Below are 56,454 nucleotides of genomic sequence, written 5' to 3' on the forward strand. Positions count from 1 at the left end.
GTCGCCCAGGTGATCTTCATCACCCAGGATGTCCGACAGCACGACAAAGTCGTTGCCTTCCTTCACCAGGCCCATGGCGATACCCGCCACCGGAGCCTTGAGCGGAATGCCCGCGTCCATCATGGCCAGCGAGGAACCGCACACCGAAGCCATCGACGAGGAACCGTTGGACTCGGTGATTTCAGAGACCACGCGCACCACGTACGGGAATTCTTCGATGGACGGCTTCACCGCCTGCACACCGCGCTTGGCGAGGCGACCGTGACCGATTTCACGACGCTTCGGCGCGCCGAAGCGGCCGCACTCGCCCACCGAGAACGGCGGGAAGTTGTAATGGAACAGGAAGGCATCCTTCGACTCGCCTTCCGGCGCGTCGATGATCTGCGCATCACGGGTGGTGCCCAGCGTGGTCACGACCAGTGCCTGCGTTTCACCGCGGGTGAACAGCGCCGAACCATGGGTACGCGGCAGCACGCCGACGCGGACCGTGATCGGGCGGATGTCGTCAAGGTTACGGCCGTCGATGCGGATCTTGGTCTTGAGGACGCCGTCGCGCATGGTGTGGTACTCGAGCTCGGCGAATTCCTTCGACAGCTCGGCCTTGTCCCAGCCCTTGGCTTCCGCGTCAGCGGCGAGCGAGGCGAGCACGTCGGCCTTGATCGCGGCGATGGCGTCACGACGCTGCAGCTTGTCGCGCACCTGGAAGGCTTCTTCCAGCTTGTTGCCGACGGCGCCCTTGAGGGCGGCGACCAGCGACTCGTTGCGGGCCGGGGCTTCCCAGGCCATGGACGGCTTGGCAGCCTCGGTGGCCAGCTCAGCGATCGCACGGATGGCGACCTGCATCTGCTGGTGACCGAACACCACCGCACCGAGCATGACGTCTTCGGACAGCAGCTGGGCTTCGGATTCCACCATCAGCACGGCGTTGGAGGTACCGGCCACGACCAGATCCAGCTGCGAGGTCTTGAGCTCGCTAGCGGTCGGGTTGAGCAGGTACTTGCCATCGACGTAACCGACGCGCGCTGCGCCGATCGGACCCTTGAACGGGATGCCAGCCAGCGACAGGGCAGCCGAAGCGCCCAGCATGGCCGGGATGTCGCCGTCGATCTCCGGGTTCAGCGAGACGACCTGTGCGATGACCTGCACTTCGTTCTTGAACTCTTCCGGGAACAGCGGACGCACCGGACGATCGATCAGACGCGAGGTGAGCGTCTCCTTCTCGGTCGGGCGGCCTTCGCGCTTGAAGAAGCCGCCCGGAATGCGACCGGCGGAGTAGAACTTCTCGACGTAATCGACGGTGAGCGGGAAGAAATCCTGCCCATCCTTCGCCTTGGCAGCGGCCACCACGGAGACCAGCACAACGGTGCCACCCATGCTGACCATCACGGCACCAGAAGCCTGGCGGGCGATTTCGCCCGTCTCCAGTGTGACTTCGTGATTACCGAACTGGAATGACTTGGTTACTTTCGCCACGTTATTTAGTCCTTGCAGGATTAGCGACGGAGGCCCAGGCGCTCGATCAGGGACTGGTAGCGAGCCAGATCACGGTCCTTCAGGTAGCTCAGCAGGCGCTTGCGCTGGTTGACCAGCTTCAGCAGGCCGCGGCGCGAGTGATGGTCCTGCTTGTGGGCCTTGAAATGGTCGGTCAGGTGGTCAATGCGGGCCGACAGCAGGGCGACCTGCACTTCCGGCGAACCGGTATCGTTCGGCACGCGGCCAAAGTCAGCGATGATCTTGCCGGTCTGTTCTGCGGTAAGGGACATGGGTATCTCTTCCTAAAAAAGCGGGTGCGATGCTTGCGCAACGTCACTTAAATGACGTTGCGCAAGCATCGCCTAGTTGAATGAAAAGTCTGGAACAAGCTCCGTATTGTAACTAGCGGAGCCCAATGACAACAAGAGCGTCATAAAGCGGATTCATCTGTCATGACACTCGGCAGATTGAAGCCGCGCGCGATACGCAGCTTTCCGTCCACTGCCTCGCCCAGGGCAAGCAGGCGCCCGTCCTGGGCAAACACCGCAAGCCGGCCAGTCATTTCCGGGTCCAGCGGAATCTGCTGCCCCTGCTGCACGGCGCGGCTGCGCTCGGCATCCAGGTGCATGGCCGGCAGGTCGGCCAGACCCGCCGATACCGGGAGCAGATGGGGCAGCAAGGCCTCGTCCCCCTGCTCAGCAGCGGCGCGCAACGTCTCCAGGGTCACCATGACCGGCTCCCTGAACGGCTCGACCCATACGCGGCGCAACGCCGTCAGATGGGCACCGCACCCCAGGTCCTCGCCCAGGTCCACGGCCAGGCTACGGATATAGGTGCCCGAACCGCACTCCACGTACAGCTCAAGTCGGTCATCGGTGCGGGACAGCACCTCCAGTCGGTGAATCTCGACCATGCGCGCAGGCACGTCGACCACCTCACCCCGGCGGGCCTTGAGATAAAGCCGCTCGCCGTCCTGTTTGATGGCGGAATGGGCCGGAGGCACCTGGGTAATCTGCCCACGCAAGCGGGCCAAGCCGGCCTCGATACGCTCATCGCTGAGCGCAGGCACCGGCCGCTCCTGCACCACCTCGCCTTCCAGGTCGGCGGTGCTGGTGGTCACGCCCAGGCGGCATTCGGCCACGTAGGCCTTGCGCGAGCCCAGCAACATGCCGGCAATCTTGGTGGCCTCGCCAAAACACAGCGGCAGCAGGCCACTGGCGAGGGGGTCGAGCGCGCCGGTATGACCGCCCTTCTCAGCCCAGAACAGCTTGCGGGCGACCTGCAGCGCCTGGTTGGAACTCAGACCCAACGGCTTGTCCAATAGCAGGATACCGTGCAGGTCACGGAAACGACGCGCCTTCATCAGTCCTCGTTTTGGTCCTCGGCAGCCGCCGGCGTGCGGAGGCTGTCCTGGCTCAGCAAGTGTTCGATACGTTCGCCCTTGTCCACGGAATCGTCGTACTTGAACCGCAGTTCGGGCACGCGGCGCAGGCGCATGCTGCGCGACAGCGTGCGGCGGAACTCCACCGCCAGCTCCTTCAAGGCCTTCATGGCCTCGGCGGAACGCTCCGGCTGCAGCGCCGTAACCCACACCGTCGCCCAGTCGAGATCACGGGTGACCTCCACGTCCGACACGCTCACCGAAGGCAGGCCATGATCGCGCACGGCGGCATGGACAAGCAGACCCAATTCGCGGCGCAGTTCGGCGCCGACGCGGTCGGTACGCTTGAAATCGCGGGAAGGCATAACGCACTCCTTTCAACCTGGGGCCGCGCCGGCATGGCCGACCCTGAAAACAAAGCGAGCGATGTGGATACCCACACCGCCCGCTGGAAACACACCACTGAGGGCGCCAGGCCCGCTCAGCGCAGGCCGGTAACCGTTACAGCGTGCGGGCTACCTCGATACGCTCAAAGCATTCGATCTGGTCGCCAACCTTCACATCGTTGTACTGCTTCACGGCGATACCGCATTCCATGCCGTTGCGTACTTCGTCGACCAGCTCCTTGAAGCGACGCAGCGACTCCAGTTCACCCTGGAAGATCACCGTGTTGTCACGCAGCACGCGGATCGGCTTGCTGCGCTTGACCGTACCTTCGATGATCATACAGCCGGCCACCGCACCGAACTTGGAGCTGCGGAACACCTCGCGCACCTGCGCCACGCCGATGATCTCTTCGCGCACTTCCTTGCCGAGGAGACCCGAAGCGGCCTGCTTCACCTGATCGATCACGTCATAGATGATCGAGAAGTAACGCACGTCCAGACCGGAGGTATCGATCACCTTGCGGGCCGAAGCGTCGGCACGGACATTGAAGCCGATGACCAGCGCCTTGGAGGCTGCCGCCAGGGTGGCGTCGGACTCGGTGATACCGCCGACACCGGCCGCAATCACGTTGACCTTTACGTTCTCGTTGCCGATCTGGCTGAGCGACTCGCGCAGCGCCTGCACCGAACCCTGCACGTCGGCCTTGACCAGGATGTTGAGCGTCTGCTGCTCGGCACCCTGACCCATCTGGGCCATGATGTCCTCAAGGCGGTTGGCCTTGCTGACCATGCGCGTCTCGCGACGCTTGAGCTGACGCTCGGCCGCCACTTCACGGGCAAGGCGCTCATCGGCCACCACCACGAAGTCATCGCCCGATTCCGGCACGCCGGACAGACCCAGCACCTGCACCGGAATCGACGGACCGGCTTCCTGCACGGTTTTGCCGTTCTCGTCGATCAGCGCGCGCATGCGGCCGTACTCAATGCCGCAGACCACGAAGTCGCCGCGCTTGAGTGTGCCCTGCTGCACCAGCACGGTAGCCACCGGGCCGCGACCGCGATCCAGACTGGACTCGATCACCACACCGGACGCCGGGCCATCCTCGACCGCCGTCAGCTCCATCACTTCGGCCTGAACCAGGATGGCGTCGAGCAGATCGTCGATGCCCATGCCGGTCTTGGCCGAGATCGGCACGAACGGCGTGTCGCCACCCCACTCTTCCGGAATCACTTCCAGATTGCCGAGGCCCTGCTTGACGTGGTCCGGATTGGCGTCGGACTTGTCCATCTTGTTGAGCGCCACGATCAGCGGCACCTTGGCGGCGCGCGCATGCTGCACGGCTTCGGCCGTCTGCGGCATCACGCCGTCGTCGGCAGCCACCACCAGCACCACGATGTCCGTCGACTGCGCACCGCGTGCGCGCATCGATGTGAACGCTGCGTGGCCCGGCGTATCAAGGAACGTGATGACGCCCTTGGGCGTTTCCACGTGATACGCACCGATGTGCTGGGTAATACCGCCCGCCTCACCCGAAGCCACCTTGGTGCGACGGATGTAGTCGAGCGTGGAGGTCTTACCGTGGTCGACGTGGCCCATGATGGTGACCACTGGCGGACGCGGCTTCTTCTCGCCGTCCAGCTCCGCACTCTGCGTGTGGGCTGCCAGCGTGGCTTCGGCATTGTTTTCGTTCGCCGCGACCGGGGTGTGACCGAGCTCTTCCACCACCAGCACGGCGGTGTCGTGATCGATGGTCTGGTTGATGGTGGCCATCACGCCCATCTTGAAGAGGGCCTTGACCACCTCCGAACCCTTGACCGCCATTTTCTGGGCCAGGTCGGCAACGATGTTGCTGTCGCCCACCACCACCTCGCGCACGACCGGAGCGGTCGGGCGGGAGAAGCCGTGGGGGCCACCGGCACCGGCGGGGGCGCTACTACGCTGCACATCCCGGCTCGGGCCACGACCGGGCTTGCCGCGCTTGTTGGAGCGGCGTGCGCGATCCGCATCGCTCAGGTGCAGCTCGCCACCGGCGAAACGCTTGCCACCGACCACATCGTCGCGCTCACGACCATGACGAGGCTTGGCACGGTTATCGGCGGTGGTCGTCGCAGCACCTGCGGCGCCAGCGGCACCCGGGGCCGCAGGAGCGGGCGCAGCGGGGGCCGGCGCCGGCGCGGGAGCCGGCGGCGCAACCACCACCACTTTCTTCTCGCGGCGACGCGGCTCATGAATACGCGGCACGATCATGCCCAGCGAGCTGTGATCGATGCGCTGCACCACCTGCTCGGCGGGCGCAGCCTTCTCAACCGGCTCGACGCTCACGGGCTCGGCAACCTGACGCTCCGGCTGCGCTTCAGCGGCGGCAACCTGGCGCTCATGCTGTTCTTGGGCACGCGCAGCGGCGGCCTCAGCCTCCGCCTGCAGGCGATGCTGCTCTTCTTCAGCCTCGCGCTGGCGCTGAGCTTCCTCGGCGCGAGCCTGGGCTTCTTCCTGGCGGCGATGCTCAGCGGCAAGACGCTCGCTCTCTTCGTGCTCGCGCTCCTGCTGGGACTCCTGCAGGCGGCGCACGGCCTCTTCGCGCTCGGCATCACCGCCAGCTTCTTCGGCGATAACGCTACGCTTGACGTAGGTGCGCTTGGCGCGCACTTCAACGTTGACCGTCTTGGCGCCGGCGGCCGCGCCGCGGCCACCCGGAGTGGACAGCTTCAGCTCGCCGCGCGTGCTGCGCTTGAGGGTGATCTGGCGCGGAGAATCGGCCTCGCCCTCGGCAGGCGCGTCCTTTCCATGGCTGCGCCGCAAAAAGCCCAGCAGCTTCATCTTTTCCGTGCTGCTGATGATCTGCTCAGGGTCCGAGAAGGACATGCCTGCCTGACCCAGCTGCGTCAGCAGCTTGTCGACGGGCACCTTCATGCTCTGTGCCAATTGTTTGATCGTTTCACCGGACATCGTGTTCTTTCTCCGCCGTTCCCGCGCTTATCGTCCGTGCGCCTTTGCCGCACGGCCACCGCCATCCCTGGTGGAGAGTCCTCACAAGGACTCCCCTCGGCGCGCCCATCCAGGGCGCTGCCGCCCGCGGTTAGCCACCCTTCTCCAAGCGCGCGATCATCGGCGCACGCGCAGCCATGATCAGCGCCGCAGCGCGATCTTCATCCATGCCATCAATCTCAATCAGGTCGTCGACCGCGAGGTCGGCCAGGTCGTCCACCGAGACAATTTCACGGGAAGCCAGCGCGAAAGCGGTAGCTTCGTCCATGCCCGGCAGATGCAGCAACTCTTCCGACGGCTGATGCTCGTCGATGCTTTCTTCCACAGCCAACGCCTCGGTCAGCAGCGCGTCGCGGGCACGGGCACGCAGCTCTTCGACGATGTCTTCGTCGAAGCCTTCCACGGCCAGCAGCTCGGCGCTAGGCACATAGGCGATTTCTTCCACGCTGGAGAAGCCTTCCTGCACGAGGATGTTGGCGATCTCCTGGTCCACTTCCAGCTTGTCCATGAACAGCTGGCGCGCGGTTTCCTGCTCGGCCTCGCTCTTGGCGGCCACCTGGTCCTGCGTCATCACATTGAGCTGCCAGCCGGTCAACTTGCTGGCGAGGCGCACGTTCTGGCCACCGCGACCGATGGCCTGGGACAGCTTGTCCTCCGCCACGGCGATGTCCATGGAGTGCTTTTCCTCGTCCATGATGATGGACTGCACTTCCGCCGGAGCCATCGCATTGATGACGTACTGCGCCTGGTTTTCATGCCACAGGATGATGTCGACACGCTCACCGTTGAGCTCATTGGACACCGCCTGCACGCGCGAACCGCGCATGCCGATACAGGCACCGATAGGATCGGTACGCGAATCGTGGGCCACCACGGCGATCTTGGCGCGGTCGCCCGGATCACGGGCGCAGCCCTTGATCTCGACCAGCCCCTGGCCTACTTCCGGCACTTCGAGCTTGAACAGCTCGATCATGAATTCCGGCGCGGCGCGCGAAACGAACAGCTGCGGACCGCGCGCTTCGGAGCGCACTTCGTAGAGATAGCCGCGCACGCGGTCGCCGACGCGAGCCGACTCGCGCGGAATCGTCTTGTCGCGCGGGATGAAGGCCTCGGCGTTGCTGCCCAGATCCAAATAAACATTGCCGCGCTCGACGCGCTTGACGATGCCGGTGACCAGCTCGCCCACGCGCTCGCGGAAGGCATCCACCACCTGCATGCGCTCGGCTTCGCGTACGCGCTGCACGATCACCTGCTTGGCAGCCTGCGCCGCGATACGGCCGAATTCGGCGTTTTCGATCTGCTGCTCGATGTACTCGCCGACTTCGGCGCCTTCGCGCTCGTCCACGGCGTCCATCAGGCGAACCTGGTGGTACGGCGACTCCATCTCGCCGTCGTCGGCGATGATTTCCCAGCGACGGAAGGTCTCGTAGTCGCCGCTGTGACGGTCGATCACCACGCGGATATCCGGGTCTTCGTCCGGATAGCGCTTCTTGGCCGCGGATGCGAGTGCCGCTTCCATTGCCTGGAAAATCACTTCGCGCGGCACGCCCTTTTCGTTGGCAACCGCATCAACCACCAGCAAAAGTTCTTTGCTCATTGCAGCAACTCCGTAGACGCCGTCAGCGCCCGATCGGTTTCGATTGATTTACTTCGAGGACTTCTTGCCCGGAGCCTTGCCCGGCGCTTTACCCGGCTTGGGCTGCGGCACGTAACCGAGCGCCACCCAGTCAGGCACCACGCGCGCGCTTTCCACCGCATCGTGGTCGAACTCGAAGGTCTTCCCCTCGGCTTCCAGCGAGATCCGCTCACCAGCCACCGAGATAACTTTGCCGCGCAAGCGGCGACGTCCTTCCAGGGGCGCCTTCAGCAGAATCTTTACTTCCGTCCCCGCCACCTTGGCGAACTGGGCGGCCGTGAACAACGGGCGATCGATGCCCGGGGAGGAAACTTCCAACACGTAGTGACCCGGGACCGGATCTTCCACGTCCAGCATGGCCGACAGCTCGCGGCTTGCCGCTTCGCAGTCTTCGAGGTTGACCTCGCGGCCTTCAGTGTCCAAATAGACCCGCAGGGTACTCTGCCCCTGCGATGGGGAGAACTCCACACCGATGCATTCCAGGCCCAAATCGGCCAAAACCTCGGTGAAACGTTGAGCCAGTGCCTGCGTATCCATCATTCGCCTACCGTTACCAGTCGCCAGAAACAAAAAATGGGCTCAAGCGGCCCATTCCCTTCTCTCGCCGATGTCCCGACTCTTGCAGATTCTTTCCGGGGCACCTTAGCGCAGCCAATACCGAAGCGGCATACAACGCATGTGCGACGCATCCTTGCGCCCAACAAAAAAGCCTCACGAGGAGGCTTTCTTGTTCTAAGAAAGATCTGGTAGCGGGGGTAGGATTCGAACCTACGACCTTCGGGTTATGAGCCCGACGAGCTGCCAGACTGCTCCACCCCGCATCAGAGTTCAGAAATATTAGCGAGATGGCCGACTTCTTGCAAGCCTTTTCGCTAATTAATTTCACAAATCTTTCCAACACCCCGTGGCACGCCTGCGCTGCCACGGATTAGATCAACCCACGAATACGCGCTGGCACCAACCGAACAGCGGACCCCAGCTCAGGCCCAGCACCAGCAACGCCAATACATTGAGCGAGAGCACAAGGCGTACCGAGACATCGCTCTGCAAGCGGATTTCCGTACCCTCTACCGGCTTGTCGAAGTACATCACCTTGACCACGCGCAGGTAGTAGTACAGACCGATGATGGCGAATACGGCACCGACGATGGCCAGCCACATGAAGCCCGCATGCACCGCGGCCTGCAGCACCAGCAGCTTGGCGAAGAACCCGAACAGCGGCGGCACGCCGGCCAACGAGAACATCACCAGCATCATCAGGAAGGCCGCCCACGGCGAACGCTGATTCAGACCCTTGAGATCATCAATCTCTTCGCACTCGAAACCCGCACGAGCCAGCGCCAGGATGATGCCAAAGGCCGCCGTACCCATCAGCGCGTAGCTGATGGCGTAGAACAGCGCCGCGGCGTAACCCTCCGGGCCGGCGTTGACCAGACCCAGCAACAGGTAGCCCATGTGCGAAATGGTGGAATACGCCAGCAGACGCTTGAGGTTCGTCTGCACGATGGCCACCAGGTTGCCGATCGCCAGCGACAGCACCGCCAGGCAGGCCAGCATCAGCTGCCAGTGCTGGGAAAGCTCACCCAGACCGGAATCCAGCAGGCGGTAGGCCATACCGAAGGCAGCCAGCTTCGGGGCGGAGCCGATGAAGATCGTCACCGCCGTCGGCGAACCCTGGTACACGTCAGGGATCCACATGTGAAACGGTGCCGCGCCCAGCTTGAAGCCGATGCCCACGATCATGAAGATCAGGCCAAACACCAGCAGGTGGGGCATGGTCGTCTGCAGCGCCGCGCCGTGCAGCTGGGCCAGGCTCAGCGTGCCGGTGGCACCGTAGACCATCGACATGCCGTACAGCAGCATGCCCGAGGCCAGCGCGCCCAGCACGAAGTACTTGATGGCCGCCTCGGAGGACAGACGCGAGTCACGATTGAGCGCCACCAGCGCGTACGAGGACAGCGTCAACAGTTCCAGGCCCAGGTACACCGTAATCAGGTTGCCGGCCGAGACCAGCACCATGATGCCGATCACCGCAAAGATGGTGAGCGTGTAGAACTCGCCCAGGAACAGTTTGCGATCGATCAGGTACGGCTTGGCGTAGACGAATACCAAGGCGGTGCTCACCAGGGCGAAGACCTTGAGGATCTCGGCCACGCCATCGCGCACGAACATGCCATTGAAGGCAGTGACCGCCTGGCTCGGCTGGCCTTCCACCACGAGGTAGACGCCCACCAGCAGAACGGCAATGGAGAGCCAGTGCAGCAACGGACGCTGTTCCGCCTTCATGAAGGCGTCCAGCAGTAGCAGCAAACACGCCGCCACCACCAGATACAACTCCGGCAACAGGATCAGAATGTCATTGAGATTCGGCATGATCAGTCCTGCTTAGATCTTGTGATTGCCAAGCTGCGTCACCAGCTGCGTCACCGAAGCATCCATCAGATGGATCAGCGGCTGCGGCCAGATGCCCAGGACCAGCACGGCGGCGGCAAAGGCGCTCAACACGAACACCTCGCGGCCATTGATGTCCTTCATTTCAGCAACGTGCGGGTTGGTGATATCACCCCACAGCACGCGCTTGACCATGTACAGCGTGTAGGCCGCGCCAATGATCAAGGTGAAGGCGGCGAAGAACGCAATCCACGGGTTGGCCTGGAAGCTGGCCAGCACCACCTGGAACTCGCCCACGAAACCGCTGGTACCCGGCAGGCCGCTGTTGGCCATGGCGAACAGCACGTAGAAGAAGCCGAACCACGGCATCACGTTGATGACGCCACCGTAGTCCTTGATCTGTCGGGTATGCATGCGGTCGTACAGCACGCCGATGCACGAGAACATCGCACCCGAGACGAAGCCGTGCGAAATCATCTGCACCATCGCACCCTGCATGCCCAGCTTGGCGGCATCCAGGTTGTTGGCGCCGCGCACCAGCATGAAGGCGATGAAGATACCCAGGGTGACGAAGCCCATGTGCGCCACGGACGAATACGCCACCAGCTTCTTCATGTCCTCCTGCACCAGCGCGATGTAGCCGATGTAGACCACCGCCAACAGGCTGAGGCCGATGACGAGCCACGCATAAGCCTCGGACGCGTCAGGGACAATCGGCAGCGAGAAGCGCAGGAAGCCGTAACCACCGATCTTCAGCATTACCGCGGCCAGCACCACCGAGCCACCGGTCGGCGCCTCCACGTGGGCATCCGGCAACCAGGTGTGCACCGGCACCATCGGCACTTTGACTGCAAAGGCGATCAGGAAGGCGAAGAACAGCCAGCTCTGCTCCTTCATCGACAGCGGCAGTGCCGCCAGCGTAGCCAGGTCGAACGAACCGGCCTTCAGGTACAGGTAAATCAGGCCCACCAACATGAAGATGGACCCGAAGAACGTGTAGATGAAGAACTTCATCGTGGCATATACGCGACGCGGACCACCCCAGACACCGATGAGAATGAACATCGGGATCAGCATGGCCTCGAAGAACACGTAGAACAGCAACGCGTCAGTGGCGCAGAAGACGCCGATCATCAGGCCCTCGAGCACCAGCATGGCAGCCATGTACTGATGCGGGTTGGTCTGGATCACCTCCCATGCGCCGACGATCACGAGGATGCCGACGAAGGTGGTGAGCAGGATCAGCGCGACGGAGATGCCGTCGACCGCGAGACCGTAATGGACGCCGAGCGAGGCGATCCATACGTGGCTTTCCGCCAACTGCTTGGCGCCATCGGCCGCGTTGAACTGCGGCAGCAGACAGATGCTGAGTACGAAGGTAGCGATGGCGACCAGCAGCGCGATCCAACGTGCACTGTTAGGACGGCCGGAGCCGGCGAGCAGCACCGGGATGGCGCCCACGATGGGCAACCAGATCAGCAGGCTGAGCAAATGATTGAACATGGAGCAGGTTCCCTTATTGCCCGACCAGCCAATACCCGCCAAGCAGCAGGATCAGGCCGAGAATCATCGCGAAGGCGTAGTGATAGAGATAACCGGATTGCAAGCGACGCACGCCGCCTGCAATGCGATCCACCAGACCTGCCGAACCGTTGACCATCACACCGTCGATCACGGCTGCATCGCCGCCCTTCCACAGCGCACGGCCAAGGGCCATACCGCCGCGGGCGAACACGATGTAATACACCGCATCGAACCAGTACTTATGGTTGAGCACGTTGTAGATCGGCTTGAGTGCATTCTTGATGCGGTCGGCCAGGCTCGGGTTGAACAGGTAGATATAGGTAGTGATGGCGAACGCCGCCAGCACCAGGAAGAACGGCAGCTGCGTGAAGCCGTGCAGGGCCATCGCCACGGAACCGTGGAAGTCCTTGCTCAGCTCACCCAGCACATTGTTCGCCTCGGTCACGTGGATGGCGCCGCCAAACCAATCGCCGAACAGCATCGGACCAATCGCCACGAAGCCCACGATCAACGACGGGATCGCCAGCAGGATCAGCGGCAGAGTCACCACCCACGGCGACTCATGCGGGGCCTCATGCATGATGCCCGGCTCGTGATGGCCGTGATCGTCCTTGTGCTCATGGTGACCATGACCATGGTCGTGGACCACCGTGAAGCGTTCCTTGCCATGGAAGGTCAAGTACATCTGGCGGAAGGTGTACAGCGCGGTGACGAACGCACCGGCCAGCACGCAGAAGTAGGCATAGCCCGAACCCCAGCGATGCGACTCACCCACGGCCTCGATGATGGCGTCCTTGGAATAGAAGCCCGCGAAGAACGGCACACCGCACAGCGCCAGCGAACCGATCCACATCGTGATCCAGGTGATCGGCATGTACTTGCGCAGGCCGCCCATGTAGCGCATGTCCTGCTCGTGGTGCATGGCGATGATCACCGAGCCCGCACCCAGGAACAGCAGCGCCTTGAAGAACGCATGAGTCATCAGGTGGAACACGGCACCGGCATACGCCGACACGCCCAGCGCCACCGTCATGTAGCCCAGCTGCGACAGCGTGGAGTACGCGACGACCCGCTTGATGTCGTTCTGCACGATGCCGATCAGACCCGTGAACAGCGCGCCGGTGGCGCCAATCACCATGACGAAGCTCAGTGCCGTCTCCGACAGTTCGAAGATCGGCGACATGCGCGCGACCATGAAGATGCCGGCGGTCACCATCGTTGCCGCATGGATCAGCGCGGAGATCGGGGTGGGACCTTCCATCGAGTCCGGCAGCCACACGTGCAGCGGCACCTGGGCCGACTTACCCATCGCGCCGATGAACAGCAGGATGCAGATGACGGTAGCAGCGTCCCAGTGGACGTTCTGGGTGATCTGCAGGGTCTTGCCAACCAGGGTCGGCGCAGCGCCGAACGCGGTGGCGTAGTCGAGCGTGCCCAGGAAGTACAGCACGCCAGCAATACCCAGCAGGAAGCCGAAGTCACCCACACGGTTGACCAGGAACGCCTTGAGGTTGGCGAAGATCGCCGTGGGGCGCTTGTACCAGAAGCCGATCAACAGGTAGGACACCAGGCCCACCGCCTCCCAGCCGAAGAACAGCTGCATGAAGTTGTTGCTCATCACGAGCATCAACATGGAGAAGGTGAACAGCGAGATGTAGCTGAAGAAACGCTGGTAGCCCGGATCTTCGTGCATGTAGCCGATGGTGTAGATGTGCACCAGCAGCGACACGAAGGTCACCACCACCATCATCATGGCGGTGAGGCGGTCGATCAGGAAACCGACGTGGGCGTTGTAGTTACCGATTTCGAACCACGTATAGATGTTGTGGTTGTAGACCAGGGCGCCACCTGCGGTGAGCTGATACAGCACATAGAACGACAGGCCACAGGACACCGCCACGCCAAGGATGGTCGCGGTATGCGAGCCGGCGCGGCCGATGAAGCTGCCCAGGAAACCCGCCAGCAAACAGCCGACGAGCGGTGCCAGGGCGATGGTCAGCAAAATGGAGGTAGACAGTTCCATCGACTCAGCCCTTCATACTGTCGATTTCGGCGATATTGATGGTGCTGCGGTTACGGAACAGCAGAACCAGAATCGCCAGGCCGATGGCGGTTTCCGCCGCGGCCACGGTGAGAATGAAGAACACGAACACCTGCCCTGCCACGTCTCCCATGAAACGGGAGAACGCGACAAAGTTGATGTTCACGGCGAGCAACATCAGCTCGATCGACATCAACAGCACGATCACGTTCTTGCGGTTGATAAAGAGGCTGGCCAGGGCGATGCAGAACAGCACCGCGCCAAGCACGATAAAGTGCGAAAGCGTGATCATGGGGTGGTCTCCTTGCCCGGTGCCGACAGGGGCGCAGCGGGAACTTCCGCGGCCATCTTCACCACGCGGACACGGTCACGTGCATTGACGCGAACCTGCTGCGCGGCCTGCTGGTGACGCACGCCGGTGCGCTGGCGCAGGGTCAACACCACCGCTGCCACCACACCCACGGTGAGGATCAACGCGGCGATTTCGAACGGCAGCAGGAACTGCGTATACAGCGCATGGCCCAGCCACTCGGTATTGGACATGCCCGCGGCGGCAGCCGGGTCGGCACCCATCACGGCCTGGTGCATGGAGCGCACGCCGATCAGCGCGAGCATTTCGCCCAGCATGACCAACGCCACGACGATGCCCACCGGCAGGTACTTGATGAAACCCTCGCGGACGTTCTCCTGCTTGATGTCAAGCATCATCACCACGAATAGGAACAGCACCATCACCGCGCCCACATACACCACGATAAGGGCAATGGCGAGGAACTCCGCCTCGGCCAGCAGCCAGATGCAGGCCGTGCTGAAAAAGGTGAGCACCAGCGACAGCACGGCATGCACCGTGTTGCGCAAGGTGATGACGCCCAGGGCAGCAGCGACCGTCACCGCGGCAAAGGCGTAGAAGCAAACAAGTTGGAACACAGACGTATCAATCATCGGGTGTGTCCTCAGCGATACGCGGCGTCTTGAGCGCGGGCAGCCGCGATCTCGGCTTCGAAGCGGTCGCCGATGGCGAGCAGCTGCGGCTTGGTCACCACGTTCTCGCCACGCTGCTCGAAGTGGTACTCATGGATATGGGTTTCGACGATCGAGTCGACCGGGCAGCTCTCCTCGCAGAACCCGCAGAAGATGCACTTGAACAGGTCAATGTCGTAGCGCGTGGTACGGCGCTGGCCGTCGCTTTCACGAGGCGCCGAGTCGATAGTGATGGCAAGCGCCGGACACACCGCCTCGCACAGCTTGCACGCGATGCAACGCTCTTCGCCGTTGGGATAACGACGCAGGGCATGCAGGCCGCGGAAGCGGTTGGACTTGGGGATGTGCTCCATCGGGTAGCGCATCGTGTACTTCGGGCTGAACATGTAGCGCATGGTCAGACCCAAGCCCTTGAACAGCTCGATGAGCAACAGGCTCTTGAAATAATGAGTAACGCGGGACATGGTTTTCTTTAGCCTCCCGTGCCGACGGTGACCCAGCCGAAATACTTCATGCAGCCGGCGACGAGGACCCAGACGATGGTGATGGGAATGAACACCTTCCAGCCCAGACGCATGATCTGGTCATAGCGGTAACGCGGGAAACTGGCGCGGAACCACAGGAAGAGGAATGCGAACACGAAGACCTTGGCGAACAGCCACAGCACGCTGGCCTGGCCGAGGAAGCCCCACGACGGCGGCAGCGGCGACAACCAGCCGCCCATGAACAGGATCGAGGCGAGGAAGCTCACCAGGATCATGTTGGCGTATTCGGCCAGGAAGAACAGCGCGAAGGCCGAGCCGGAGTACTCCACGTGGAAGCCGGCGACGATTTCCGACTCACCTTCCGCCACGTCGAACGGTGCGCGGTTGGTTTCGGCCACGCCCGAGATGAAGTAGATGATGAATACCGGCAACAGCGGCCACATGAACCAGTCGAAGATGCCCTTGGCGCCGCCCTGGGCATGCACGATGTCGATGAGGTTGAGCGAGCCGGCAAGCACCAGCACGCACACCAGGCACAGGCCCATGGCCAATTCGTAGGAGATCACCTGCGCGGCCGAACGCATGGCGCCCAGCAACGCGTAACGCGAGTTGGAGGCCCAGCCAGCGAGGATGATGCCGTACACGCCCAGCGAGGTCATCGCCAGCAAGTAAAGCACGCCGGCATTGACGTTGGCCAACACCAGCTTGTCGCTGAAGGGAACCACCGCCCACGCGGCCAGGGCCGGTATCAGCGCGATCAGCGGGGCCAGGTAGTACAGCACCTTGTTCGCGCTGGTGGGAAGGATCACTTCCTTCAGCAGCAGCTTGGTGACGTCCGCAAAGGCCTGCAGCAGGCCAAAGGGACCCACCTTGTTGGGCCCCATGCGCACGTGCATCCAGCCGAGGACCTTGCGCTCCCACCACACATACAGCGCCACCGTGATCACCAGCGGCAGGACGATGGCGAGGATGTACAGGATCGGCAGCAGGACCTGATTGAAAAGCTGTTCGCCCATGTGCTTACGCCTTGCTCAGGGTGAGGACTGCGCCGTAGGGCGGCAGCGTTACGGTGTCGTCGTGTGCGGCTTCGATCCAGGCGGCGCCATCGGGCACGCTGACGTCGATGACCAACGGCAGCACGATGTTGGCGACGCGCACGGCGGCACCTTCGCCCAGGCCCTGGCGCTGAGCTTCTTCCGCGTTCACGCGCACTGCAGGCGCGCGGTTCAGCGGATGCTTGCTCAGTGCCGTGGCACGACGAAGCACTGCGTCGGTGCGATAGATCGGCCAGGTTGCCAGACGGGTGATACCGCCCGCTGCCGGACGCGAGGCCAGACCGGCACGCGCGGCCGAAGCGCGCTCGTTGATGCCTTCGCGCAGGCCAGCCAGGTCATCGAACTCGAAGCCGGCGAGTTTGAGCATGCCGCCCAGAGCACGCAGCACCTTCCAGCCCGAACGCGCATCGCCTGGCGCTTTGGCACCGGCAGCCACGCTCTGCGCCAGGCCGTCGACATTGATCAGCGTGCCCTCCGTTTCCGGCAGCAACGCGATCGGCAGGATCACATCGGCCACGTCGCGCAGCAGCGGTGTGGCGAACGCAGTGAACACGACCACGCGATCAGCGCCGTGCAGCGCCTTGATCAGCGCAGCGCCGTCGGCAACGTCCTGCGGCTCCACGCCGTACAGCACGTAAGCCTTGCGCGGCTGAGCCAGCATGCCCTGCGCGTCAAGGCCACCGTTACCCGGCAGCACGCCCACGCGGGCCAGGCCCACGGCGTTCGCGCCAACCGGAAGCTCGTTATAGCCAGCACCGGTGGCTTCCGCGATGAAGCGGGCTACGGCACGCAGCCACGACGCCTGCGGATGGGTCACGGCCGCTTCGCCCAGGATCACGACCGCGTTGCCGCTCTTGAGATCGGCAATGGCGTCCTTGTCACCTTGGTCGGCAGCAGCGGCGTTAATCGCTTCGGCCAGCGCGGCCGGTGCCAGCGCACCCGCTTCCACGGCGGCCTTGGCCAGCGCCAGCAACGCATCGGCCAGGACCTGCGGCGCCACGATGGCTTCGCCAGCCAGCTTGTAGTTGAAGTTGAAGCTCGCCGGATTGACGGCGTAGACCTTGGCGCCCTTCTTCACCGCCTGATGGATGCGGTGATTGACCAGCGGCATCTCGTGGCGCAGATCCGAGCCGACCAGCAGCGCGGCCTTGACCTTGTCCAGCTCCGCCACCGGCTTGCCGAAGGCCTGAGCCACCGCGCCGTCCGCAAAGTCGAGCTGACGCAGGCGGTGATCCACATGCGCACTGCCCAGCCCGCGAGCGAGGCGGACCAGCAGGTCGCCTTCCTCGTTGGTGGTCGCCGGATGCACCAATACGCCCAACTCGCTGCCCGCGACCTGCTTGAGCGACTCGGCGGCCACGCCGAGCGCGTCTTCCCAGGTGGTCGCCTGCCACTGGCCGTTGCGCTTGACCTGCGGTGCGCTCACGCGATCGGCAGCGTACAGGCCCTGGTGGCTGTAGCGGTCGCGGTCGGACAACCAGCATTCGTTGATCGACTCGTTGTCGCGCGGCACCGTGCGCAGCACTTCGCCGCGGCGCGCATGCAGCCACAGATTGGAGCCGAGCGCATCGTGATACGCGATGGATGGCTTCGCCACCAGCTCCCAGGCACGCGCCTGGAACTGGAACGGCTTGTTGGTGAGCGCGCCCACCGGGCAAACGTCGATGATGTTGCCCGACAGTTCGGTCTCGATGGTCTTGCCGATGTAGGTGCCGATCTGGAGGTTGTCACCACGGCTCATGCCGCCCAGCTCGTAGGTGCCGGCGATTTCGCTGGTGAAGCGCACGCAACGCGTGCACTGGATGCAGCGGGTCATCTCGGTGGCAACCAGCGGACCGATGTTTTCGTCGGCCACCACGCGCTTGCGCTCGGTATAGCGCGACACGCTGCGACCGTAGCCCAGGGCCACGTCCTGCAACTCGCACTCGCCGCCCTGATCGCAGATCGGGCAGTCCAGCGGATGGTTGATCAGCAGGAACTCCATCACGTCTTTCTGGAACTTCAGCGCGACGTCGGAGCGCGTGGTCACCTTCATGCCTTCGGCCACCGGGGTGGCGCAGGCCGGCTGGGGCTTGGGCATGGGCTTGCCGCCCATTTCCACTTCCACCAGGCACATGCGGCAGTTGGCGGCGATCGGGAGCTTGCGGTGATAGCAGAAACGCGGGATCGACACGCCAATGGCGTCGGCCGCTTCGATGATCATGGCGCCCTTGCGGATCTGCGTAGGCTTGCCGTCGATCTCGATGTTCAGCAGATCAAGGTTGGGGGTGACGGGCTGCGCACTCATGCGGCGGCTCCAAGCTTGTCGTCGACGATGGAGCGACCGTTGACGATGTAGTACTCAAATTCATCCCAGAACTGGCGCAGGAAGCCCTGCACCGGCCACGCGGCGGCTTCGCCGAACGCGCAGATGGTGTGGCCTTCGATCTGGCCGGCAATGGCCTTGAGGCGGTGCAGGTCGTCCATCGTGCCCTGCCCGGCCACGATGCGATCCAGCACGCGGTGCATCCAGCCGGTGCCTTCGCGGCACGGCGTGCACTGGCCGCAGCTTTCCTTATGGAAGAACTGCGAGATGCGGCGGGTGAAGCGGACCGTGCAGACGGTATCGTCGAGCACCACGATGGCGCCCGAACCCAGACCGGTCTTGAGATCGCGCAGGGTGTCGTAGTCGAACGGCAGGCCCTTGAGCTGCTCGGCACGCAGCACCGGCATGGACACGCCACCCGGAATCGCGCCCTTCAGCGTACGACCCGGACGCAGGCCGCCGGCCATTTCCAGCAGTTCGTCGAAGGTGGTGCCCAGCGGCACTTCGAAATTGCCGCCCTTCTGCACGCAACCGGAGACCGAGAAGATCTTCGGGCCACCGTTCTTGGTCTTGCTCTGTGCCAGGAACCAGTCCGCGCCCTTGCGCAGGATGGCCGGCACCGACGCATAGGTTTCGGTGTTGTTGATGGTGCTGGGCTTGCCGTACAGGCCAAAGTTGGCCGGGAACGGCGGCTTGAAGCGCGGCTGGCCCTTCTTGCCCTCCAGCGATTCCATCAATGCGGTCTCTTCGCCGCAGATGTAGGCACCGGCGCCCAGGGCGCCATAGATGTCCACATCGATACCGGTGCCCTGGATGTTCTTGCCCAGCAGGCCGGCCGCGTAGGCTTCCTTCAGCGCCTCTTCGAAGTGCTCGAACGGCTCGTGATGGAATTCGCCACGCAGGTAGTTGTAGGCCACGGTGGAACCGGTGCAATAGCACGCGATCGCCATGCCCTCGATAACCGCATGCGGGTTAAAGCGCAGGATGTCGCGGTCCTTGCAGGTGCCAGGCTCCGATTCGTCCGAATTGCAGAGGATGTACTTCTGCATGGTGCCCTTGGGCATGAAGGACCACTTCAAGCCGGTCGGGAAGCCCGCGCCGCCCCGGCCGCGCAGGTTGCTCTTCTTGATCTCTTCGATCAGAGCGGTCGGATCGGGCTTCTCGGCGAGGATCTTCTTCCACGCTTCATAGCCACCCACCTGGGTGTAGCTGTCCATCGCCCACGGCTTGTCGAAATGCAGCGTGGTGTAGACGACCTGATGTTCTTTGGGTGCGGGTCCGTAAGCCATTGCGCCCTGCCCTTACTTGAGACCGTCGAGAATCTCGTCGATCTTCTGGATCGAGAGACGCTCGTGGTAGTGACCATTGACGGTCATCGCCGGCGCGGATGCGCAAGCGGCGATGCATTCTTCTTCGCGCTTCAGATACACGCGACCATCCGGCGTGCTTTCGCCGAGCTTGATGCCCAGCTTCTGCTCGCAATGCCTGACCAGATCGTCGGCGCCGTTGAGCCAGCACGAGACGTTCGTGCAGATGGCGACGTTGTTGCGGCCGACAGGCTTGGTTTCCAGCATCGAGTAGAAGCTGGCCACTTCGTATGCCCACACGGCGGGCAGCTCCAGATACTTGGCGACAGCGGTGATCAGCTCGTCGGTCAGGTAACCCTGGTTCTGCTCCTGCGCGGCGAACAGCGCCTGGATCAATGCCGAACGCTTGCGGTCGGGCGGGAACCGCGCCACCCACTCTTCAATGTGGTGACGGGTGTGCTCGTTCAGTACGACAAGCGGGTCGACGTTCTTGACCTGCTCGTAATTTCCGGTGGCTTTCATCAGTAATGCTCCCGTGCGCTCAGCGATCGACTTCGCCGAACACGAGGTCGTAGGTACCGATCATCGCCACCACGTCGGCCAGCATGTGGCCGCGCACGATGGCGTCCATCGACGACAGATGGGCAAAACCCGGTGCGCGCAGGTGCGCGCGGAACGGCTTGTTGGCGCCATCGGAGACCAGGTAGCAGCCGAACTCGCCCTTCGGCGCTTCCACGGCGGCATAGGTTTCGCCGGCCGGTACGCCATAGCCCTCGGTGAAGAGCTTGAAGTGGTGAATCAGCGCTTCCATGTCCTCCTTCATGTTTTCACGATGAGGCGGAGCGACCTTGTAGTTCTGCACGATGACCGGACCGGGGTTGGCCTTCAGCCACTTCACGCACTGCTGGATAATGCGGTTGGACTGGCGCATTTCTTCCACGCGCACCAGGTAGCGGTCGTAGCAATCGCCACCCACGCCCACCGGGATGTCAAAATCCACCTCGGCGTACTTGGCATAAGGCTGCTTCTTGCGCAGATCCCATTCGATGCCCGAACCGCGCAGCATCACGCCGGTCATGCCCCAGGCCTGCGCCTTCTCCGGCGGAATCACGCCGATGCCGACCGTACGCTGCTTCCAGATACGGTTATTGGTCAGCAGCTCTTCGTACTCGTCCACCTTGGTCGGGAAGTCGTTGGTGAACGCTTCGAGGTAGTCGAGCATGGAGCCTTCGCGCCAGCTATTGAGGCGCTTGAGGTCCTTGCCCTTGTGCCAGGGCGACTCGCGATACTGCGACATGTGGTTCGGCAGATCGCGGTAGACGCCGCCCGGACGGTAGTAGGTCGCGTGCATGCGCGCGCCCGATACCGCCTCGTAGACGTCCATCAGTTCCTCGCGCTCACGGAACGCGTACAGGAACACCGCCATCGCGCCCAGGTCGAGCGCGTTGGAGCCGATCCACATCAAATGGTTCAGGATGCGGGTGATCTCGTCGAACATGGTGCGGATGTACTGCGCACGTTCCGGCACTTCGATACCCAGCAGGGTTTCGATGGCGCGCACATAAGCGTGCTCGTTGCACATCATCGACACGTAGTCCAGTCGATCCATGTAGCCGATCGACTGGTTGAAAGGCTTGGACTCGGCCAGCTTCTCGGTGCCGCGATGAAGCAGACCGATGTGCGGATCGGCACGAACGACGGTTTCGCCGTCCATCTCCAGCACCAGGCGCAGCACGCCGTGCGCAGCGGGATGCTGCGGGCCGAAGTTCATGGTGTAGTTGCGGATCTCTTGCATGATCAGTTGTTCCGCCAGTTATCGGCCGCTTCGGCCTTGGCCTGCAGCAGGTCGGCATCGTCACGGATGACGCGCGGCACCAGCACGCGCGGCTCGATCGACACGGGTTCGTACACCACGCGCTTCTGCTCGGGGTCGTAGCGCACTTCAACGTTGCCGATGAGCGGAAAATCCTTGCGGAACGGGTGGCCCACGAAACCGTAGTCGGTGAGGATGCGGCGCAAGTCTGGGTGGCCGTCGTAGACGATGCCGTACAGGTCGAACGACTCGCGCTCGAACCAGTTCACGCCCGGCCAAATGCCGGTGAGCGAAGGCACCATCGGCAACGTGTCGTCTTCGCAGAACACACGCAGGCGCAGTCGCTGGTTGTTTTCCAGCGACAGCAGGTGCACCACGGAGGCAAAACGACGCGGCGACGACACGGCATGCGGACGATCAGCCCACGTGAAGCGCCCCATGGCCTCGCCTTCCACGCCACGCGAGAAGCCGGTGCCGGACACGGTTTCCGTGTCCCACTCGGTCTGGCCGTAGCCCAGGTAGTCGATGCCGCAGACGTCGATCGGCACACCGAAACGGAACGGTGCCTCGTCACGCAGCGCCGTGGCCACCGCGAGCAGGTCGGCGGCGGCCAGTTCGGCGGTAACTTCGTTGCGAACGATACTGATCGTCAGCGTGTCGCCGAATCGCGCGGAGAGGCGCTCGGCCAGCGAGTTCGTGGGTGTATCAGTCATGGCTCAGCTGCGCCTTAGTCAGGAACGCGCAATGGTGTTGGTGCGACGGATCTTCTTCTGCAACTGCAAAATGCCGTGGATCAGCGCTTCGGCCGTCGGCGGGCAGCCGGGCACGTAGATGTCCACCGGCACGATGCGGTCGCAGCCGCGCACCACCGAGTACGAATAGTGGTAGTAGCCGCCACCGTTGGCGCAGCTACCCATGGAGATGACCCACTTGGGATCCGGCATCTGGTCGTAGACCTTGCGCAGCGCCGGGGCCATCTTATTGACCAGGGTGCCGGCCACGATCATTACGTCGGACTGGCGCGGACTCGGGCGGAACACCACGCCGTAGCGATCCAGGTCCAGGCGCGCGGCGCCCGCATGCATCATTTCCACGGCGCAGCAGGCCAGGCCGAAGGTCATCGGCCACATCGAGCCGGTACGCGCCCAGTTCATCAGCGCATCGACGCTGGTGGTGGCGAAGCCGCGCTGGATGACGGGGTTGTCCTCGGCCGGACGCAGGATGTCGTCCACCAAGTTCAACGGTTGCGGGTTGTGCATCACCCGGTCGAGGGACGAGATCACTCCCATTCCAGTGCTCCCTTCTTCCACACGTAAGCAAAACCGATGACCAGCAGCAGCAGGAACAGCGCCATTTCGATCAGCGCGATCAGGCCGATCTTCTGGAACACCACCGCCCATGGGAACAGGAAGGCAATTTCCAGGTCAAAGATGATGAAGATGATCGCCAGCAGGTAGTAGCGAACGTCAAAGCGCATGCGCGCGTCTTCGAACGCTTCGAAGCCGCACTCGTAAGGCGAGAGCTTCTCCGACTCGGGGCGACGGGGGCCAGCTAGCAGGCCTATGGCTAGCAGCACCACGCCAAGGCCAGCGGCAACGCCGATGAACAAAAGAATGGGCCAGTATTCGGCAAGCACGATGGAACGTACCTCCGCGCCTTCATCGGCGCATCAGTGACCGTTGGGGTGAACGGTCCGGAACTGGATTCAGCAGGCCGGTCAAGGCCATGGGCTTTACGCCACGATCGCCGCGTTTGGGGCTACGAACGTCCGACTTTCCACGATCAGGGTCGGGAATCGCGACATTGTATCAGCGCGCTTAACAACAACAAGCCTTGACGGGTATTTGGAAGGCAATTTGCAGGCGATCACGTACGCCTCACGGCGATACTGCCCAGGCAATTACTACCAAGGTCTTACATGGTGTGCGTCGGACGCTCTGACGCCGTCATTCCGGCCAGTAGATTCTCGATGCGGGTGCGGGCCTGCTCGCCGTCGGCGGAGTCATTGAATTGCACGCCGATGCCGGCCGTGCGATTGCCCTGCGCACCCAGCGGGGTCACCCAGACCACTTTGCCGGCCACCGAGAGGCGTTCGCCCTCGTCGGTGAGGTTGATCAGCAGCACCACTTCATCCCCCAAGGCATAGCGCTGGGCCGTGGGCGCGAACAGGCCGCCGCTCTTCAGATAAGGCATGTAGGCATTGTAAAGCGCCGCTGTGTCCTTGATCTTCAAAGAAATGATGCCCTGGCGGGCGGCAATGGCCGGATTCATGAATGCTCCTGCGAGTCGCTTAGGGCGACTCCCCTCCCGGCATCGTAGCGAGCGCCCGGGGCGAGCCACAAGCGATGCGTCGAAAGAATGTGACAGCGAACGCCGGTTAGACCTCGCTCCAGCCCCAGCGATCGTAGATCCACGGAGACGGCAGGTTCATGTGGAGTTTGACGAAGCGGGGGCCCGCGCCCCCCTGTGCCTGCGCATGGAGCACGTATCGCCCCTCCCCGTCACGCTCCAGGGGCGCCTGGCGCCAGGGCCAGCGGCGCACGCCCTGGCTATCGACCAACATCAGATGCAGCCCCGGAATCAATACTGCCGATGGCTGCCACGGCAACACCAGGGGGCCCGACGCACCTTGCGAGCGAACCCATTGGTAGCGCTCGGCACGATCGGCAAGCCGGCGCATACGCTTGCCGCTGAGCGCCATCTGGCTGCCATGGCATGCCAAAGCGGCCATTTTCAGGGCATGCAGCTCCACCGAGGAGTCCAGCTTGACCCTGGACAGGGCATGCCTCTCTTGGCCATGCACCAGGTAGGCCAGCAACTCCGGCTCGCCACCCGACCAGCGAGACAGCGCCAATCGGGTCAGCACATGAGCCGCACTATGATCGGGGTGGCAATCCCCCAGGGCGGGGAGCGCCACCAGACTAGGCCGGCAAGCATCCACCACATCCCCCAGCGCTGCGACGCTTGCCCCCCAGGCATCGCGCAAGCGGCTGGTGACCCCCATGTCTGGCCAGTCGAGCACGCGCAGCGCGTCAGGGCCAACCCCGAGCCGCTGCAGGGCGTTACTCACTTCGCTACGTCGGCGCCTCCCCCAACGACGACGCTCCTCGGGGCCAATCCGCAGCCGGCGCTCCACCCAGCGCTGGGGCCAGGGGTTGTTGTCGCCGTTGGTGAGCAACGCAATGCACACCTCGCCACCGGACTGCTTCACCTGCTGAATCAGCTCGCCGGTGGCGATGGATTCATCGTCTGGATGCGGTGCCACCACCAGCAATCGGGTGCTGGCGTTCAAGCTCAACGCCATATCAGCGCCAATCCACGAGTGCGGGAGGTACCGGGCGCCACCCCCGATCGAAGGCCTGCGTCCACACCAGGGCGACCGGAATGCCCCCCTCCACCTTCCAATGGTGGGTGCCGCGCGTAACCACCCAATGATCGGCGACCGGCGCCCCGTCCAGGCTGGCGCGCAGGCGCTGATTGCCATCGGTCAACACGTAGTCACCCGGTACCGCCACATCGATCACCTGATCCGCCTCATGAGTGGGAAGCATACGCCCCGCCACGCCCACGCCGCCGCCCGCCGGCAAAAAATTGAGCATCACAAAACGCGCGCTGGCGTGAGGAAAGCGTCGCAGCATCACCACCATCGTATGGCTATTGATCATGTCGTCGATGATCGTATCGGTCATCTGGCCCTTGCGCAGGCGATGCATCGCCAGGCTTTCGAGCACCGGATAATAAGGACGCGCACGGAAGATCGAGTCGCCCTTGGCATCCATCACGGTGTCGGTCTTGTCGGTATAGCGCAACACCACGTCCAACTCGGCTCGCTGCTTGGCCAGGGCATCCTCCCACGGCGGCGCATAGCAGACGATCGTGAACAGCTCGGCGCTGAGCACCACCATCAGCACACCCGCCCGCAGGCGTGGACGCAGGTTCAACCAGGGGCGCTGGGAGAACCAGCCACCGCCCGCCATCACCAGCGTGGGCAGTACCGGCAGGAAATCCTGTTTGGTGATCAGCGGCCAGACGAACCAGATGAGGAACAGGAACAGACCACCCTGCAACACCAGGAACATGGTCCAATCGAATTCGCGCAACGCCCGTCGGCGCGTTTCCGCTACGGTGGCGACCAGCAACAGCGCCGAGAGGATGACGAACCACAGCGCTTGCTGCACCACATGCCGCTTGCCCTGCCCGCCCATGTTGTAGCCCGCCAGGCCATACCAGGCATCGGTCAGTACGCCATGGGCCGCCAGCCAGGCCAGGAAGATGCCCGGTATCACCAGCACGCCGAGCCCACCTGCCAACCAACAGCGCGCGCCGCCACGCGGTGCATCCACGGGACGCAGCAGCCGAATCACCAGCGCAGCGATCACCGTGGTGGCCAATAGCACCAGGGTCTTTTGCGACACCGCCAAGGCGGCACCAAACAGCAAGCCCGCAAGGAAATACCGCCAGATGCGTGGAGGCGCACCGACCACAAAGGCCAGCCCGGCAAGCCACAAGGCCATCCACATGTCATCGGTGCGAAACTGACCACTAACCAGGAAGAAACGCGGGAACAACCCGGCCACCAACATCACCACTACCGCAACGCGCCAGCCGTAAAGGCGACGCGCCATCCAACCCGTCGCGCCCAGCGCCAGCAGATACCAGAACTGCATGGCCATACGCAGCCAGGTCAATACATCGGCACGGCCATCCAGCCACTTCAGCAAAGGCGCGTGCAGCCAGCCGAACAGCGGGCCGTGGTTGTCGAACACATCACGGTAGGGGAGCAACCCTTGGGTCCATGCCCAGGCCACGTGCGCGTGCTGCGATTCGTCGGAGTTGAGCGTGTACGCGTTCAACCAGGCCAGCCGCAGGACCAGCAGGAGCAAGAACGATATCCACGGCCAGATGGGGAGGCGATTTTGGTGCGGGGACTTCATCCCGCCAGCGTAGAAAAAAGGCCTGTCAGCCGGCTTTCCAGGCGCCAGGGGAAAGCCCCGTGAAGCTGTCAGCTCAACGCCAACTGGCCAGTAGCTCGAGCAGCAACAAGTCGCCGCGCAACGGCCCACGCAAGGATTCGCGCGTACGATTGGCGTGCATGTACCAGCGGTCCAGCGCCTCGGCGTCGAGCTGACTGGCGAGCACGCCCTGCCCGCCACTCGCACGCGACTTGGCTTCGTCGGCCACAGCCTGCGACGCAAACCACAAGCGCTGCTCGGGCTCGTCGTCCAGCCAGCGCTTGGTCACTTCCATCATCTCACCCCGACCGGCCGCCAGCGCCGCGAGGTCCTTGCGAACTTCCTGACGCCGAGCCAACGCGCCCTGCTCGCCCCAGGCACGCGCAAGACCGGGGTTGCCTCCCGCCGCATCGAGCGCGCCGGAGGCATCCTTCACACCATGTTGCGTCAGCCACGCCAGCGCCACGTCGCGCGGCGGCAGATGGAACTCGATGCGCTGGCAGCGGCTGCGAATGGTCTGCGGCAGGCGCCAGGGCGCATCGGCCACCAGCAATAGCAAGGTCTGCGGCGAGGGCTCTTCCAAAGTCTTGAGTAACGCATTGGCCGCAGCGGCGTTCATGGCATCCGCCGGATCGATGCAGACGATTTGCCACCCACCGAACTGGCTGGCCATGGCCAGGCGCGCCGACAGATCGCGAATCTGGTCAACCACGATTTCACTGCGCTGCACGCCATCCTTGCGCAAACCAAAACTGAGCACGGCAAAGTCCGGGTGGGTCCCCGCCGCAAAAAGCAGGCAGCTGCGACAATGCCCGCAGGGCTCGCCATCGCGTGCCTGCTGACACAGCAGCCCTTGGGCAAAGCGGCGCATGAACTCTCGCTTGCCCAGTCCCCCGGGCCCGCACAACAGCAGCGCGTGCGGCATGGCATCACGCGTGCGACGCGCCTGCAGCCGAGACCAATGCTCATCGTGCCAGGGCATCAAACTCACGCAACGGCTCCAAACAAGTGTTCGGTGGCAGCGGTGGCGGCAGCCAACACCTGTTCCGGTGTAAGGCTGGCGTCGATCAAACGAAAACGCTTGGGCTCGGCCGCGGCGCGCGCCCGATAGGTGGAACGCACCCGCTCAAAGAACGCGTCTTCCTCCACCTCGATGCGATCGGCCTCGCCGCGACCCGCGGCGCGCGCGCGCCCCGTCGCCACCGGCAGATCCAACAGAAGAGTGAGATCAGGCACCAGCCCTTCCGTGGCCCAACGCTCCAGCGTGACGATGCGTTCGGCCGGCACGCCACGCCCGCCACCTTGATAGGCATAACTGGCATCGGTGAAGCGATCGCACAACACCCACTGGCCGGCCGCCAATGCCGGCTCGATGCACTCGCGCACCAACTGCGCGCGCGAGGCGAACATCAGCAGCAATTCCGCCTCCGCGCACATGTCGCGATGCTGCGGATTCAACACGATGGCACGCACGGCCTCACCCAGCGCCGTACCGCCCGGCTCCCGGGTCTGCACCAGCGAGACGCCACGGGAAACCAGGTGCCGCTGCAAGCCGGCGAGCAGCGTGCTCTTGCCGGCGCCTTCGCCGCCCTCGAGCGAAATGAATTTGCCTCGTGATGTCATGGACAGCGCTTCAACTGGTAACAGGCGACATTGCGGTTATGTTCGTCCAGCGTACTGGAGAACACGTGGGTACCATCGCCTTTGGCTACAAAATACAGCTCGGAACCCGCAGCCGGGTGCAGTGCCGCCTCGATGGCTGGCTTGCCAGGCATCGCGATCGGGGTGGGCGGCAGGCCCTGGCGGGTATAGGTGTTATAGGGCGTATCGGTGGTGAGATCCGATTTATGGATATTGCCGGCATAGGACTCGCCCATGCCGTAGATCACCGTGGGGTCGGTCTGCAGCAACATGCGCGTTTGCAGACGGCGCACGAAGACGCCGGCAATGCGCGGGCGTTCGTCCGCCCGTCCGGTTTCCTTTTCCACGATCGAGGCAAGAATCAGTGCATCGTAGGGTGTGGCCAACGGGAGATCCTTATCCCGCTGCGCCCACAACGTATCCAGCATCCTGGTCATCGCGGCATGCGCGCGGCGCAGGATGTCCAGATCGCTATCACCCTTCACATAGGCATAGGTCTCGGGCAGAAAGCGCCCTTCCGGCATTTCGCCGGACGCGCCGATTTTGGCCATCAACCCAGCGTCGTCCAACCCGGCGGCGTCCTGGCGCAAGCGATCCGCCTTGGCCAAGGCCTGTCGCAACTCGCGGAAGTTCCAGCCGTCGACAATGGTGAAGTTACGCTGCAGCACCTTGCCTGCCGCCATATTGAGCAGCAAGTCGCGCGGCGTCATGCCTGACGGCAAAGCGTATTCACCGGCGTGGAGACGGCCAGCCACGCGCAACTGCTCCGCCAGCACGCGCCAATAGAGCGGCCCGGTGCTGGTGACGTGCTGCTCGCGCAACTGGGCCACCACATCGCGCAGACTGTTGCCACGCGCCACGTCGATGCTCGGCGTCTGCACGGAAACCGTCAGCGGCGTGCGCACGAAGCGCTGGTAATCCATCCAGCCGTACACCAGGCTGGCCGCTACTGCCAACAACACCAGCACGATCAGGCCACGCCACCACGCGCGCCCCCGCAATTTCAATCGCTTCATGCCTGCTCCAAGGGGAAACCCAACCCGCGCCAGTACAACTGCAAAGCGCGTGTGACCGGCCCGGGAACATACACCGTATCGCCCACGGCCTGAACCGGCAGAATGCCCCGGACGCTGGAGCTGAGGAATACCTCGCTGGCTCGCGCCAGGTCGTGACGGGTCATCCGCCTCACTAACGTGGCCGGCCGTGCAGCCAAGATCTCCGCGCGCGCCACACCGGCTACACCGGAGACGTCCAGCAATGGCGTGGTCAGAACATTATCGACCACGGCAAACACATTGGTCATGGTGCCGGAGATCAGCTGGCCTTCCGTATCGCACAGCAAGCCCTCGCCGATGGCCGGATCGCTCCATTCGGCACGTGCCAGCACCTGCTCCAGCCGATTGAGGTGCTTCATGCCGGCCAGCAACGGTTGCACCGCAAGTGCGGTGTCACACCAACGCAGGCGCAAACCATCCACATAGCTCGCGCCCTTCATCGACGGCGCGTCGAACGCGGCGACGACACGCGTGGACTGAGGTGACGGCGGCGGCGCATAACCCCGCTCGCCCAGGCCGCGCGTTACGGTAATGCGCACGACCGCATGGGCGAGTCCGGCGGTGATCGCCTGCGCTTCGGCCAACAGCAATGCCGGCTCGCTAGAGGGCAAGCCCAGGCGCCGACAGCCCAGGGACAGTCGCTGCATATGACGCGACCATAAGGGCGCGTGGCCACCAACGAAGCGAATCGTCTCAAACAGGCCGTCCCCATAGGACAGCCCCCGATCGAACGCCGATACCTCGACAGCCGGCACCCCATTCACCAGCACGCGCGCGGGCTCACCCATCAGCCCTGTGCTCCTAGCGCACGCAGCAAGCCACGCGCCTTGGCCCGGGTTTCATCCAGCTCTTTCTCCGCCACCGAGTCGGCCACGATACCCGCGCCCGCGCGCAGACTGATCTCGCCATTGGCCATGGTGAACGTACGAATGAGGATGTTGAGATCCAGGTCGCCGTTGCGATCGAGATAACCAAGCGCGCCGGTATACGCACCACGCGGCGCCTGTTCGAGGGCGGCAATGATTTCCATGCAACGCACCTTGGGACAGCCTGTGATGGTGCCACCCGGGAACGTCGCAGCAATCACCTGGCCCGGCGTCACCCCCGAACGCAAACGACCGCGCACGTTGGAAACGATGTGGTGCACATGCGTATAGCTCTCGACCACCATCAGCTCATTGACCTCGACCGTACCCGGAACGCACACGCGTCCCAGATCGTTACGCTCCAGATCGATCAGCATCACATGCTCGGCACGCTCCTTGGGGTGCGTGCTCAACTCGCGAATGCGCGCCACGTCATCGTCGCCAGCGGTACGCGGACGCGTACCCGCGATGGGGCGGGTCTGCGCCAACCCATCGCGCACCTCGACCAGGCGCTCGGGCGAGGAGCTGACCACGGACCACTCCGACTGCTGCAACAAGCCCGCGAACGGTGCCGGATTCGCCTGCCGCAACGCGCTGTACAGCGTCGCTGGCTCCGGCAAGCGCGCATAGTGCGCGCGCCAGGCACGGGAAAGATTGACCTGGAAAATGTCGCCTGCGTGCAGATGGTCGTGGATGCGCGTCACGCCATCAAGGAACAGCGCAGGCTCGTCCTCATCCCAGCGATCTGGCGGCGCCAGCGCTGGCACTTCAACGACGGCGCGCAGGTCTGCCTCCATCGCATCGAGCAATGTTTCGTGCCCCGGCTCGGCCACCAGCACGGTGCAACCGCGCTGGTGGTCCACCACCACCGCGGCAGGGCAACGCAGGGCCAGCGCAACCGGCAACGGCGCGGGTGGAAGCAGGCGCAAGCGAGGTTCAATTTCGCCCACCAATTCGTAGGTGAGCAGCAGCAGCCAGCCCCCATGGAACGGCAGATCGTCGTCGCTGCGCGGCACCCGCTCGGCGCGCCAGGCAACGTCGAGTGCGTCCAGAAAGCGCCCCACCTGCTCGCGTCCTTGCGCGTCGACCAGGCGACCATCCGATGCGAGCGTGAGGCTGCCTTGCGGAAACGCAAAGAGAATGTCGTAACGCGCCTGCGGCGTTCCGTGGGTCACGCTTTGCAGCAGGCCAGGATAGCGCCCTGGAAATGCAGCGGCCGGCGCGAGTAGATCGCGCCGGCCGTGCAGGGTACGACGATGCAGCTTGCTCACGCCGCTCAAACGCGACGGAAGGCCAGCGTGCCGTTGGTGCCGCCAAAGCCAAACGAGTTGGAGATGGCCACGTCGATCTTGGCTTCGCGCGCGGTGTGCGGCACGAAATCGAGGTCGCAGCCTTCGCCCGGCTCGTCCAGATTGATGGTCGGCGGCAGCACCTGGTCGCGCAGCGCCAGGATGGTGAAGATCGCCTCCACGCCACCGGCCGCGCCCAGCAGATGACCCGTCACCGACTTGGTCGAGCTCATCGCCAGCTTGTAGGCGTGATCGCCGAACACGCGCTTGGCGGCCAGCACTTCACCCAGGTCGCCCAACGGCGTGGAAGTGCCGTGCGCATTGACGTACTGCACGTCGGACGGGTTGATGCCGCCGTCCTTAAGCGCGCTCTCCATGCAACGTGCCGCACCTTCACCGCCCTCACTGGGCGCGGTGATGTGGAAGGCGTCGCCGCTCATGCCAAAGCCCACCAGTTCGGCGTAGATCTTGGCGCCGCGCGCCTTGGCGTGCTCGTACTCTTCCAGCACCAGCACACCGGCGCCGTCGGACAGCACGAAACCGTCGCGGTCCTTGTCCCACGGGCGACTGGCCTTGCCGGGCTCGTCATTGCGGGTAGACATGGCCTTGGCCGAGCAGAAGCCCGCCATGGCGGTACCCGTGGTGGCGAACTCGGCGCCGCCGGCAATCATCACGTCGGCATCGCCGTACTGGATCATGCGCGCGGCCAGGCCGATGTTGTGCGTGCCGGTGGTGCAGGCCGTGACACAGGCGATGTTCGGGCCCTTCAGGCCGTACATGATCGACAGGTGGCCGGACACCATGTTGATGATCGAGCTGGGCACGAAGAACGGCGACACGCGACGCGGGCCCTTCTCGTGCAGTTCGATCGATGTGTGCTCGATGGTATGCAGGCCGCCGATACCGGCAGCCACCGCTACGCCAATGCGCGTGGCATTGGCTTCCGTCACTTCCAGGCCGGAATCGCGCAGGGCTTGCGTGCCCGCGGCGATGCCGTAATGGATGAACGGATCCATCTTCTTGATCTCTTTCGGGGCAATCCACTGCGCCGCGTCAAAATCGCGAACCTGACCTGCGATGCGCGTTGCATAGGCGGTGGCGTCGAAATGAGTAACCGCACCGATGCCGCTAACGCCCTTGAGAATGTTGTCCCAGGCGATGGCGACCTCGTTGCCGACCGGCGAAATAATGCCGAGGCCGGTTACAACCACACGTCGTTTGCTCATGCTGATCTTCCCTCGTGTTTCCGTGGCGCTGCCGGATGCGGCAACGGTTTCGCGTTATCGCGGCCACGTGATCCGGGCCGCACGGCGCGGGATGCCGCACCATACGGGATCGGACGTTGCAAAATGCAGAAACGAAAACTGCGCCAATGTGGCGCAGCTTCCGGTATCGCTGGCGGGCAGATGCTTGTTGCCAGGCGCCTGCCGCGACGGAGCGATCACTCCTTGGTGTGGGCCTTGATGTAATCGACAGCCTGCTGCACCGTGGTGATCTTCTCGGCTTCCTCGTCCGGAATCTCGGTCTCGAACTCTTCCTCGAGGGCCATGACCAGCTCGACGGTGTCCAGCGAATCCGCGCCCAGATCGTCCACGAACGAAGCGTTCGCCGTGACTTCATCCTCCTTCACGCCCAGCTGCTCGATGACGATTTTCTTGACGCGCTCTTCGATGGTGCTCATGTTGCCAATACCTCCCAAGGAGTAGTTACCTGTCGACGGCTGGCCCGGGGGCCAACCATTGGCGGCGGATTGTAGTGGCTAAGCCCAGGGGCCGCCATGGTCCGCCGACCGTAGTGAAACGCAGGCCACGGGACCGGCGCGAAAGAAGCAATTGTCGCCTAAAACGAGGTCGCTGGCGACAATTCCTTGTTAAGCCGGCCCGTGCCGGCTTGCCGGGACGCCTCAGCCAGGCTGGAGGCGACTCGACCGTTTCAAACAATTCAGTGCGTGGCGGCGCTTAGCGCCACCTCTTCACGCCTTAGGGCATGTACATGCCGCCATTCACGTGCAGGGTTTCGCCCGTGATATATGCCGCCGCCGGCGAGGCCAGGAAGCCCACGGCCTTGGCGATGTCGCTCGCCTCACCAAGGCGACCCAGTGCAATCTGACCCAGGAGGGCCTGCTTGGCATCCTCCGGCAGCGAGCGCGTCATGTCGGTGTCGATGAAGCCCGGGGCCACCACGTTCACGGTAATGCCGCGCGAGCCGATCTCTCGCGCCAGTGACTTGGAGAACGCGATGATGCCGGCCTTGGCTGCCGCGTAGTTGGACTGGCCCGAATTGCCGGTGAGACCGATCACCGAGGCGATGGAAATGATGCGGCCTTTGCGCGCCTTCATCATGCCGCGCATGACCGCCTTGGAGGTGCGGTAGACCGAGGTCAGGTTGGTATCGAGAATAGCCTGCCAGTCATCCTCCGGCATGCGCATCAGCAGTTGGTCGCGGGTAATGCCCGCGTTGTTGACCAGGATGGAGACTGCGCCGAATTCCTTGGTGATATCGCCGATCAGCGCATCGACCGCCGCACTGTCGGTCACGTTGAGCATGCGGCCATGGCCGCCATGCGGCGCCAGGCGCTCGCCGATCGCGGCCGCGCCGCTCTCGCTGGTGGCGGTACCGATCACCGTGGCGCCCTGCGCGGCCAGCTCGTCGGCAATGGCCGCGCCGATGCCGCGACTGGCGCCGGTGACGAGGGCGATTTCACCTTGCAGTGTCTTGCTCATCTGTCATTTCCCTTTGGATGGCTAAACGTCGATCCGTCCAGCCGCATGGAGTCAGTATCGGTCGCGCTCAAACCCACTCGGCGCGCGTGGCATCCAGTTCGGCCGGCGCGCCGATGGCGCGCGCCTCGACGCTTTTGTCGATTCGCTTGATCAGGCCGGCCAACACCTTTCCCGGACCGGCTTCCGCGATGTGCGTGGCGCCGTTGGCCACCAGCGCCTGCACGCACTCGGTCCAGCGCACGGGCAAGTAAAGCTGGCGCTGCAGCGCGCCACGAATCTCTTCCAGCGTCTGATAGCTGCGCGCCTCGGCGTTCTGCACCACCGGAATGCTCGGCAACGTCCAGGCGATCGACGCCATGCGTTCGCCCAGGCGATCGGCGGCATCGCGCATCAATGCACAGTGCGAGGGCACGGAAACGGCCAGCTTGATCGCCTTTTTCACGCCCTGCTCGGCCAGCTTGGCCAGCGCGCGGTCCACCGCCTCGGCGTTACCGGCAATTACCAACTGGCCCGGCGAATTGAAGTTGGCCGGCGACACCACCTGACCCTGCGCCACTTCCTCGCATACCGCGGCGATCTGCGCATCGTCGCCACCAAGGATGGCCGCCATGGCGCCCACGCCCGGGGGCACCGCCGCCTGCATCAGCCGACCGCGCTCAGCCACCAGCGCCGCCGCATCGTGCAGCGACATGGCACCCGCACACACCAGCGCGCTGTATTCACCCAGGCTGTGACCGGAAAACTGCGCCGGCTGCGCACCACCCAGCTTCTGCCACACGCGCCACACAGCCACACTCGCGGCCAGCAACGCCGGCTGGGTATTCTCGGTGCGGTTGAGGTCTTCTTCGGGCCCATGCTGGCTCAGCGCCCACAAATCGACACCGGCCCCCTGCGAGGCCTCATCGAAGGTGGCCTTCACTTCCGGATGGGCAGCGGCCAAATCAGCCAGCATGCCTACCGATTGCGAGCCTTGGCCCGGAAATACGAAAGCGAGCGTAGCGACAGTCTGGGTCATGGAGGGTGGTTGTTCCGAAACGAAAAACGGAATGGTGCCAGCATTGCACGCCATACGCAGCTGTATTCGAGGTAGCAGGCCCGTCCCGCATGCTTTTTTGGGGGCTGACTGCGGTCAACCGGCCTTCCCCGACGCGCGAAGCGGCGGGCACAAACAACAATGCCGCCCATAAGGCGGCATTGCGAAACAACCGATAACCCGATGGATCAGTAGCGCAGCAGCGCCGAGGCCCAGGTGAAACCGCCGCCGAAGGCTTCCAGCAGCAGATTCTGGCCGCGCTGCACCTTGCCCGAGCGCACGGCGTAGTCCAGCGCCAGCGGCACCGAGCCCGACGACGTGTTGGCGTGCTCGTGCACCGTCACGATCACCTGCTCCATCGGCATGCTCAGGCGCTTTGCCGTCGCCTCGATAATGCGCAGGTTGGCCTGGTGCGGGATCAGCCAGTCGATCTGCGAGGCCTCCATACCGGCCGCCTGCAGGGTCTCGTCCACCAGCGAATCCAGCGTCTTCACCGCGACCTTGAACACTTCACGGCCGGACATGTTGATGCGCACACCGTGGTTCGGCTCATCCGTGAAACCCGCCGACACGCCCACCGGGTTGTACAGCAGATGCTTGAAGCCGCCGTCGGCGTGCAACAGCGTGGCGTAGATGCCCGGCTCTTCGGAGGCCTCCAGCACCACCGCACCCGCGCCGTCGCCGAACAGCACGCAAGTCTCGCGCTCCTTCCAGTCGATCATGCGAGTCAGCGTTTCCGCGCCGATCACCAGCACCTTCTTGGACTGGCCGCTGCGAATGAACTTGTCGGCAATACCCAGCGCGTAGACAAAGCCCGAGCAGGCGGCATTGACGTCGAATGCGGCGCAACCGTTGGCGCCCAGGCGATGCTGCACCAGGCAGGCGGTCGACGGGAAAATGATGTCGGGCGTGGTGGTGCCCAGCACGATCAGGTCAAGCTCGGAAGCCTTGACGCCTGCTGCCTCCAGCGCGCGCTGCGCGGCCTCGGTAGCAAGATCGCCAGTGGTCTGGCCATCCGCAGCGATATGTCGCTTCTGGATGCCGGTGCGGGTACGAATCCATTCGTCACTGGTCTCGACGATCTTCTCGAGATCGGCGTTGGTCACCACGCGCTCGGGCAGCGCGCTGCCAGTGCCGGTGATGCGGGCGTAGATCTGGGCCATTAACTTTCCATGCAGCGGATTGGTACAAGCAGGCTGCGCACAGGGCTGCAACCGGCATCCCATCCGTCAACGTTACGTGGGTGATCGCATAAACGCAAAGCGGCGCGAAATCGCGCCGCCATGCGGAACCGTATCCCTTGCGGGACCGATCAATCCTCTTCGACCACCGCCGTGCTGGTGGCGATGACCTTCTTGCCGCGGTAGTAGCCATCCTTGGTGACGTGGTGGCGCAGATGCACTTCGCCACTGGTCGGATCGGTGGACAGCTGCACGGTTTTGAGCGCGTCGTGCGAACGACGCATGCCGCGGGTGGACGGGGTCTTGCGGCTCTTGGCAACGGCCATGGCGAGTCTCCAGCTAAATCAACGTTTCTTGAGTTCGCGCAAAACCGCGAACGGGTTATCGGAACGCCCCTCGCCCGAGGTTTCCTCTGGGTCGGGGCCTACTACTTCTTCTGCTGGCGTGCTGTCCGGATTTACCGGAACCAGCGGCAGCGCCAACAACAATTCGTCTTCGATCACATCTACCAGGTTCAACTTGCCGTCGTCAGCGATGAGCAACGGCTCGCAACCTGGCGGCAACGCCGCTTCCTCGCGCTCGGAGCGGATCAGCCCAAGCCGGCTATCCACCGTCACCGGCAGCACAAACGGCTCCAAGGTGCGCTGGCAAGTCAGCATGAGCGGAGCCTGGACGCGGACGTCGAGATACGACGTACCGAACTCGTCGCGGCCAAAATCCAACTCGTAATGCGCCGTTCCTTCCGTACTGGCCAGGGCGTCACCCAACCGCTGCATGGCGGCTACGGGTAGTACCCCTTGGAACGAACGCCGCGCCGAGACCAGGCGCCAAGCGTCCACGGACTCTGGCAGTGTCACGGACATAGACGCGAAATCTTAGAATTACAACCGTTTGAAGTCAACGGGTAAATCTCCCGTAAACCGTATAAAGGGGCGATTTTGCCTGAACGCCACCGGTACGGCAGACTGCGTGCCTCTCCGCTGCCGGGCCTGACGCTCCCGTGACCTCCTACCTGACGCTTGGCCTGACCGCCCTGCTGGTGCTGGTGGCGGCACTGGCTGGGTTCGCCCTTGCCCACCGCCGCCGGGTCAACCGCCGGACGCGCAGCATACATGAGTTGCTGGAGTTGGCGGACCGCCTGGAAGCCGATCTCAAGACCTGCCGAACCGGGCTGCAACAAGCCCATGCCGTCATGTCACTCAATCCCGACCAGCCGGCCCATGGTGAACAAGAGGCGCGACAAGCCATTGATGCCGGCCTGCGCTCGCTGCTGCAGCAACGTATATGGATCCGGGACCAAGCCCCACGTGCCAGCCAGCAACAACTGGATGTGGCGGTGAACTCCATGAACGACACACGCGCCCGCCTGCACCCCTTGCTGACCGCGCTCGACCGCGCCCAGCACGACCTGGACAGCGCCATGCGCGAACATCTACGACGAGAACACGACGCATGACCTTGCCTACCCTGGTGCTCGGCTCCACCTCGCGCTACCGCGCGGAGCTGCTGCGACGCCTTTGCCCGCGCTTCGAGCAACGCGCCCCCGGTACGGACGAGGCCGCGCAGCCAGGCGAAACGCCCCGCAACCGCGCCCTGCGGCTGGCCATCGCCAAGGCACACGCTGCCGCTGAGGGCGTGGGCAACGCCTTGGTGATCGGGTCGGACCAGGTCGCCGAACTGGCCGGTCATGTCCTGGATAAACCGGGCACCGCCGAGCGCGCCCACGCGCAGCTCACCGCCAGCTCCGGCCATGAGGTGCAATTCCACACCGCCCTGTGCCTGCACGACACCCGCACCGGGCAGGATCACGTGCACGTCGATCACACGCGGGTGTTCTTTCGCAACCTCGACGCCGATGAGATCACCCGCTACATCGAGCGGGAAAAGCCCCTCGATTGCGCCGGCAGCTTCAAGTGCGAGGGGCTGGGCATCAGCTTGTTCGAACGCATCGAGAACGAAGACCCCAGCGCGCTCATCGGCCTGCCCCTGATTGCACTGGCCCGACTGCTGCGCGAAGCAGGCATCACCCTGCCCTGAGTGCTATCAGTCGCCCGCGTCGGCAGCTTGGTGTGCACGCTGCCACACCAGGCAGCGATCATCCGCGCTCGCCGCCAACGATGATGACGCAGGAACGCGCCCCGCATAGAAGGCCACGCGCCGCCGCCCTTCGAACAGATCCAGCCGCTGCAGCGGCTGCGGCTGCTCGATACGCCCGCACAGGGTTCGCAGCCACTCGGGCCGCTCACGCACCCGCAGGGCGGTTTCATCGACCGCCAGCAGCATCGCCTGCCCCGCGTGCGCGCGGCGCAGCGCCGCTTCATCGCGCTGCCAGATAGCCAGTTGCGGCGCGCGCCCGTGCTTCACGTTGAGCGGACTGCTCAACACATACACCGGCACGCGGCCGTCAAGCTGGAAATCGATCTCCGCCGCCAACATGAAGTTGTCGGCGACCAGCACGCGCGGCACCGGATCCAGCAACGCGCCAGCCGCCGCACCACTTTCGCGCCAGCCGACAAAGCGCGCCGGAAACGCCTTCACGCCAGCCAAGGCTTGCGCGCCGGCGGGGCTGGCCGCCATGCCCAGATAGAGCAGGCCAGCCAGTTGCCCAAGTGCAGCCAGCCCAAACGCGAGCCGCAGCACCCTCTTGCTCCAGGCACCAGGCGAGCGAAGCAACACCGGTAGCGCGGCCAGCAACGGCAGGTAGCCCGGCAACGGCCAATGCGCGCGAAAACGCAGATCGTCGGCGAACAGGCCCAGCGCGAAATACAAAACGATGAAGCTCAGCGAGACCACCGCCAACACGTCCCACGGCGCCCCCTCGTGTCGACGAAGCTGCCAGCACCGCCACGCCGCCCAGAGCAGCAGCGCATACATCAGCGGCGTGCAGGCCAAGGCCTGCTCCAGTGGCTGCACCAGGGCATCGACATGGAACTGCCACGGGTTGCGCTCGACCAACTGAAATGCCACACCCGCGCCACGTTGTTGCCAGTTGGAAACGATTAACGGAATGAGACCAAGCGCTGCCACCGCCATCGCCAGCCAGAAACCGCCGCGCCGCCATTGCCGGCGCCCGCGCGGAGTAAGCACGAACAGCAATAGGCCCGCGAGCATCGGCATCGCCGCGCGATAATGGGTAAGCCAGCACAGGTCGAGCGCGACACCGAGCATCAGCCAATCGCGCCAGCGATTGCCATTCATCGCGCGCACCAGCGCGTAGAGGGCCAACATGATCGCCACGGTGAGCGGCGCATCCGGCAATGCAAGCACCCCCAACGTGCCTGCCAGGGGCAAAGCCAGGCACAACAAACCGGCCTGCCAGCCGGCCCGCTCGTCGAATATCTCGCGGGCCAGGGCGCGCACGAGCCAGGGCAAACTGCTGCCGATCAGCAGAAAGGGCCAACGCATGCCCAGCAGTCCATGCCCGGCCACCCACTCCCCCAGATGAATCAGCCATGCGGTAAGCGGGGGAAGATCGCTGTAGCCCCAGGCAAGGTGCCGGCTCTCCTGCCAGTAAAACGCTTCGTCACCGAACGGCGACAAGGTGGCGGCAAGGATCGCCTTGGCCAGCACAAGCAACACGAAGCCCGTCACAAAGGCGGCTCGCCAGCGCGCAAAGCCCACGGCTACACTCCCCTCGTCATGCACGGGCTCGCGCCCGCCCAGCCCCTTCCATTGCCGCAAACCCATGTCCGCCATTACTCCGCTGCACGATGAAACGCTGCGCGCACGCCTGGAGGCCGCCATGGCCCAGGTCAACCGCGTGCTGTTGGGCAAGCCTCGCCAGGTGAAGCTCGCCTTCACCTGCCTGATCGCCGGAGGGCATCTGCTGCTCGAGGATGTGCCCGGGGTGGGCAAGACCACGTTGGCGCATGCGCTTGCCGCCAGCTTCGCGCTGGAATTCCAGCGCGTACAGTTCACCAGCGACCTGCTGCCGTCGGACATTATCGGCGTGAGCGTGTACGAGCGCGAGACCGGACAGTTCCGCTTTCACGGCGGCCCCATCTTTACCGGTCTGCTGCTGGCCGACGAGATCAACCGCGCCACGCCCAAAACGCAAAGCGCGCTGCTCGAGGCCATGGCCGAGGGCCAGGTCACGGTCGATGGCCAAACTCACCTGCTGCCGCAGCCGTTCTTTGTGGTCGCAACGCAAAATCCGCTCGATCTGGCCGGCACGTTCCCGCTGCCCGACTCGCAGCTCGACCGCTTCATGCTGCGCGTATCGCTGGATTATCCCGATGCCGCCGCCGAGCGCGCACTGCTGACGGGCAGCGATCGCCGCGACCTGCTGGCGCAACTGAGCCCTCAGCTGGATGCAGCCAGCCTCGCTGAGCTGTCGCGCCAGGCCCAGGCGATTACGGCCAGCAACGCGCTGCTCGACTATCTGCAGGCCCTGCTGGCCGCCAGTCGACGCCATGCGGACGTTCGCGTGGGGCTGTCACCCCGCGCCGGCCTGGCCCTGCTGGGCGCGGCCCGCGCATGGGCGTTTATCAGCGGCCGCCAACACGTGCTGCCGGAAGATATCCAGGCCCTGTTCGTGCCGCTTGCCGCGCATCGCCTGGTACCGACCCGGGGCGCCAGTGGCGACAGCCTTGCGCGCAGCCTGCTCGCCGACGTCGCGGTGGGCTGATGCCGCCAGCCGTTCGTCGCGTCCAGGATTGGGCCGAGCGGCGATTGCCCGCCCTAACCCGCTACAAGCGCCCGGAAAGCCTGCCCATCGCGCTGCATCGGCGGCGCATCTACATCGTACCCACCGGCTTCGGCGTGGCGTTCACGCTGTTGCTGCTGGTCATGCTGGTCGGCTCGCTCAACTACGCCAATAACGCTGCCCTGTTGCTCACCTGCTTGCTGGGTTCGGCCTGTACGGCGAGCATGTTGATCGCCTTTCGCAGCCTGAACGGGTTGCGCCTGAATGCGATCCGCCAGACCCACGCCATCGCCGGCGAGGCACTGGCCTTTCAGCTCGTATTCGAAGGCGGCGGCCACGACCATCCCTCCATGCATGCCGAGCTCGATGGCGACGCCGCGGTGTTTACCGCGGCCGGCCAAGGCGAAACCCGCGTTACCCTGCACATGCCCACTACGCGTCGTGGCTGGCAGCCGCTGCCGCGCATCAAGCTATGGAGCAATTGGCCACTGGGCCTGTTCCATGCCTGGAGCTGGATCCATCCGGATCACGCCGTGCTGGTGTGGCCTCGCCCGGAAAACAGCGGGCCGCCACCAGCGTTGCCCGGTGAGCAAGACCGGCGCCATCGCCTGCACCAGGGCGAGGACATCGCCGCCCTGCGCGACTATCGCGCAGGCGACCCGCAACGACACATCGCCTGGAAAAGCAGCGCGCGCCATCACCACCTGCTGGTGAAGGATTTCGAACAACCCGAATCGCAAGAGGAATGGCGCCTGGACTGGCGTCAGCTGACCACGCTCGACCCAGAGGCGCGCATTGCCCGGCTGGCCCGCTGGCTAAGCGAGGCGCAAGCCGTCGGCCGACCCACCAGCTTGTGGCTTCCCTCCGAGGAAATCGGCCTGGGCCATGGCCCGGTTCACTATGCGCACTGCATGAGCGCATTGGCGCGGCTGCCGTGATGCGCTTGGCGATGTTCCGTCGCAAACCGCCCCAGCCGCTGAGCCGGCGAGCCTTCGACTTGCTATGCCTCACCGTGGGCGTGGTGCTGGCGGTACATGCGCCGCATCTACCGCTGTGGCTCAGTGCGGCACTCGCGCTGACGCTGGGGCTGCGCTGGCGACAACACCGTCGCCAGGGTGGTCGCGCACCGTTCTATCTCAAGTTGCCGCTGGTGGCGTTGCTGTCCGGCGCAGTGATCTTCTATTACGGCAGCTTATTCGGCCGCGAGCCGGGCGCCGCGCTGGCCGTGGGCCTGCTCGTGCTCAAACTACTGGAAACCGATACGCCGCGCGATGCCCGCGTGGGCGCTGCTTTCGCCTGCTTCGCCCTCATGGCGGCACTGCTGTTTGATCAAGGCCTGGTGGCCACGGTGCTGGTGGCGCTGGGTTTGCTGCCCGCACTGGCAACATTGCGCGCACTGGAGCCGGCGGCTCCGACCGCTACCCTGCCGCGCGAATTGCTGCCCGCCCTCAAGCTGCTCGCAGCCGCGCTACCGCTGGCGCTGCTCGCCTTCGTATTGGTACCCCGGCTGAGCTCTCCGCTGTGGGGTACCGGCGATGCAGCACAGGCGCGAACCGGTCTCAGCGAAGACATGTCGCCAGGCCAATTCTCCGAGCTTCTCACCGATGATCGCCCCGCCATGCGGGTCAGTTTCGACGGACCGCCACCCGCCGCGGGCAAGCGCTACTTCCGCGCGTACGTGATGTCCAACTACGACGGGCGCCGCTGGACACGGTTCGATTCCGCGCGCGCACCCGCGCCCGTGGAGTACCACTCCAGCCTGCGCTACACGGTGAACCTGGAAGCCAATAGCCAGCGCGCCCTGCCCGCCCTGGACCTGCCGCTGGAAGCCCCGGACGACGCGGCCCTGGGCGCCGACCACGAGGTGCTCAGCGCCAAATCGAACAACGATGCACGCGCCTACACCCTGCGCTCCGCGCTCGACTATCACTTGCAAGTTCAGCTGGATAGCCAGCAGCGTCAGCGCTACGTGCGTCTGCCCGCCGGCTTCAACCCGCGCACGCTGGAACTCGCCCGGCAATGGCGCCGCCGCTACGGCGACAACGACGACGCCATCGTCGGAGCCGCGCTCGATCTGTTTCACAACGGTGGCTTCAACTACACCCTCCTTCCGGCCCCACTCGGTCGTGACCCGGTGGACGATTTCCTGTTCTCCACCCATCAAGGTTTTTGCGAGCACTACGCCTCTGCCTTCACCGTGTTGATGCGCGCCGCCGGCATCCCGGCACGCGTCGTCACCGGCTACCAGGGCGGCTACTGGAATGCCTTGGGAAACTATTTGCTGGTGCGTCAGTCAGACGCTCATGCGTGGAGCGAAGCATGGTTGCCCGGCAAGGGCTGGACGCGCGTAGACCCTACCGCCGCCGTGCGACCGGAACGGGTCAGTCGTGGCGCGGCGGCCGCCGTGGAAGCCTCGTCGGACTGGTCGCCCAACCAATGGTGGCTTGGCCTGCGCAACCGCTGGGATGTCGTCAACCGTTGGTGGAACCAAGGCGTTATCGGCTTCGACACGCTCCGACAGCGCGGCTTGCTGACGCCGTTTGGCTTAGGCGATACCGACGCGAGTACGTTGGGTCTGCTGCTGGCTATCGGCGGGTCGCTGTTTGCTTTGCTGGGCGTAACGTGGGCGCTATGGAGACGCCCCTCCGGCGACCCGGCTCGCGCAGCGATGCACGTGCTGGAACGAAAGTTGGCGGCAGCGGGCATTGCCCGTCGCCCCAGTGAAGGACCGCAGCACTACTTCAGCCGCGCCGCCCGGGCCCTCCCCACCCAGCGCGCACCGCTGGAGCATTTGATGAGGATGTATCTGGATCTGCGCTACGCGCACGAAGTGCCACCGCCGGAGCCGTTGAAGGAGTTTCAACGCGCCGTGCGGGACTTTCGACCGCGTCGCATGGTCAAATGATATTGAACCGTGGATGCGCCGCATCCACTACACGATGGAGAAAGCGTCATGTCCATGTACAAGCCGTTGATTCTCGCGACCGCTGTTGCCACGCTGGCCGCCTGTGCAACGGTGCCGCAGCCGCTGCAAGGCACCTACACCGACGTGACGTCGGTTGCCGCCCAGCAAGGTGGCGCCAGTGGCGCGCAGGTGCGCTGGGGCGGCCAGATCATCAAGACCGCACCGGGCGAGCAGGAAACCTGCTTCTACGTGCTTTCGCGTCCGCTCGACGATGAGGCGCGCCCGAAGGCGCCCAGCACCAACAGTGAAACCCAGGGCCGCTTTGTGGCTTGCCGCGCCGGCTTCTACGATCCGGAAGTGTTCAGTGCAGGGCGTGACATCACTGTCACCGGCGTAGTGCACGGCACCGTGTCGGAGAAGGTGGGCGACTACAACTACGCCTACCCGCGCGTGGAAGCCAACGTGGTCTACCTGTGGCCCAAGCGCGTGGCCGTGAATTATCCGCCGGGCTACTACGATCCGTTCTGGGGCCCGTACTGGGGCAGTCCGTGGGGTCCGTACTGGGGCCCGTGGGGTGGCTACTATCCCTCACGCGTGATCGTGGTGCCCCGTCCGGTGGTGCGTCCGCCCCCGCCGCCCGCTCGCGGCTGACGCCATCAAGAAAACGCCGGCCCTGGGCCGGCGTTTTTCTTTGTACGGTATTGGCGCTGGGCGATCAGCCTGGCGGCCATTGCATGTGACGCCCGGCAAGCAGGTGCACATGCAGGTGGAACACGGTCTGTCCGCCATGCTCGTTGCAGTTGATGACCGTGCGATACCCCTGCCCGGCCACGCCCAGGCTGCGCGCATAGGCGGCAGCAGCCAATAGCAGCTTGCCCAGCAACTCGGCGTCGGCCGGGGTGGCCGCATCCAGCGTGGCAATCGCCCGCTTGGGCACAAAGAGCACATGCACGGGCGCCTGCGGATTGAGATCGCGGAAAGCCAAGACATCATCGTCTTCGTAAACGATGTCGGCGGGAATCTCGCGCCGAATGATCTTGCCGAAAATGGTATCGCCCATGATGTGCTCCTCGCCGCGATTTATAAACGCCACAGCATACCGCGCGCCACGGGCAACGCCCGCCTGGGTCCGTATACCTCGCACAGGCGGCAAACCATGCCGTGGGCGATCACTCCACCGATTGGCGGCTACCGAAGGCATGCGCCAGCGTGCCGCGATCGACGAATTCCAGTTCGCCACCCAATGGCACGCCATGGGCCAGGCGCGAGGGCTTCACGCCAGCGGCGCGCGCAAGTTGCGCCAGGTAATGCGCCGTCGCCTCGCCCTCGACCGTGGGATTGGTGGCGATGATCATTTCCTCGATCTCGCCTTCGCCGAGTCGCTCAACCAGGCGATCCAGACCCAACTCCTGCGGCCCCAAGCCATCCAGCGGCGACAGCCGGCCCAGCAAGACGAAATATTGCCCGCGATAGCCGGTGGCCTGCTCGATCGCGGCCAGTTCGGTCGGCGATTCGACCACGCACAGCACCTGATGATCGCGACTGCTGCTGGAACACAGCGCGCATACCGGTGTTTCGCTGAAGTTGCGGCAGCGCTCGCAGTTGCCGATGTCGCGCATCGCCTCGCCCAACACCTGGGACAACCGCAGGCCGCGCTCGCGATCACGCTCCAGCAAATGGAAGGCCATGCGCTGCGCGCTCTTGCCACCCACACCCGGCAGGCAGCGCAGCGCTTCGATCAGATCGCCAAGAAGTTTGCTCATGGGCAGGCATCAATCGCCAGGGCGCATCGCGAACGATGAAAGCGAACCGGGTAGGACCGCTATCGCACACGCCACGCCCTGGCGTAGTTTTTTAGAACGGCATCTTGAAGCCGGGCGGCAGATTCAGCCCGGAGGTGACGCCGCCGAGACGGTTCTTGCTCACTTCGGCCACCTTGTTCACCGCGTCATTGACGGCAGCTGCAACGAGGTCTTCGGCCATTTCCGGATCGTCCGCGAACAACTTGCGGTCGATCTGCACGCGGCGCACTTCGTGCGCACCGGTCATCAGCACGCTCACCAGGCCACCACCGGCACTACCGGTGACTTCCAGCTTGGCGATTTCCTCCTGCGCACGCTTCATTTCATCTTGCATGCGCTGAGCCTGCTGCATCAGCTGACCAATCTGACCTCTCATGGCACTACTCCACTATCTCGTTCAGTTCTCAAAGGGCTTGATCGACTGGGGTACGACGCGCGCGCCGAACTCGCGCTTGAGCGATTGCACCAGCGGATCTTCATCGATAGCACGCTCGGCAGCCGATTGGGCCGCCTCGCGGGCGTTGGCGGCTCGCGCCGCCGGCGTTTCGTGGGCCGCGCCGCGCTCTTCCATAAAGCGCAACTTGATCCGCTCACCCATGGCCTGGCCGATGCGCTCTTCCATCTGGCTAACCATGGGCTCGACCGCCAAGTGCATGTGCGCTGGCTGCAAGACCAGCACCAGCGTATTGCCCTCGCGTTCGCGCAACGCGGCATTCTGTGCCAATTGACCCAGCGGACCACGCAGGGCCGCCTGCTCGATCAAGCTGTCCCAATGCGGCAGACCACGTGCATCGACGGCGACCGGCTCGCGCGGTGCCGGCGCTGCCGCCGGAGCCGACTGCGACGCTGCCGCCCGGGGCGGCGCAACCTCGGCCACGCTGGCCATATGCATGCGCTCGTTGGCGACCGGCGAAGCCGCACGCGGCGGCATGGGCGCGCGCGCGGCGGCTGGGGCCGCGCCCGCACGGCTCGCCGACGCGCCACCACCCTCCGTCGGGCGGAACGCGAGCATGCGCAGCAACGCCATCTCAAAACCGGTGCGCGCATCGGGCGCAAGCGCCAGATCGCGACGGCCACTGGTGGCGATCTGGTAATACAACTGCACGTCTTCCGGCGCCAACTGCTGGGCTAGCGCCACCAGGGCGCCATCGTCGCTACCGTCCTCGTCCGGACGGTAACCGGGGATGAGCTGGATCAGCTGCAAACGATGCAGCACGCTGGCGAGATCGTCCAGCACGCCGCCGAAATCCGGTGAGAACGAGGCGATCCGCGTGCACTCGGCCATCAGGCCCTCGCCATTGCCTTCGGCCAGCGCCTGCAGCACGCCGAGCACCTGGCCGCGCGCCACACTGCCCAGCATCGCGCGCACGTCATCCACGCGCAGCGAGCCACCGCCATAGGCGATCGCCTGATCGAGCAGGGACAAGCCATCGCGCAGCGAGCCGTCCGCGCCACGCGCGAGTTCGGCAATGGCCGCGTCTTCGTAAGGAATGTTTTCCGCGCCCAAGATGTGCCGCATCTGACCGGATATCTGCTCCGGCAGCAGCCGCTTGAGGTTGAACTTAAGACAGCGCGACAGCACCGTCACCGGCAGCTTCTGCGGGTCGGTGGTGGCCAGCAAGAACTTCACGTGAGGCGGCGGCTCTTCCAGCGTCTTCAGCAACGCATTGAAGGCCGGCTTGGAGAGCATGTGCACCTCGTCGACCAGGTACACCTTGAAGCGGCCGCGTGCCGGTGCGTATTGCGCGTTCTCAATCACTTCGCGCACATCGTCCACACCCGTGTTGCTGGCTGCGTCGATCTCCAAGAGATCCACGAAGCGGCCGGCGTCCACGGCGGTGCAGACCGCGCACTCGCCACAGGGATCGGCTGATTCGCCGCGCTCGCAATTGAGAGACTTGGCGAAGATGCGCGCGATGGTGGTCTTACCCACGCCACGGGTGCCGGTGAACAGGTAAGCGTGGTGCATACGCCCGGTGTCGAGCGCATTGGTGAGCGCGCGCACGACATGCTCCTGCCCGACCAGTTCAGCGAACTTGCGGGGACGCCACTTACGCGCGAGGACCTGATAAGACATGCGTAGCCTGATGTAGGGGCAAGTCCCGATTGTGCCAAGTCGGTGCCGGCAAGTCAGTAACGACCGTCGCAAGGTCCAACGGGGGGGCCGAAAAGGCGGCGGCCCTGCCAGCCACACCCCGGCACCCGAATCATTCGCTACCGTTGCTCCCTTCCGGGCCTGGCGGGGTTAACGAACTATCGTCGCGGGGGGACCGACAGGGCCACCATAGAGACGTACATGGCGCGCTGGCACAAGGCCGACGCTCGGTTTTACTCACTGGCGGAGAGGGCGGAATCTGCTCGGCTCATCCTGAGCCTCACCCCTCACTTTCGCTCGGGGCCAGCCTTTGGCTGTCCAAATTCGCTCCTGGCGAATTTGTCGAACCCGCGGGTTCTCACCCGGCCTCTCTTTCAGTCCTTCCTACTGCAGCGCCAGCCCTCTAGGGCGTCGCTCGGTTTCACTCACTGGCGGAGAGGGCGGGATTCGAACCCGCGATACGGGGATAAGCCGTATACACACTTTCCAGGCGTGCTCCTTCAACCACTCGGACACCTCTCCGCAATGGTGAAACCGCTTGCAGGGCACTCAGACCCGGCAAAGAGGCGAAAGGATAGCCGTACGCGGCCCTTCACACAAGATAGTCAGGCTGTCGCCGGCCCTGCATCTCGCAAAAATACCGGCAGATCGGTCGCCGGCGGCGTGGCCGGCACCTGATAGAACATATCGGCCACAAAGCCCCGATGATAGGTTGCGTGGTTGACCACGTGCAGGATGATCTCCTCCCGCGTCATACACCCTTCCCCACCGCCTACAAACTGGAAGCGTACCGACTCGGCGGCCTGCGCAGGCATCATTTGGCGGGCGTAATCGAGGTACCAGTCGTTCATCGCCTGCTGGCGACGCCACCGTTCATCGAGCGGCAGCGGCTCGGGCGTGTTGCGACGGCTGTAGCCGTGCGCCCGCCCCTGCAGGTGCGCCCGGAAAATGTCGTCCACGACCCAGGTATGGCTGAGCGTGCACAGCATATTGCTGAAGATGCTTGCGCGCGGTGCCTCCGCGGCGCCTGTCGGCAAGGCGGCCACCGCTTCGTAGATCAATCCATCGGCCCAGGCGCGGTATCGAAGTAGCTTGTGCAGATGGGTCGTGCTCACGGGCGGCGCGTCTCGGTGGCGATGGAAGGCCTCAGCCAGCTTCTGGCAGCGGAGGTAACGGGGGCGGCAAGGCGATGCGCTCACCCGCGCGCGCAATGCAGAAACCGCGTGCCGCCAACGCAGCCCCATCGGCCTCGCTGCCGTAGTGATACAGCCGCAAACGCGGATACACCTGCGCGGGGTACTCCCGCACGATATCGTCGATACCCGTATGCGACGGGTTGCCCACCAGCCCGCAATCATGGGCGATCAGTTCGGCGCCGGCGGCCACCCGCGCAAGCACCTCGGGAATCGGCCGCGTATCGCCGGTGTAGGCAAAACTGCCGGCCAGCGCCACGCCATAGGAGGTGCCCACCATGTGATGGCGCGTAGGAAATACGTCGAACCAGGCACCGTCCAACCAGAAACCGCGCGTACACGGCACCAAGTGGAACGCCTCCCAGAAATTGACGCCACCCTCGGCGAGCACGTTTGGATAGTCCGCCACACGGGCTTGCAGCCAGGTCATCAGGCCGGCATGGATGAACACGCGGGTACGCCCTCGCCATGCCTCGTCGAACCATAGGCGGAAGAACAAGCGCTCCATGCCACCGATGTGATCCATGTGCGTGTGCGTGATGTAGAGCGCGCGCGGTGGCTCACCATAGGCGGCGAGATAGCGATCCAGTGTATCGGGGCCGCAATCGATCAGCAGCACTGGCGCGCCATCGCGCTCCAGCACCACAGCGGAAGAACCGAGTTCGACGGCATGTGCCGCGCCAACACCAAGAAAGTGCAAAGTCCAGTTCATGCGCGAAGGGTACGCTCGTAGCGGTAAACCAGGGGCTTCCACAGCTGCTCCTCGAACCGGCCCTCGCCCTGCGCCGCGGCACCGAGCTTCACCAGCGAACGCCGCAGGCGCAGCAGGTTGGCCTGTTGCCAGGCCTGGGCGGGCGGACGCTGCCGGCCACGATCGAAGTCGATCAGGTAAATCTGCTCGGCTGTCACCAGCACGTTGTGGGCATTGAGGTCGGCATGCCAGATGCCAGCGCGATGAAAACGCGCCACCAGCGCGCCTACCCGTTCGGCCAGTTCGCCATCCAGCGAACCATCGGCCAGGCATTGGGCCAAGGTGCGCGCATCGGCAATGCGGCGCGTAATGAGGTCCGCGGTGTAGAACAGTCCGGTGCGCCGATACCGGCATGCCACCACCTGCGGGCCTGGCAGACCGAGGGCCGCGATCGCCCCCAGCAGGCGGAACTCCCTGAAACAGCGCGTGAAATCCGCGCCCTTCCACAGGTAGCGATCGCCCATCAACCGGGCGACCAGGCCACCACGTCGATAGTGGCGCAGCACGCACTCACCTGCCGGCGTATCGATGATGGCCACGCCACCACGGCCACCGCTTTGCTGGCGCAAAGCGCCACGGGCACGCCAGGCTTCCGGCTCGAACCAGTCAGCGTCGACTTGTGGCGACACCGCGGCGTCGAACAGAATCACTCCGGCGTCGTCTTCGCGGATTCGTTCCTGCATCGCCATACTCGGTGCGTTCGACGTGCCTCAGCCTAAAGTCCTGCGATTCTAGCCCAATGACTCCTCCCGCCTCGATCTGTCTGTTACGCACTTCCGCCATCGGCGACGTTACCCACGTGGTGCCGCTGGTACGCACGCTGCAAGCGGCGTGGCCGCAGACACAGCTCACCTGGATCGTAGGCAAGCTGGAGCGTCGTCTGGTCGGCGATCTTCCGGGCGTGGACTTTGTGACCTTCGACAAAGCGGCCGGCTGGTCCGGCATGCGCGCCGTGGGCGAGGCCCTCAAGGGTCACCGCTTCGACGCCCTGCTGCACATGCAGGTGGCACTGCGCTCCAACCTGCTGAGCCTGTTCGTGCGCGCGCGCCGGCGGATCGGCTATGACCGCGACCGCGCCAAGGACGGCCATCGACTGGTCATCGGCGAGCGCATCCCCGCCCGCACCGGCGAACACGTGCTCGATGCCATCGGCAGCTTTTGTGAACCCCTCGGGCTCAAGCAGACCCAGGTGCGCTGGGACATTCCCATCCCCGAGGAAGCCCACGCCTGGGCCGCCGAGCAGCTGCCGGGCGACACGCCCACCCTGCTGGTGAGCCCCACCTCCAGCCACGAACTGCGCAACTGGATGCCAGAGCGCTACGCCACCGTGATGGACCATGCCAGCTCGCGCGGCTGGCGCGTAGTGTTGGTGGGCGGCCCTTCCGAACTGGAACGCCAGATGGCCGATGCCGTGCTTGCCGCGTGCAAACACGCGCCGCTGGACCTTACCGGTAAAGACACTCTCAAAAAGATGATGGCCATGCTGACCCGTGCGCCTATGCTGCTGACCCCCGATTCCGGCCCCATGCACATGGCCAATACGGTCGGCTGCAAGGTGCTGGGCCTGCATGCCGCCAGCAATCCCAACCGTTCGGGCCCTTATTCCGACCGCCGCTGGTGCGTGGACAAGTACGACGAAGCTTCACGCCGCTTCCTCGGCAAGCCGGCCAGCGACATTCCCTGGGGCAGCAAAATCGAGAAGCCCGGCGTAATGGAACTGATCAGGGTGGACGAGGTGATCGACCGCTTCGAGGCCTGCGCGGCACACCTGGGCCTGGACTGAGACCGCGCGAAAGCCGGCTCACGCGCTCCCTGGGGGAAAGCTCAACCCGCCGGCAAGCGCCCGTACCGTCCTTGTCCCCGGCGGCGCCGTGCAACGGCCCCGCCGGGGGCGATAGAGGGCGCCTCTTACGGCGCGCGGTAATCCTGGTACGACTTCTCTTCCACCAGCTGCGAGCCCAGCTTGAGGTTGATCTCGCGCTTGACCGCCGCGCGCTCGTCGTTGCGGAAGTACACCGCCCGGGCCAGCTCGATGAACTCGGCATCGAAGGCCTGAGCCTTCTCCTTCAGGCGGATGCGGTCCTCGATATCCCACAGCGCCTCATTCACCGCCAGCAGGCGCGCACGCTCGTCGCTGATATCCGTCTGCGAGGCTGGATGCGCGGCCCAGGTGGTGTTGAGCAGGTCCAGCTCGGTGCGCACGTTGGCCAGCTTGGCAGCATCGCTGATCTGCCTGGACTTGATCTCCAGGATGGTGATCTTGTCGATCAGCTCGCCGTAAGAAACCGGAACTTGGATAAGGCTCATGGAAACTCCGAAAGACGGGGCCTTGGCGCCATGACGGGTGTGTCACGGCGACCGGCCGGGAAAGCGAACATCATAAGTGGTCTTGCACCATCGTTCAGTCTGCTTGGTTAGACTGATGGCGCACCCGACCTTCAAGGAGAGATATCCATGCTTAACCCCCGTTTCGTCATGCTGCCGCTCGCCGCCCTGCTCGCCGTCAGCTCGTTGGCCGCCCATGCCCAGTCCGGCCGCAATGGCGTGCTGGTCCAGCGTGACGGCATCTACCTGCGCTGCGACCAGTGCGGCACGGTGGAGGCGATCGACCAGAACATCACCCAAGGCAACGACCACAGCATGGCCGGCACCATCATCGGCGGCATCGCCGGTGGCGTGCTGGGCAACCAGGTCGGCAAGGGCAAGGGCAACACCCTGGCCACCGTGGCCGGCGCCGTGGGTGGCGGCGTTGCTGGCAACCGCATCGGTGCCAACAGCGGCCGTCCCAATGCCAGCTACACCTTGCGCATCCGCATGGGCAACGGTGCCTACAGCAACGTGACCGTGCCGGACGCCAGTGCCATCCGCGTGGGCGACATGGTGCAGATCGACCCCCAGGGCAACATCGTGCGCATTCAGTAAGCGCGGCATGCCGCTCGCGAAAAAGCCGACCTCACGGTCGGCTTTTTTGTGGTTGGCGATGGCGCATCGCTCAACGCGAACGAGGTCGGCGCAACCGCGCCTCCAGATCGTCAAAGAATGCAGGCGGCAATACGGCCCGCACCGGTACCGACCACCAGTTTTCCTGGGCGAAACCTTGGCATTTCACCGCATCTTTTTCGGTCATCAATACCGGCGTGGAGTCGCCGTAATCCAAGTCCTTGGCAACGAAGGCATGGTGATCGGGAAAGGGGTGCTCGATCACCAATACCCCTTGCGAGCGCAAGCTGGCGAAGAACCGCTGCGGATGACCGATAGCGGCGACCGCGTGTACGGTCTGCCCGACGAAATCGGCCATCGACTTGGTGTGATTGTCCAGCAACCCTCGCGCTTGACTGCCCTGCAAGTGCATGGGCACGTCACCCGGTGAAAACACCCCGCCGTTACACACGCGGAAATCCACTTGCTGCAAACGAGACCGCGGTTCGCGCAAGGGACCTGCCGGCAGCAGCTTTCCGTTGCCGAACCGGCGCACGCCATCGATCACGCAGATTTCCACATCGCGCGCCAAGGCATAGTGCTGCAAGCCGTCATCGGCGATCACGACATCGCAGCCCGCCTTGATCAATAGCTGCGCGGCGGCCGGACGATCGCGCCCGACCGCTACCGCCACACCCGACGAACGAATCAGGCAGGGCTCGTCGCCGACCACGGCTGGGTCGGGCGACGCATCGAGAAGTTGGGGTTCCTTCTGCGTGCCGCCGTAGCCTCGGCTCACGACGCCCGGGGTATAGCCGCGTCGACGCAGCGCTTCGGCCACCGCAATGGTGAGCGGCGTCTTGCCGGTGCCGCCGGCCGTGAGGTTGCCGATAACGATGACCGGAACCGACAGGCGCGTGCTGCGCAACAGTCCGCTGCGATAGAGGCTGCGCCGGATGGCCGACACGGCGCCGTAGAGCCCGGCCAAGGGCAAGCTCCACCACGGCGCACGGGCGGTGCCGTACCAGGCCGACTCCAGACGCTCGCCGAGTGCCATGGCGCCAGCCTCAGTCGGCGGGTTGCTGGTGGAACTGCATGCTATGCAGCGCGGCGTATTGGCCGCCCAGCGCCAGCAGCTCCTCGTGCGTACCTCGCTCCACGATGCGACCATGGTCCATCACCGCGATCTGGTCGGCATGCTCGATGGTGGACAGGCGGTGGGCGATAACCAGCGTGGTGCGGTCACGCATCAGGCGCTGCAACGCCTGCTGGATCAGGCGCTCGGACTCGGTATCCAGCGCACTGGTGGCCTCGTCCAGCACCAGGATCGGCGCATTCTTGAGGATGGCCCGCGCGATGGCGATACGCTGGCGCTGTCCACCGGAAAGCCGGTTGCCGCCCTCGCCGATCTGGCTATGGATGCCATCGGGCAACTTTTCGATGAACTCCATCGCATGCGCCGCCTCGGCGGCGGCGATGATGTCCTGCTCGCTAGCCCCTGCCAGTTCGCCATAGGCGATGTTTTCAGCGACGGTGCCGTCGAACAGCACCACGTTCTGACCGACCCAGGCAATCTGATGGCGCAGCGACGTCAGCGTATAGCTCTCGTAATCCTCGCCATCCAGCAGGATGCGCCCGCTGGTCGGTTCGTTGAAGCGTGGCAACAGGCTGACCAGGCTGCTTTTGCCGCTGCCGGATCGCCCCACCAGAGCGGTGACGGTACCTGCCGCGCAATGCAGGTCCACATGGGCCAAGGCTTCGAAATGATCCTGCGGATAGACCAATCCGACCTTGTCGAAACGCAAATCGCCCTTGGTGCGCTCGAGCACGCGCGTACCCTGGTCCAGCTCCGGCGGCATGTCGATGATCTCGAACAGGTTCTCCGCCGCCGAAATGCCGGTCTGCATGGTCGACTGCACGTTGGTCAGTCGCTTGAGCGACGACAACATGCCGCCCATGGCGGTAAGCACGGCGATGAATACGCCCGGGGTAATATGGTCGATCTGGGAGGGGCGAGAGGCCAGGAATACCATGCCGGCCAGCGCCAGCGACGCTACCGTCTGGATGGACGAACCGGAGATGGCGCTGGTAGCGATGATCTTGAGGTTCAAATAACGAGCGCGGTCGGACACCTGTTTGAAGCGCTCGTCCGCCTGCTCCTGCCCACCGTAGATGCGCACTTCGCGGTGGGCCTTGATCGTCTCCTCCACCGTACCCGTAACCGAGCCCATCATGCCCTGGATCCGTCGGCTGACCACGCGATAGCGGCGGCTGACCGCCGAGGCGATCAATACGATGGCCGGCACCAGGATCAACAGTGCCGTGGTGAGATAAAGGCTCTTGTAGAGCATTACCGTGAACATGCCGATGACGGTGATGCTTTCCGTCACGGCGACCTTCAAGGCATCCGTGGATGCACCGGCCACCTGCTCGCTGGTGTAGGTGATGCGCGAAATCTGATGGCCGGAATGCTCACTGCCGAAGAACGACGCAGGCAATCGCAGGTACGCGGCGAATACGTCGCGCTGCATGGATTGCACCACGTTGCGCGAGACATAGCCCATGCCGTAGTTGCTGATGAGGATGGCCACGCCGCGCACCGCGAAGATGGCGATGATCCACCATGGCATCCACCGGATCAGGTAAGGGTCCTTCTGCTCCAGCAGCTTGTCCATGATCGGCTGCAACTTGCTGGTGAAGTACGCCAGCGCACCACCGTCCACGGCAAAGCCGATCATGGAAATCAGGATCACCGGCCAGTAACGGGCCGAGTAGCCGAGCAGCCGCTTGTAGACCTGTCGGCTCTTTGCGTCCCACAGCGCAACTTTCTTCTTGCCCTCGCTCATTGGCCCTTGTCCACCTGGCTGGGCGTGGTGGCAATGGAGAGTTTGGTAAAGCCGAGCTGGCCCAGGGCATCCATCGCCATCACTACGCTCTGGTGCGTGGTCATGGCATCGGCGCGAATGGTCACCTGGCGTTCGCGGTCGTCGCCGGCGACGTTGGCGATGGCCTGCTTGAGCGGTTCCATGCCTTCGCCGTGCACTTCATCACTCCCCACGAAGAAATGCCCGTCGCGATCCACCACGATGGTGAGCGCGGGCGCCTGCATGTCGCGCTCTTCCGCGCTGGCCTTGGGCAGCGTCACCTGCATCCGCGAATGCTGGATGAAGGTGGTGGTAAGCACGAAGAACATCAGCAGGGTAAGCAGGACGTCGATCAGCGATATCACGTTGATCTCGAAATCGTCCTGCCGGCGGTCATTGCCGATACGCATGCGTCAGCTCGCGCTCGACTCGGCAGCCGGACGACCCGGCGCACGCGCGCGAGCGGCCTGCGACTGGTTGACGGTCAGTTCGTCGAGCAGTTCGGTCGCCTGCTTCTCCATCTCCACGCAATAACCTGCCACCTTGGAACGGAAATAGCGATGCAGCACATAGGCGGGAATCGCCACCACCAGGCCGCTGGCGGTACAGATCAACGCCTCGCCGATGCCGCCGGCCATCTTCATGGGGTCGCCCACACCGCCCTTCATGACGTCCATGAACATGCGGATAAGGCCAATCACGGTGCCCAGCAAGCCGAGCAACGGGCCGATCAGCGCAATGGTGCCCAGCGTGTTGAGATAGCGCTCCATGCGATG

Annotated in this window: 57 protein-coding genes, 2 tRNA genes and 1 other RNA gene; 8 read left to right on the plus strand and 52 right to left on the minus strand. The window is 64.2% G+C overall.

The window, feature by feature from the left end; translation table 11 throughout:
• The 37 genes from pnp to JHD67_RS10870 form a co-directional block, all read right to left on the minus strand.
• Positions 1-1,473, minus strand: a 1,473-nt coding sequence (pnp, locus tag JHD67_RS10690) for a polyribonucleotide nucleotidyltransferase (protein WP_199099172.1), incomplete at its 3' end; no start/stop codon positions are given.
• A gap of 20 nt (positions 1,474-1,493) precedes the next feature.
• Positions 1,494-1,763 (minus strand): 30S ribosomal protein S15, encoded by a 270-nt coding sequence (gene rpsO / locus JHD67_RS10695; RefSeq protein WP_038616913.1) that lies wholly within the window; start codon positions 1,761-1,763, stop codon positions 1,494-1,496.
• A 140-nt stretch (positions 1,764-1,903) separates the two neighbouring features.
• The gene (gene truB, locus JHD67_RS10700) at positions 1,904-2,836 is read right to left on the minus strand and encodes a tRNA pseudouridine(55) synthase TruB (protein ID WP_199099173.1); all 933 of its coding nucleotides are present in this window, start codon (positions 2,834-2,836) and stop codon (positions 1,904-1,906) included.
• A complete protein-coding gene (rbfA, locus tag JHD67_RS10705; protein WP_199099174.1) occupies positions 2,836-3,219 on the minus strand; it encodes a 30S ribosome-binding factor RbfA in 384 nt (127 codons plus the stop codon). The genes truB and rbfA overlap by 1 nt, the downstream gene beginning before the upstream one ends.
• Positions 3,220-3,355: 136 nt before the next feature.
• On the minus strand, positions 3,356-6,187 hold the full coding sequence (infB, locus tag JHD67_RS10710; RefSeq protein WP_199099175.1) for a translation initiation factor IF-2: 2,832 nt from the start codon (positions 6,185-6,187) through the stop codon (positions 3,356-3,358).
• Positions 6,188-6,317: 130 nt separating this feature from the next.
• Positions 6,318-7,823: a transcription termination factor NusA gene (gene nusA, locus JHD67_RS10715; protein ID WP_199099176.1), complete on the minus strand. Its 1,506-nt coding sequence runs from the start codon at positions 7,821-7,823 to the stop codon at positions 6,318-6,320.
• Between the two features lie 48 nt (positions 7,824-7,871).
• Positions 7,872-8,399 carry a ribosome maturation factor RimP gene (gene rimP / locus JHD67_RS10720; RefSeq protein WP_199099224.1) on the minus strand — a complete coding sequence of 176 codons (528 nt, stop codon included), beginning with the start codon at positions 8,397-8,399 and terminating at the stop codon, positions 7,872-7,874.
• 207 nt (positions 8,400-8,606) lie between these two features.
• Positions 8,607-8,683, minus strand: a tRNA-Met gene (locus JHD67_RS10725).
• Between the two features lie 112 nt (positions 8,684-8,795).
• Complete coding sequence (gene nuoN / locus JHD67_RS10730) at positions 8,796-10,235, minus strand: NADH-quinone oxidoreductase subunit NuoN (RefSeq protein ID WP_199099177.1); 1,440 nt, start codon at positions 10,233-10,235, stop codon at positions 8,796-8,798.
• Between the two features lie 12 nt (positions 10,236-10,247).
• Positions 10,248-11,756: an NADH-quinone oxidoreductase subunit M gene (locus JHD67_RS10735; RefSeq protein WP_199099178.1), complete on the minus strand. Its 1,509-nt coding sequence runs from the start codon at positions 11,754-11,756 to the stop codon at positions 10,248-10,250.
• Positions 11,757-11,769: 13 nt separating this feature from the next.
• Positions 11,770-13,800 carry an NADH-quinone oxidoreductase subunit L gene (nuoL, locus tag JHD67_RS10740; protein ID WP_199099179.1) on the minus strand — a complete coding sequence of 677 codons (2,031 nt, stop codon included), beginning with the start codon at positions 13,798-13,800 and terminating at the stop codon, positions 11,770-11,772.
• 4 nt (positions 13,801-13,804) lie between these two features.
• Positions 13,805-14,110, minus strand: a complete 306-nt coding sequence (nuoK, locus tag JHD67_RS10745; RefSeq protein ID WP_199099180.1) for an NADH-quinone oxidoreductase subunit NuoK — start codon at positions 14,108-14,110, stop codon at positions 13,805-13,807.
• Positions 14,107-14,760, minus strand: coding sequence for an NADH-quinone oxidoreductase subunit J (locus JHD67_RS10750; protein WP_199099181.1), 654 nt, complete (start codon positions 14,758-14,760; stop codon positions 14,107-14,109). Before JHD67_RS10750 ends, nuoK begins: the two co-directional genes overlap by 4 nt.
• Before the next feature lie 11 nt (positions 14,761-14,771).
• The gene (gene nuoI, locus JHD67_RS10755; RefSeq protein ID WP_199099182.1) at positions 14,772-15,263 is read right to left on the minus strand and encodes an NADH-quinone oxidoreductase subunit NuoI; all 492 of its coding nucleotides are present in this window, start codon (positions 15,261-15,263) and stop codon (positions 14,772-14,774) included.
• 8 nt (positions 15,264-15,271) lie between these two features.
• Positions 15,272-16,300: an NADH-quinone oxidoreductase subunit NuoH gene (nuoH, locus tag JHD67_RS10760; RefSeq protein ID WP_199099183.1), complete on the minus strand. Its 1,029-nt coding sequence runs from the start codon at positions 16,298-16,300 to the stop codon at positions 15,272-15,274.
• Positions 16,301-16,304: 4 nt separating this feature from the next.
• Positions 16,305-18,626, minus strand: a complete 2,322-nt coding sequence (gene nuoG, locus JHD67_RS10765; RefSeq protein ID WP_199099184.1) for an NADH-quinone oxidoreductase subunit NuoG — start codon at positions 18,624-18,626, stop codon at positions 16,305-16,307.
• Entirely contained in the window at positions 18,623-19,933 is a 1,311-nt protein-coding gene (gene nuoF, locus JHD67_RS10770; protein ID WP_199099185.1) for an NADH-quinone oxidoreductase subunit NuoF, read from the minus strand. Before nuoF ends, nuoG begins: the two co-directional genes overlap by 4 nt.
• 12 nt (positions 19,934-19,945) lie before the next feature.
• Positions 19,946-20,473, minus strand: coding sequence for an NADH-quinone oxidoreductase subunit NuoE (gene nuoE, locus JHD67_RS10775; RefSeq protein ID WP_199099186.1), 528 nt, complete (start codon positions 20,471-20,473; stop codon positions 19,946-19,948).
• A gap of 19 nt (positions 20,474-20,492) precedes the next feature.
• A complete protein-coding gene (locus tag JHD67_RS10780) occupies positions 20,493-21,746 on the minus strand; it encodes an NADH-quinone oxidoreductase subunit D (RefSeq protein ID WP_199099187.1) in 1,254 nt (417 codons plus the stop codon).
• A gap of 2 nt (positions 21,747-21,748) precedes the next feature.
• On the minus strand, positions 21,749-22,477 hold the full coding sequence (locus JHD67_RS10785; RefSeq protein WP_199099188.1) for an NADH-quinone oxidoreductase subunit C: 729 nt from the start codon (positions 22,475-22,477) through the stop codon (positions 21,749-21,751).
• 18 nt (positions 22,478-22,495) lie between these two features.
• On the minus strand, positions 22,496-23,053 hold the full coding sequence (locus tag JHD67_RS10790; protein ID WP_026034090.1) for an NADH-quinone oxidoreductase subunit B: 558 nt from the start codon (positions 23,051-23,053) through the stop codon (positions 22,496-22,498).
• Positions 23,044-23,400 (minus strand): NADH-quinone oxidoreductase subunit A, encoded by a 357-nt coding sequence (locus tag JHD67_RS10795; protein ID WP_199099189.1) that lies wholly within the window; start codon positions 23,398-23,400, stop codon positions 23,044-23,046. Before JHD67_RS10795 ends, JHD67_RS10790 begins: the two co-directional genes overlap by 10 nt.
• A gap of 278 nt (positions 23,401-23,678) precedes the next feature.
• Complete coding sequence (locus tag JHD67_RS10800) at positions 23,679-24,035, minus strand: PilZ domain-containing protein (RefSeq protein ID WP_199099190.1); 357 nt, start codon at positions 24,033-24,035, stop codon at positions 23,679-23,681.
• 106 nt (positions 24,036-24,141) lie between these two features.
• Entirely contained in the window at positions 24,142-25,068 is a 927-nt protein-coding gene (locus tag JHD67_RS10805; RefSeq protein WP_199099191.1) for a PIG-L family deacetylase, read from the minus strand.
• 1 nt (position 25,069) lies between these two features.
• Positions 25,070-26,647 (minus strand): hypothetical protein, encoded by a 1,578-nt coding sequence (locus tag JHD67_RS10810; protein WP_199099192.1) that lies wholly within the window; start codon positions 26,645-26,647, stop codon positions 25,070-25,072.
• A gap of 124 nt (positions 26,648-26,771) precedes the next feature.
• Positions 26,772-27,707: a DNA polymerase III subunit delta' gene (holB, locus tag JHD67_RS10815; protein ID WP_199099193.1), complete on the minus strand. Its 936-nt coding sequence runs from the start codon at positions 27,705-27,707 to the stop codon at positions 26,772-26,774.
• Positions 27,704-28,339, minus strand: a complete 636-nt coding sequence (gene tmk / locus JHD67_RS10820; RefSeq protein WP_199099194.1) for a dTMP kinase — start codon at positions 28,337-28,339, stop codon at positions 27,704-27,706. The genes holB and tmk overlap by 4 nt, the downstream gene beginning before the upstream one ends.
• The gene (mltG, locus tag JHD67_RS10825) at positions 28,336-29,373 is read right to left on the minus strand and encodes an endolytic transglycosylase MltG (RefSeq protein ID WP_199099195.1); all 1,038 of its coding nucleotides are present in this window, start codon (positions 29,371-29,373) and stop codon (positions 28,336-28,338) included. The genes tmk and mltG overlap by 4 nt, the downstream gene beginning before the upstream one ends.
• Positions 29,370-30,200 (minus strand): aminodeoxychorismate lyase, encoded by an 831-nt coding sequence (gene pabC, locus JHD67_RS10830; protein ID WP_199099196.1) that lies wholly within the window; start codon positions 30,198-30,200, stop codon positions 29,370-29,372. The genes mltG and pabC overlap by 4 nt, the downstream gene beginning before the upstream one ends.
• On the minus strand, positions 30,200-31,549 hold the full coding sequence (locus JHD67_RS10835; protein ID WP_199099197.1) for an aminodeoxychorismate synthase component I: 1,350 nt from the start codon (positions 31,547-31,549) through the stop codon (positions 30,200-30,202). Before JHD67_RS10835 ends, pabC begins: the two co-directional genes overlap by 1 nt.
• A gap of 5 nt (positions 31,550-31,554) precedes the next feature.
• A complete protein-coding gene (gene fabF, locus JHD67_RS10840; protein WP_199099198.1) occupies positions 31,555-32,793 on the minus strand; it encodes a beta-ketoacyl-ACP synthase II in 1,239 nt (412 codons plus the stop codon).
• A 215-nt stretch (positions 32,794-33,008) separates the two neighbouring features.
• A complete protein-coding gene (acpP, locus tag JHD67_RS10845; RefSeq protein WP_114823364.1) occupies positions 33,009-33,248 on the minus strand; it encodes an acyl carrier protein in 240 nt (79 codons plus the stop codon).
• 298 nt (positions 33,249-33,546) lie between these two features.
• On the minus strand, positions 33,547-34,290 hold the full coding sequence (fabG, locus tag JHD67_RS10850) for a 3-oxoacyl-ACP reductase FabG (RefSeq protein WP_199099199.1): 744 nt from the start codon (positions 34,288-34,290) through the stop codon (positions 33,547-33,549).
• A 67-nt stretch (positions 34,291-34,357) separates the two neighbouring features.
• Positions 34,358-35,305, minus strand: coding sequence for an ACP S-malonyltransferase (fabD, locus tag JHD67_RS10855; RefSeq protein ID WP_199099200.1), 948 nt, complete (start codon positions 35,303-35,305; stop codon positions 34,358-34,360).
• Between the two features lie 206 nt (positions 35,306-35,511).
• Complete coding sequence (locus tag JHD67_RS10860) at positions 35,512-36,486, minus strand: beta-ketoacyl-ACP synthase III (protein WP_199099201.1); 975 nt, start codon at positions 36,484-36,486, stop codon at positions 35,512-35,514.
• 149 nt (positions 36,487-36,635) lie between these two features.
• Positions 36,636-36,830 (minus strand): 50S ribosomal protein L32, encoded by a 195-nt coding sequence (rpmF, locus tag JHD67_RS10865; protein ID WP_199099202.1) that lies wholly within the window; start codon positions 36,828-36,830, stop codon positions 36,636-36,638.
• 18 nt (positions 36,831-36,848) lie between these two features.
• Entirely contained in the window at positions 36,849-37,367 is a 519-nt protein-coding gene (locus tag JHD67_RS10870; RefSeq protein ID WP_199099203.1) for a YceD family protein, read from the minus strand.
• 137 nt (positions 37,368-37,504) lie between these two features.
• On the opposite strand from JHD67_RS10870, the gene JHD67_RS10875 reads away from it, so the two are divergent.
• On the plus strand, positions 37,505-37,960 hold the full coding sequence (locus JHD67_RS10875) for a hypothetical protein (protein WP_199099204.1): 456 nt from the start codon (positions 37,505-37,507) through the stop codon (positions 37,958-37,960).
• A complete protein-coding gene (locus JHD67_RS10880) occupies positions 37,957-38,541 on the plus strand; it encodes a Maf family nucleotide pyrophosphatase (protein ID WP_199099205.1) in 585 nt (194 codons plus the stop codon). Before JHD67_RS10875 ends, JHD67_RS10880 begins: the two co-directional genes overlap by 4 nt.
• Positions 38,542-38,547: 6 nt before the next feature.
• Here the strand turns inward: JHD67_RS10880 and JHD67_RS10885 are convergent, their stop codons facing one another.
• Complete coding sequence (locus JHD67_RS10885; protein ID WP_233171803.1) at positions 38,548-40,200, minus strand: glycosyltransferase family 39 protein; 1,653 nt, start codon at positions 40,198-40,200, stop codon at positions 38,548-38,550.
• Between JHD67_RS10885 and JHD67_RS10890 the strand changes: the two genes are divergently transcribed.
• The 4 genes from JHD67_RS10890 to JHD67_RS10905 are packed head-to-tail and all read left to right on the plus strand — an operon-like array spanning position 40,190 to position 44,705.
• Positions 40,190-41,131, plus strand: a complete 942-nt coding sequence (locus tag JHD67_RS10890) for a MoxR family ATPase (protein WP_199099206.1) — start codon at positions 40,190-40,192, stop codon at positions 41,129-41,131. The genes JHD67_RS10885 and JHD67_RS10890 overlap by 11 nt on opposite strands.
• Entirely contained in the window at positions 41,131-42,087 is a 957-nt protein-coding gene (locus tag JHD67_RS10895) for a DUF58 domain-containing protein (RefSeq protein WP_199099207.1), read from the plus strand. The genes JHD67_RS10890 and JHD67_RS10895 overlap by 1 nt, the downstream gene beginning before the upstream one ends.
• A gap of 11 nt (positions 42,088-42,098) precedes the next feature.
• Positions 42,099-44,054, plus strand: a complete 1,956-nt coding sequence (locus tag JHD67_RS10900; RefSeq protein ID WP_199099208.1) for a DUF3488 and transglutaminase-like domain-containing protein — start codon at positions 42,099-42,101, stop codon at positions 44,052-44,054.
• A 48-nt stretch (positions 44,055-44,102) separates the two neighbouring features.
• Positions 44,103-44,705 carry a Slp/YeaY family lipoprotein gene (locus JHD67_RS10905; protein ID WP_199099209.1) on the plus strand — a complete coding sequence of 201 codons (603 nt, stop codon included), beginning with the start codon at positions 44,103-44,105 and terminating at the stop codon, positions 44,703-44,705.
• Between the two features lie 64 nt (positions 44,706-44,769).
• Here the strand turns inward: JHD67_RS10905 and JHD67_RS10910 are convergent, their stop codons facing one another.
• From JHD67_RS10910 to JHD67_RS10950, 9 genes are all read right to left on the minus strand, one after another.
• Complete coding sequence (locus JHD67_RS10910) at positions 44,770-45,114, minus strand: histidine triad nucleotide-binding protein (RefSeq protein ID WP_199099210.1); 345 nt, start codon at positions 45,112-45,114, stop codon at positions 44,770-44,772.
• Positions 45,115-45,223: 109 nt separating this feature from the next.
• Entirely contained in the window at positions 45,224-45,817 is a 594-nt protein-coding gene (gene recR / locus JHD67_RS10915; RefSeq protein WP_199099211.1) for a recombination mediator RecR, read from the minus strand.
• A 91-nt stretch (positions 45,818-45,908) separates the two neighbouring features.
• Complete coding sequence (locus tag JHD67_RS10920; protein ID WP_199099212.1) at positions 45,909-46,232, minus strand: YbaB/EbfC family nucleoid-associated protein; 324 nt, start codon at positions 46,230-46,232, stop codon at positions 45,909-45,911.
• Positions 46,233-46,253: 21 nt separating this feature from the next.
• Complete coding sequence (gene dnaX / locus JHD67_RS10925) at positions 46,254-47,933, minus strand: DNA polymerase III subunit gamma/tau (protein ID WP_199099213.1); 1,680 nt, start codon at positions 47,931-47,933, stop codon at positions 46,254-46,256.
• 102 nt (positions 47,934-48,035) lie between these two features.
• Positions 48,036-48,132: signal recognition particle sRNA small type (gene ffs, locus JHD67_RS10930), an RNA gene on the minus strand.
• Positions 48,133-48,380: 248 nt separating this feature from the next.
• Positions 48,381-48,473: transfer RNA gene (locus JHD67_RS10935), tRNA-Ser, on the minus strand.
• 83 nt (positions 48,474-48,556) lie between these two features.
• Complete coding sequence (locus JHD67_RS10940; protein ID WP_199099214.1) at positions 48,557-49,066, minus strand: DinB family protein; 510 nt, start codon at positions 49,064-49,066, stop codon at positions 48,557-48,559.
• Between the two features lie 31 nt (positions 49,067-49,097).
• Positions 49,098-49,856 (minus strand): MBL fold metallo-hydrolase, encoded by a 759-nt coding sequence (locus tag JHD67_RS10945; protein ID WP_199099215.1) that lies wholly within the window; start codon positions 49,854-49,856, stop codon positions 49,098-49,100.
• Entirely contained in the window at positions 49,853-50,584 is a 732-nt protein-coding gene (locus JHD67_RS10950) for a 3-deoxy-D-manno-octulosonic acid kinase (protein ID WP_199099216.1), read from the minus strand. Before JHD67_RS10950 ends, JHD67_RS10945 begins: the two co-directional genes overlap by 4 nt.
• 50 nt (positions 50,585-50,634) lie before the next feature.
• On the opposite strand from JHD67_RS10950, the gene JHD67_RS10955 reads away from it, so the two are divergent.
• The gene (locus tag JHD67_RS10955) at positions 50,635-51,678 is read left to right on the plus strand and encodes a glycosyltransferase family 9 protein (protein ID WP_199099217.1); all 1,044 of its coding nucleotides are present in this window, start codon (positions 50,635-50,637) and stop codon (positions 51,676-51,678) included.
• 125 nt (positions 51,679-51,803) lie between these two features.
• Here JHD67_RS10955 and JHD67_RS10960 read toward each other — a convergent pair whose 3' ends face one another.
• Positions 51,804-52,202 carry a DUF6165 family protein gene (locus tag JHD67_RS10960; RefSeq protein ID WP_199099218.1) on the minus strand — a complete coding sequence of 133 codons (399 nt, stop codon included), beginning with the start codon at positions 52,200-52,202 and terminating at the stop codon, positions 51,804-51,806.
• A 147-nt stretch (positions 52,203-52,349) separates the two neighbouring features.
• Here JHD67_RS10960 and JHD67_RS10965 point away from each other — a divergent pair, with 147 nt between their 5' ends.
• Positions 52,350-52,817: a glycine zipper 2TM domain-containing protein gene (locus JHD67_RS10965; protein WP_199099219.1), complete on the plus strand. Its 468-nt coding sequence runs from the start codon at positions 52,350-52,352 to the stop codon at positions 52,815-52,817.
• Between the two features lie 70 nt (positions 52,818-52,887).
• Here the strand turns inward: JHD67_RS10965 and lpxK are convergent, their stop codons facing one another.
• The 4 genes from lpxK to JHD67_RS10985 all read right to left on the minus strand — a co-directional run.
• A complete protein-coding gene (gene lpxK, locus JHD67_RS10970; RefSeq protein ID WP_199099220.1) occupies positions 52,888-53,871 on the minus strand; it encodes a tetraacyldisaccharide 4'-kinase in 984 nt (327 codons plus the stop codon).
• 10 nt (positions 53,872-53,881) lie between these two features.
• Complete coding sequence (gene msbA, locus JHD67_RS10975; protein WP_199099221.1) at positions 53,882-55,660, minus strand: lipid A export permease/ATP-binding protein MsbA; 1,779 nt, start codon at positions 55,658-55,660, stop codon at positions 53,882-53,884.
• Entirely contained in the window at positions 55,657-56,088 is a 432-nt protein-coding gene (locus JHD67_RS10980; RefSeq protein WP_199099222.1) for a biopolymer transporter ExbD, read from the minus strand. Before JHD67_RS10980 ends, msbA begins: the two co-directional genes overlap by 4 nt.
• Positions 56,089-56,091: 3 nt before the next feature.
• Positions 56,092-56,454: MotA/TolQ/ExbB proton channel family protein (locus JHD67_RS10985; protein ID WP_199099223.1), on the minus strand; the 363-nt coding region annotated here is incomplete at its 5' end.

The sequence above is a fragment of the Dyella sp. ASV21 genome, assembly GCF_016428975.1.
Taxonomy (GTDB): Bacteria; Pseudomonadota; Gammaproteobacteria; order Xanthomonadales; family Rhodanobacteraceae; genus Dyella.

Excerpts from the sequence above, each read along its gene's own strand:
- rpsO (WP_038616913.1), bottom strand. The coding sequence starts at position 1,763 with ATGTCCCTTACCGCAGAACAGACCGGCAAGATCATCGCTGACTTTGGC.
- truB (WP_199099173.1), bottom strand. The coding sequence starts at position 2,836 with ATGAAGGCGCGTCGTTTCCGTGACCTGCACGGTATCCTGCTATTGGAC.
- rbfA (WP_199099174.1), bottom strand. The coding sequence starts at position 3,219 with ATGCCTTCCCGCGATTTCAAGCGTACCGACCGCGTCGGCGCCGAACTG.
- infB (WP_199099175.1), bottom strand. The coding sequence starts at position 6,187 with ATGTCCGGTGAAACGATCAAACAATTGGCACAGAGCATGAAGGTGCCC.
- nusA (WP_199099176.1), bottom strand. The coding sequence starts at position 7,823 with ATGAGCAAAGAACTTTTGCTGGTGGTTGATGCGGTTGCCAACGAAAAG.
- rimP (WP_199099224.1), bottom strand. The coding sequence starts at position 8,399 with ATGGATACGCAGGCACTGGCTCAACGTTTCACCGAGGTTTTGGCCGAT.
- nuoN (WP_199099177.1), bottom strand. The coding sequence starts at position 10,235 with ATGCCGAATCTCAATGACATTCTGATCCTGTTGCCGGAGTTGTATCTG.
- JHD67_RS10735 (WP_199099178.1), bottom strand. The coding sequence starts at position 11,756 with ATGTTCAATCATTTGCTCAGCCTGCTGATCTGGTTGCCCATCGTGGGC.
- nuoL (WP_199099179.1), bottom strand. The coding sequence starts at position 13,800 with ATGGAACTGTCTACCTCCATTTTGCTGACCATCGCCCTGGCACCGCTC.
- nuoK (WP_199099180.1), bottom strand. The coding sequence starts at position 14,110 with ATGATCACGCTTTCGCACTTTATCGTGCTTGGCGCGGTGCTGTTCTGC.
- JHD67_RS10750 (WP_199099181.1), bottom strand. The coding sequence starts at position 14,760 with ATGATTGATACGTCTGTGTTCCAACTTGTTTGCTTCTACGCCTTTGCC.
- nuoI (WP_199099182.1), bottom strand. The coding sequence starts at position 15,263 with ATGTCCCGCGTTACTCATTATTTCAAGAGCCTGTTGCTCATCGAGCTG.
- nuoH (WP_199099183.1), bottom strand. The coding sequence starts at position 16,300 with ATGGGCGAACAGCTTTTCAATCAGGTCCTGCTGCCGATCCTGTACATC.
- nuoG (WP_199099184.1), bottom strand. The coding sequence starts at position 18,626 with ATGAGTGCGCAGCCCGTCACCCCCAACCTTGATCTGCTGAACATCGAG.
- nuoF (WP_199099185.1), bottom strand. The coding sequence starts at position 19,933 with ATGGCTTACGGACCCGCACCCAAAGAACATCAGGTCGTCTACACCACG.
- nuoE (WP_199099186.1), bottom strand. The coding sequence starts at position 20,473 with ATGAAAGCCACCGGAAATTACGAGCAGGTCAAGAACGTCGACCCGCTT.
- JHD67_RS10780 (WP_199099187.1), bottom strand. The coding sequence starts at position 21,746 with ATGCAAGAGATCCGCAACTACACCATGAACTTCGGCCCGCAGCATCCC.
- JHD67_RS10785 (WP_199099188.1), bottom strand. The coding sequence starts at position 22,477 with ATGACTGATACACCCACGAACTCGCTGGCCGAGCGCCTCTCCGCGCGA.
- JHD67_RS10790 (WP_026034090.1), bottom strand. The coding sequence starts at position 23,053 with ATGGGAGTGATCTCGTCCCTCGACCGGGTGATGCACAACCCGCAACCG.
- JHD67_RS10800 (WP_199099190.1), bottom strand. The coding sequence starts at position 24,035 with ATGAATCCGGCCATTGCCGCCCGCCAGGGCATCATTTCTTTGAAGATC.
- JHD67_RS10805 (WP_199099191.1), bottom strand. The coding sequence starts at position 25,068 with ATGGCGTTGAGCTTGAACGCCAGCACCCGATTGCTGGTGGTGGCACCG.
- tmk (WP_199099194.1), bottom strand. The coding sequence starts at position 28,339 with ATGACATCACGAGGCAAATTCATTTCGCTCGAGGGCGGCGAAGGCGCC.
- mltG (WP_199099195.1), bottom strand. The coding sequence starts at position 29,373 with ATGAAGCGATTGAAATTGCGGGGGCGCGCGTGGTGGCGTGGCCTGATC.
- pabC (WP_199099196.1), bottom strand. The coding sequence starts at position 30,200 with ATGGGTGAGCCCGCGCGCGTGCTGGTGAATGGGGTGCCGGCTGTCGAG.
- fabF (WP_199099198.1), bottom strand. The coding sequence starts at position 32,793 with ATGAGCAAACGACGTGTGGTTGTAACCGGCCTCGGCATTATTTCGCCG.
- acpP (WP_114823364.1), bottom strand. The coding sequence starts at position 33,248 with ATGAGCACCATCGAAGAGCGCGTCAAGAAAATCGTCATCGAGCAGCTG.
- fabG (WP_199099199.1), bottom strand. The coding sequence starts at position 34,290 with ATGAGCAAGACACTGCAAGGTGAAATCGCCCTCGTCACCGGCGCCAGT.
- fabD (WP_199099200.1), bottom strand. The coding sequence starts at position 35,305 with ATGACCCAGACTGTCGCTACGCTCGCTTTCGTATTTCCGGGCCAAGGC.
- JHD67_RS10860 (WP_199099201.1), bottom strand. The coding sequence starts at position 36,486 with ATGGCCCAGATCTACGCCCGCATCACCGGCACTGGCAGCGCGCTGCCC.
- rpmF (WP_199099202.1), bottom strand. The coding sequence starts at position 36,830 with ATGGCCGTTGCCAAGAGCCGCAAGACCCCGTCCACCCGCGGCATGCGT.
- JHD67_RS10870 (WP_199099203.1), bottom strand. The coding sequence starts at position 37,367 with ATGTCCGTGACACTGCCAGAGTCCGTGGACGCTTGGCGCCTGGTCTCG.
- JHD67_RS10880 (WP_199099205.1), top strand. The coding sequence starts at position 37,957 with ATGACCTTGCCTACCCTGGTGCTCGGCTCCACCTCGCGCTACCGCGCG.
- JHD67_RS10890 (WP_199099206.1), top strand. The coding sequence starts at position 40,190 with ATGTCCGCCATTACTCCGCTGCACGATGAAACGCTGCGCGCACGCCTG.
- JHD67_RS10885 (WP_233171803.1), bottom strand. The coding sequence starts at position 40,200 with ATGGCGGACATGGGTTTGCGGCAATGGAAGGGGCTGGGCGGGCGCGAG.
- JHD67_RS10895 (WP_199099207.1), top strand. The coding sequence starts at position 41,131 with ATGCCGCCAGCCGTTCGTCGCGTCCAGGATTGGGCCGAGCGGCGATTG.
- JHD67_RS10900 (WP_199099208.1), top strand. The coding sequence starts at position 42,099 with ATGTTCCGTCGCAAACCGCCCCAGCCGCTGAGCCGGCGAGCCTTCGAC.
- JHD67_RS10905 (WP_199099209.1), top strand. The coding sequence starts at position 44,103 with ATGTCCATGTACAAGCCGTTGATTCTCGCGACCGCTGTTGCCACGCTG.
- JHD67_RS10910 (WP_199099210.1), bottom strand. The coding sequence starts at position 45,114 with ATGGGCGATACCATTTTCGGCAAGATCATTCGGCGCGAGATTCCCGCC.
- recR (WP_199099211.1), bottom strand. The coding sequence starts at position 45,817 with ATGAGCAAACTTCTTGGCGATCTGATCGAAGCGCTGCGCTGCCTGCCG.
- JHD67_RS10920 (WP_199099212.1), bottom strand. The coding sequence starts at position 46,232 with ATGAGAGGTCAGATTGGTCAGCTGATGCAGCAGGCTCAGCGCATGCAA.
- dnaX (WP_199099213.1), bottom strand. The coding sequence starts at position 47,933 with ATGTCTTATCAGGTCCTCGCGCGTAAGTGGCGTCCCCGCAAGTTCGCT.
- JHD67_RS10945 (WP_199099215.1), bottom strand. The coding sequence starts at position 49,856 with ATGAACTGGACTTTGCACTTTCTTGGTGTTGGCGCGGCACATGCCGTC.
- JHD67_RS10950 (WP_199099216.1), bottom strand. The coding sequence starts at position 50,584 with ATGGCGATGCAGGAACGAATCCGCGAAGACGACGCCGGAGTGATTCTG.
- JHD67_RS10955 (WP_199099217.1), top strand. The coding sequence starts at position 50,635 with ATGACTCCTCCCGCCTCGATCTGTCTGTTACGCACTTCCGCCATCGGC.
- JHD67_RS10960 (WP_199099218.1), bottom strand. The coding sequence starts at position 52,202 with ATGAGCCTTATCCAAGTTCCGGTTTCTTACGGCGAGCTGATCGACAAG.
- JHD67_RS10965 (WP_199099219.1), top strand. The coding sequence starts at position 52,350 with ATGCTTAACCCCCGTTTCGTCATGCTGCCGCTCGCCGCCCTGCTCGCC.
- lpxK (WP_199099220.1), bottom strand. The coding sequence starts at position 53,871 with ATGGCACTCGGCGAGCGTCTGGAGTCGGCCTGGTACGGCACCGCCCGT.
- msbA (WP_199099221.1), bottom strand. The coding sequence starts at position 55,660 with ATGAGCGAGGGCAAGAAGAAAGTTGCGCTGTGGGACGCAAAGAGCCGA.
- JHD67_RS10980 (WP_199099222.1), bottom strand. The coding sequence starts at position 56,088 with ATGCGTATCGGCAATGACCGCCGGCAGGACGATTTCGAGATCAACGTG.